This window comes from Paenibacillus phoenicis, assembly GCF_034718895.1.
Taxonomy (GTDB): domain Bacteria; phylum Bacillota; class Bacilli; order Paenibacillales; family Paenibacillaceae; genus Fontibacillus; species Fontibacillus phoenicis.
In genome coordinates, this window is record NZ_JAYERP010000001.1 from 2,808,874 (window position 1) to 2,866,544 (window position 57,671).

General features: G+C 52.8%; 50 protein-coding genes and 1 other annotated feature (2 of these 51 only partly in view). Of the genes, 14 read left to right on the forward strand and 36 right to left on the reverse strand.

Features of this window, described 5'->3' with window-relative positions; translation table 11 throughout:
* The 8 genes from U9M73_RS13370 to U9M73_RS13405 all read right to left on the reverse strand — a co-directional run.
* A protein-coding gene (locus tag U9M73_RS13370) for a DUF456 domain-containing protein (protein ID WP_036645012.1) crosses the window boundary here: on the reverse strand, nucleotides 1–211 show its beginning. 275 nt of this gene lie to the left of the window's left edge; the window shows 211 of its 486 coding nt (coding positions 1–211); the start codon lies at nucleotides 209–211; the stop codon falls past the left edge of the window.
* Nucleotides 212–221: 10 nt separating this feature from the next.
* Complete coding sequence (locus tag U9M73_RS13375; protein WP_323079132.1) at nucleotides 222–1,022, reverse strand: Cof-type HAD-IIB family hydrolase; 801 nt, start codon at nucleotides 1,020–1,022, stop codon at nucleotides 222–224.
* A 115-nt stretch (nucleotides 1,023–1,137) separates the two neighbouring features.
* The gene (locus U9M73_RS13380) at nucleotides 1,138–4,965 is read right to left on the reverse strand and encodes a GH32 C-terminal domain-containing protein (RefSeq protein WP_323077668.1); all 3,828 of its coding nucleotides are present in this window, start codon (nucleotides 4,963–4,965) and stop codon (nucleotides 1,138–1,140) included.
* A 108-nt stretch (nucleotides 4,966–5,073) separates the two neighbouring features.
* Entirely contained in the window at nucleotides 5,074–5,964 is an 891-nt protein-coding gene (locus U9M73_RS13385; protein ID WP_028539809.1) for an ROK family protein, read from the reverse strand.
* A gap of 79 nt (nucleotides 5,965–6,043) precedes the next feature.
* Nucleotides 6,044–7,498 (reverse strand): glycoside hydrolase family 32 protein, encoded by a 1,455-nt coding sequence (locus U9M73_RS13390; RefSeq protein WP_028539808.1) that lies wholly within the window; start codon nucleotides 7,496–7,498, stop codon nucleotides 6,044–6,046.
* 124 nt (nucleotides 7,499–7,622) lie between these two features.
* Nucleotides 7,623–9,236, reverse strand: coding sequence for an ABC transporter substrate-binding protein (locus U9M73_RS13395; RefSeq protein ID WP_323077670.1), 1,614 nt, complete (start codon nucleotides 9,234–9,236; stop codon nucleotides 7,623–7,625).
* Nucleotides 9,237–9,292: 56 nt separating this feature from the next.
* On the reverse strand, nucleotides 9,293–10,174 hold the full coding sequence (locus U9M73_RS13400) for a carbohydrate ABC transporter permease (RefSeq protein WP_323077672.1): 882 nt from the start codon (nucleotides 10,172–10,174) through the stop codon (nucleotides 9,293–9,295).
* 44 nt (nucleotides 10,175–10,218) lie between these two features.
* Nucleotides 10,219–11,142: an ABC transporter permease gene (locus tag U9M73_RS13405; RefSeq protein WP_407673927.1), complete on the reverse strand. Its 924-nt coding sequence runs from the start codon at nucleotides 11,140–11,142 to the stop codon at nucleotides 10,219–10,221.
* 494 nt (nucleotides 11,143–11,636) lie between these two features.
* Here U9M73_RS13405 and U9M73_RS13410 point away from each other — a divergent pair, with 494 nt between their 5' ends.
* The gene (locus U9M73_RS13410; RefSeq protein ID WP_323077674.1) at nucleotides 11,637–12,674 is read left to right on the forward strand and encodes a LacI family DNA-binding transcriptional regulator; all 1,038 of its coding nucleotides are present in this window, start codon (nucleotides 11,637–11,639) and stop codon (nucleotides 12,672–12,674) included.
* 115 nt (nucleotides 12,675–12,789) lie between these two features.
* Here U9M73_RS13410 and U9M73_RS13415 read toward each other — a convergent pair whose 3' ends face one another.
* The 9 genes from U9M73_RS13415 to U9M73_RS13455 form a co-directional block, all read right to left on the reverse strand.
* On the reverse strand, nucleotides 12,790–13,593 hold the full coding sequence (locus U9M73_RS13415; RefSeq protein WP_323079134.1) for a prohibitin family protein: 804 nt from the start codon (nucleotides 13,591–13,593) through the stop codon (nucleotides 12,790–12,792).
* A 202-nt stretch (nucleotides 13,594–13,795) separates the two neighbouring features.
* A complete protein-coding gene (locus tag U9M73_RS13420; RefSeq protein WP_009224758.1) occupies nucleotides 13,796–14,689 on the reverse strand; it encodes a metal ABC transporter permease in 894 nt (297 codons plus the stop codon).
* A 1-nt stretch (nucleotide 14,690) separates the two neighbouring features.
* The gene (locus U9M73_RS13425) at nucleotides 14,691–15,653 is read right to left on the reverse strand and encodes a metal ABC transporter permease (RefSeq protein ID WP_260070551.1); all 963 of its coding nucleotides are present in this window, start codon (nucleotides 15,651–15,653) and stop codon (nucleotides 14,691–14,693) included.
* 4 nt (nucleotides 15,654–15,657) lie between these two features.
* Nucleotides 15,658–16,416 carry a metal ABC transporter ATP-binding protein gene (locus U9M73_RS13430; protein WP_009224756.1) on the reverse strand — a complete coding sequence of 253 codons (759 nt, stop codon included), beginning with the start codon at nucleotides 16,414–16,416 and terminating at the stop codon, nucleotides 15,658–15,660.
* Nucleotides 16,417–16,437: 21 nt separating this feature from the next.
* On the reverse strand, nucleotides 16,438–17,412 hold the full coding sequence (locus U9M73_RS13435) for a metal ABC transporter solute-binding protein, Zn/Mn family (protein ID WP_009224755.1): 975 nt from the start codon (nucleotides 17,410–17,412) through the stop codon (nucleotides 16,438–16,440).
* Nucleotides 17,413–17,610: 198 nt separating this feature from the next.
* Nucleotides 17,611–19,611 carry a peptidoglycan D,D-transpeptidase FtsI family protein gene (locus tag U9M73_RS13440; protein WP_407673982.1) on the reverse strand — a complete coding sequence of 667 codons (2,001 nt, stop codon included), beginning with the start codon at nucleotides 19,609–19,611 and terminating at the stop codon, nucleotides 17,611–17,613.
* A gap of 100 nt (nucleotides 19,612–19,711) precedes the next feature.
* Nucleotides 19,712–21,748, reverse strand: coding sequence for a peptidoglycan D,D-transpeptidase FtsI family protein (locus U9M73_RS13445; RefSeq protein WP_050769742.1), 2,037 nt, complete (start codon nucleotides 21,746–21,748; stop codon nucleotides 19,712–19,714).
* A 226-nt stretch (nucleotides 21,749–21,974) separates the two neighbouring features.
* The gene (locus U9M73_RS13450) at nucleotides 21,975–23,135 is read right to left on the reverse strand and encodes a transglutaminase domain-containing protein (RefSeq protein WP_260070552.1); all 1,161 of its coding nucleotides are present in this window, start codon (nucleotides 23,133–23,135) and stop codon (nucleotides 21,975–21,977) included.
* 44 nt (nucleotides 23,136–23,179) lie between these two features.
* Nucleotides 23,180–23,623, reverse strand: coding sequence for a hypothetical protein (locus U9M73_RS13455; RefSeq protein WP_009224751.1), 444 nt, complete (start codon nucleotides 23,621–23,623; stop codon nucleotides 23,180–23,182).
* Between the two features lie 304 nt (nucleotides 23,624–23,927).
* Here U9M73_RS13455 and U9M73_RS13460 point away from each other — a divergent pair, with 304 nt between their 5' ends.
* The 3 genes from U9M73_RS13460 (at nucleotide 23,928) to U9M73_RS13470 (ending at nucleotide 28,099) form a co-directional block, all read left to right on the forward strand.
* Nucleotides 23,928–25,097 carry an MFS transporter gene (locus U9M73_RS13460; RefSeq protein ID WP_009224750.1) on the forward strand — a complete coding sequence of 390 codons (1,170 nt, stop codon included), beginning with the start codon at nucleotides 23,928–23,930 and terminating at the stop codon, nucleotides 25,095–25,097.
* A 433-nt stretch (nucleotides 25,098–25,530) separates the two neighbouring features.
* Nucleotides 25,531–27,609 carry a serine hydrolase domain-containing protein gene (locus tag U9M73_RS13465; RefSeq protein ID WP_323077679.1) on the forward strand — a complete coding sequence of 693 codons (2,079 nt, stop codon included), beginning with the start codon at nucleotides 25,531–25,533 and terminating at the stop codon, nucleotides 27,607–27,609.
* A 130-nt stretch (nucleotides 27,610–27,739) separates the two neighbouring features.
* Nucleotides 27,740–28,099, forward strand: a complete 360-nt coding sequence (locus tag U9M73_RS13470) for a toprim domain-containing protein (protein ID WP_323077681.1) — start codon at nucleotides 27,740–27,742, stop codon at nucleotides 28,097–28,099.
* Nucleotides 28,100–28,111: 12 nt separating this feature from the next.
* Here the strand turns inward: U9M73_RS13470 and U9M73_RS13475 are convergent, their stop codons facing one another.
* From U9M73_RS13475 to trpS, 3 genes are all read right to left on the reverse strand, one after another.
* A complete protein-coding gene (locus tag U9M73_RS13475) occupies nucleotides 28,112–28,711 on the reverse strand; it encodes an SCO family protein (protein ID WP_009224747.1) in 600 nt (199 codons plus the stop codon).
* A 15-nt stretch (nucleotides 28,712–28,726) separates the two neighbouring features.
* A complete protein-coding gene (cyoE, locus tag U9M73_RS13480) occupies nucleotides 28,727–29,665 on the reverse strand; it encodes a heme o synthase (RefSeq protein ID WP_009224746.1) in 939 nt (312 codons plus the stop codon).
* Nucleotides 29,666–29,898: 233 nt separating this feature from the next.
* A complete protein-coding gene (gene trpS, locus U9M73_RS13485; protein WP_009224745.1) occupies nucleotides 29,899–30,882 on the reverse strand; it encodes a tryptophan--tRNA ligase in 984 nt (327 codons plus the stop codon).
* 80 nt (nucleotides 30,883–30,962) lie between these two features.
* Nucleotides 30,963–31,237, reverse strand: a binding site (T-box leader).
* A gap of 121 nt (nucleotides 31,238–31,358) precedes the next feature.
* Here trpS and U9M73_RS13490 point away from each other — a divergent pair.
* Together U9M73_RS13490 and U9M73_RS13495 are read left to right on the forward strand one after the other, a co-directional pair.
* On the forward strand, nucleotides 31,359–32,348 hold the full coding sequence (locus U9M73_RS13490) for an aldose 1-epimerase (RefSeq protein WP_323077683.1): 990 nt from the start codon (nucleotides 31,359–31,361) through the stop codon (nucleotides 32,346–32,348).
* Between the two features lie 164 nt (nucleotides 32,349–32,512).
* Nucleotides 32,513–32,740, forward strand: a complete 228-nt coding sequence (locus U9M73_RS13495; protein WP_009224743.1) for an alpha/beta-type small acid-soluble spore protein — start codon at nucleotides 32,513–32,515, stop codon at nucleotides 32,738–32,740.
* Between the two features lie 79 nt (nucleotides 32,741–32,819).
* On the opposite strand, the gene U9M73_RS13500 is transcribed toward U9M73_RS13495, so the two are convergent.
* Nucleotides 32,820–33,236, reverse strand: a complete 417-nt coding sequence (locus U9M73_RS13500; protein ID WP_009224742.1) for a hypothetical protein — start codon at nucleotides 33,234–33,236, stop codon at nucleotides 32,820–32,822.
* A 208-nt stretch (nucleotides 33,237–33,444) separates the two neighbouring features.
* Nucleotides 33,445–35,247: a M3 family oligoendopeptidase gene (locus tag U9M73_RS13505; RefSeq protein WP_323077685.1), complete on the reverse strand. Its 1,803-nt coding sequence runs from the start codon at nucleotides 35,245–35,247 to the stop codon at nucleotides 33,445–33,447.
* Between the two features lie 110 nt (nucleotides 35,248–35,357).
* Between U9M73_RS13505 and U9M73_RS13510 the strand changes: the two genes are divergently transcribed.
* Together U9M73_RS13510 and U9M73_RS13515 are read left to right on the forward strand one after the other, a co-directional pair.
* Nucleotides 35,358–35,561 (forward strand): YycC family protein, encoded by a 204-nt coding sequence (locus tag U9M73_RS13510; RefSeq protein ID WP_036644968.1) that lies wholly within the window; start codon nucleotides 35,358–35,360, stop codon nucleotides 35,559–35,561.
* Nucleotides 35,558–35,788 carry a hypothetical protein gene (locus tag U9M73_RS13515; RefSeq protein WP_009224739.1) on the forward strand — a complete coding sequence of 77 codons (231 nt, stop codon included), beginning with the start codon at nucleotides 35,558–35,560 and terminating at the stop codon, nucleotides 35,786–35,788. The genes U9M73_RS13510 and U9M73_RS13515 overlap by 4 nt, the downstream gene beginning before the upstream one ends.
* A gap of 105 nt (nucleotides 35,789–35,893) precedes the next feature.
* Here U9M73_RS13515 and U9M73_RS13520 read toward each other — a convergent pair whose 3' ends face one another.
* Nucleotides 35,894–36,592 carry a DUF2225 domain-containing protein gene (locus tag U9M73_RS13520; protein WP_260070558.1) on the reverse strand — a complete coding sequence of 233 codons (699 nt, stop codon included), beginning with the start codon at nucleotides 36,590–36,592 and terminating at the stop codon, nucleotides 35,894–35,896.
* A 54-nt stretch (nucleotides 36,593–36,646) separates the two neighbouring features.
* Complete coding sequence (locus U9M73_RS13525) at nucleotides 36,647–37,024, reverse strand: globin domain-containing protein (protein WP_009224737.1); 378 nt, start codon at nucleotides 37,022–37,024, stop codon at nucleotides 36,647–36,649.
* Between the two features lie 398 nt (nucleotides 37,025–37,422).
* Between U9M73_RS13525 and ylbJ the strand changes: the two genes are divergently transcribed.
* The 3 genes from ylbJ (at nucleotide 37,423) to U9M73_RS13540 (ending at nucleotide 41,112) form a co-directional block, all read left to right on the forward strand.
* Nucleotides 37,423–38,646 (forward strand): sporulation integral membrane protein YlbJ, encoded by a 1,224-nt coding sequence (gene ylbJ, locus U9M73_RS13530; RefSeq protein WP_260070559.1) that lies wholly within the window; start codon nucleotides 37,423–37,425, stop codon nucleotides 38,644–38,646.
* Between the two features lie 111 nt (nucleotides 38,647–38,757).
* The gene (locus tag U9M73_RS13535; RefSeq protein WP_036645006.1) at nucleotides 38,758–39,561 is read left to right on the forward strand and encodes an NAD kinase; all 804 of its coding nucleotides are present in this window, start codon (nucleotides 38,758–38,760) and stop codon (nucleotides 39,559–39,561) included.
* Nucleotides 39,562–39,618: 57 nt separating this feature from the next.
* Nucleotides 39,619–41,112, forward strand: a complete 1,494-nt coding sequence (locus U9M73_RS13540) for a S41 family peptidase (RefSeq protein ID WP_050769737.1) — start codon at nucleotides 39,619–39,621, stop codon at nucleotides 41,110–41,112.
* Nucleotides 41,113–41,142: 30 nt separating this feature from the next.
* On the opposite strand, the gene U9M73_RS13545 is transcribed toward U9M73_RS13540, so the two are convergent.
* Both U9M73_RS13545 and lipA read right to left on the reverse strand, forming a co-directional pair.
* Entirely contained in the window at nucleotides 41,143–41,505 is a 363-nt protein-coding gene (locus tag U9M73_RS13545) for a YutD family protein (RefSeq protein WP_009224733.1), read from the reverse strand.
* A gap of 20 nt (nucleotides 41,506–41,525) precedes the next feature.
* Nucleotides 41,526–42,422 (reverse strand): lipoyl synthase, encoded by an 897-nt coding sequence (gene lipA, locus U9M73_RS13550; RefSeq protein WP_323077694.1) that lies wholly within the window; start codon nucleotides 42,420–42,422, stop codon nucleotides 41,526–41,528.
* Nucleotides 42,423–42,587: 165 nt separating this feature from the next.
* Here lipA and U9M73_RS13555 point away from each other — a divergent pair, with 165 nt between their 5' ends.
* On the forward strand, nucleotides 42,588–43,640 hold the full coding sequence (locus U9M73_RS13555; RefSeq protein WP_009224731.1) for a M23 family metallopeptidase: 1,053 nt from the start codon (nucleotides 42,588–42,590) through the stop codon (nucleotides 43,638–43,640).
* A gap of 11 nt (nucleotides 43,641–43,651) precedes the next feature.
* Here U9M73_RS13555 and yunB read toward each other — a convergent pair whose 3' ends face one another.
* Nucleotides 43,652–44,542 carry a sporulation protein YunB gene (yunB, locus tag U9M73_RS13560; protein WP_009224730.1) on the reverse strand — a complete coding sequence of 297 codons (891 nt, stop codon included), beginning with the start codon at nucleotides 44,540–44,542 and terminating at the stop codon, nucleotides 43,652–43,654.
* Nucleotides 44,543–44,759: 217 nt separating this feature from the next.
* On the opposite strand from yunB, the gene U9M73_RS13565 reads away from it, so the two are divergent.
* A complete protein-coding gene (locus U9M73_RS13565; RefSeq protein WP_323077697.1) occupies nucleotides 44,760–45,164 on the forward strand; it encodes a hypothetical protein in 405 nt (134 codons plus the stop codon).
* Here U9M73_RS13565 and U9M73_RS13570 read toward each other — a convergent pair.
* From U9M73_RS13570 to U9M73_RS13610, 9 genes are all read right to left on the reverse strand, one after another.
* Entirely contained in the window at nucleotides 45,130–46,098 is a 969-nt protein-coding gene (locus tag U9M73_RS13570; protein ID WP_323077700.1) for a sugar phosphate isomerase/epimerase family protein, read from the reverse strand. The two genes, U9M73_RS13565 and U9M73_RS13570, sit on opposite strands and share 35 nt — an antisense overlap.
* A gap of 32 nt (nucleotides 46,099–46,130) precedes the next feature.
* The gene (locus U9M73_RS13575) at nucleotides 46,131–46,976 is read right to left on the reverse strand and encodes a sugar phosphate isomerase/epimerase family protein (RefSeq protein ID WP_260070564.1); all 846 of its coding nucleotides are present in this window, start codon (nucleotides 46,974–46,976) and stop codon (nucleotides 46,131–46,133) included.
* A gap of 45 nt (nucleotides 46,977–47,021) precedes the next feature.
* Entirely contained in the window at nucleotides 47,022–48,059 is a 1,038-nt protein-coding gene (locus U9M73_RS13580; RefSeq protein ID WP_323077702.1) for a zinc-dependent alcohol dehydrogenase family protein, read from the reverse strand.
* 25 nt (nucleotides 48,060–48,084) lie between these two features.
* Nucleotides 48,085–49,254: a Gfo/Idh/MocA family protein gene (locus U9M73_RS13585; protein ID WP_323077704.1), complete on the reverse strand. Its 1,170-nt coding sequence runs from the start codon at nucleotides 49,252–49,254 to the stop codon at nucleotides 48,085–48,087.
* Between the two features lie 25 nt (nucleotides 49,255–49,279).
* Entirely contained in the window at nucleotides 49,280–50,263 is a 984-nt protein-coding gene (locus tag U9M73_RS13590) for an ABC transporter permease (protein ID WP_323077706.1), read from the reverse strand.
* On the reverse strand, nucleotides 50,244–51,743 hold the full coding sequence (locus U9M73_RS13595; protein ID WP_323077708.1) for a sugar ABC transporter ATP-binding protein: 1,500 nt from the start codon (nucleotides 51,741–51,743) through the stop codon (nucleotides 50,244–50,246). Before U9M73_RS13595 ends, U9M73_RS13590 begins: the two co-directional genes overlap by 20 nt.
* A gap of 69 nt (nucleotides 51,744–51,812) precedes the next feature.
* Nucleotides 51,813–52,979 carry a substrate-binding domain-containing protein gene (locus U9M73_RS13600; RefSeq protein ID WP_260070569.1) on the reverse strand — a complete coding sequence of 389 codons (1,167 nt, stop codon included), beginning with the start codon at nucleotides 52,977–52,979 and terminating at the stop codon, nucleotides 51,813–51,815.
* A gap of 355 nt (nucleotides 52,980–53,334) precedes the next feature.
* Complete coding sequence (locus U9M73_RS13605; protein ID WP_323077710.1) at nucleotides 53,335–54,786, reverse strand: ABC transporter substrate-binding protein; 1,452 nt, start codon at nucleotides 54,784–54,786, stop codon at nucleotides 53,335–53,337.
* A 35-nt stretch (nucleotides 54,787–54,821) separates the two neighbouring features.
* A complete protein-coding gene (locus U9M73_RS13610; protein ID WP_323077712.1) occupies nucleotides 54,822–56,231 on the reverse strand; it encodes a response regulator transcription factor in 1,410 nt (469 codons plus the stop codon).
* 70 nt (nucleotides 56,232–56,301) lie between these two features.
* Here U9M73_RS13610 and U9M73_RS13615 point away from each other — a divergent pair, with 70 nt between their 5' ends.
* Nucleotides 56,302–57,671 carry the 5' portion of a sensor histidine kinase gene (locus U9M73_RS13615; RefSeq protein WP_323077714.1) on the forward strand. It continues 442 nt past the right edge of the window, so 1,370 of the gene's 1,812 nt are visible here — the first part of the coding sequence; the start codon lies at nucleotides 56,302–56,304; its stop codon lies beyond the right edge, outside the window.

Here is a 57,671-nt window from a genome sequence, read left to right on the forward strand (position 1 = left end):
CCCCGACCGCATAATCCGCCACCATCAGCGCGACCACGATCAACGTTTGTAGAATCCAGAAGAAGGGGCCAAACGACTCAAACGAGAAAAACCATCCGTACACAAAAAAGGCAAAATATATGGCGAGCACCCCAGGCAATACGGGATACACCGCTCCGGCCATCCCCACGGCAAACAGGGCAATCACCAAAATCCAGCCAATCACGGACAGCGCCATTTTCTCACACCCCTGTCAAAATATAATCCCGAATAATCCAGGCAATGCCATCTTCATTATTCGACGTGGTCACGACATCGGCCTTCTCCTTCACGGCCTCCTGGGCGTTCCCCATCGCAACCCCCAGACCCGCGGCTTCAATCGCAGCCAGGTCATTTAGGCTGTCTCCGATTGCGACAACCTCGGACATCTCCAGCCCAAGCAGCCCGCACACCGTCTGTATGCCGCTGGCCTTGCTGATCCCTTTCGGATTGATCTCCAAGTTGTGCGGCGAGGAATTCGTGATTTCAAGGCCGCCCATCGCTTGCAGCTCCCGCAATATCTCTCCCCTCACCTCATCATCCTCGGTAAAATAGCCAAACTTCATCCAATGATTCTGTTCCAACAATTCCGGTTGCCAGTTCCCTTCGTTATAATTGCCTTCCACGGCGTAGGCCCAGAACCAGACATTCTTTTCCCGGGAAATGTCGTACATTCGCGAAACGAGCGATCGATCAAGCAGCACCCGACGATACAGCTCATGCGGCGACTTCCAAACCTCGCTTCCATTCACCGTAATCATTGGCGTCCCAAGGTCAAGCTGATCGCCATACGGAACCGCCTCCCGGTAACCGCGTCCCGTTGACAAGCAGACATGAACCCCGGCAGCCGCCGCTTTCCGAATCCAACGTTCTGTCTCCGGCGAGATTTGCAGATCGTCGTTCAGCAAAGTTCCATCCATATCGAGCGCTAACAGTTTATATTTCAACAACAGACAGCTCCCCCCATCCGCAAGTTTCTGACTCTCTAAACAGCATACCGCCATTTTACCATAATCCCGGAAACCCAACAAAAAGAGCTCCCAAGCAGAAGAAAATTCTCCGCTAATTGGGAACCCTTAATTAACCAATCCGGAAGCTATAACTATAAAAACCGAAGCATCACGGAGCACCGACATCGACCACTTGCCATTTTTGCCGGTCCAGCGCCGGATCCGGTTCGTTCAAGTACAAGGAGCCGCTGTCCGCCGAAGCTTCAAGCGCTTGCTGGTTGTGAAGCGACAGAATGGCTACCGTGCCGTCGCCATTGTCGCGAAGCAGCCAGCGCTGATTGTCGTAGCCGAGATAATCGTACAGCTGGAGTTTGTTTTGCCCGGTATCGAGGTCCAAAGCTTTGCCTCCCGCGGCGGTGCGAATCGAATAGGAGCCCAACTCGTCTCCGGTCGGCACCATAACCCAAGTCCGGGAGGACGCCTCCCCATCCCCGGCCGGGAGCAGCGCGACCGGTTCGCCGTTTTCCGCTTTCGCTGCATACAGCGACGTGTTCGCGCCGGCGTTAACGAAGCTTGTCTTCCGCAGCTTGGCCTGCTCCACCCGGCTGACGTTGACGTTTTGGTAATACGCCGCGCCGCCAAAGACGTGAAGGCCGAAATGCCCTTCCGCAAACGTTCCGTCGGTAAGGTCAATGATCCCTGCACCATCCACGGAAATCCGGATACGCGGCCCGTCCGCTTCGATAACGATGGCGTATTTCTTTCCCTGCTGGATGAATGCCGGCACGTTGGCCAGCACCTGGCGGTCGGCAAATGCGCCATCGATTTTGTAAAACAAGCGGAAGGCTTTCATATTCGGATCGATATTAAAATAGTACCCGCTGCGCCCGTCCCGGCTCGCCCGGAATAGAACTGAGCCCGCTCCGCCCTTTTCGTCCAGCGTCATTTCGGCCTCATATACAAAATCCCCGGCCGTCTCCTCCGCCACATAGTGAGCGTCGCTCCAGTAGCTGCCGCGGATGCCCCGCTCCGTCGCCACCCAGGAGGATGCCGCCAAATCGGGAGCCCAGCCGATCAGATTCGTATGGAACTCCCCGGCAAACACCTTCACCGGTACGCTGGCCGACGCTTTCCCGTTCGGAGTGGAGGCGGTAATCACCGCCTCTCCTTGGCCGGCCGCGCGAATCACCGCCTGCCGCTGATCGAACGAGGCGATGGCCACGACTTGCGGATCGCTCGTCTCCCAGCGGATCGGCTGATTTTGGTTGACGTCCGAACCGCCGCTGCACCCGCCTTTCACGCCGCCGTTCACCGCCGCATACAAGGTCCGGGTGTCCCCCAGCCCCATTTGCTGCAGGCTCGTGTCCATCACGATGGAGGTTTGGCTCTCCGCCGCCTTGTTCCATACGTTTGTTAGTGCGTGCACTTTCAAGGAAACCACGTTCACCTCTCCACCTACAGTAAAAAGGCTCATTTCACGGTGCGCAGGATCGGGAAAAATCACCTCCGAAAATACTACGCGGCCATCCCCTCCGAATACCTCCAGCGAGGAATCGTCCACGTAAATCCGCAGCTTCACGCGCCGGTTGTCCGGCTGAAGCGGCGCCTGATGAAGCGTGCTGAACCGGTCGGAGAAGCCGGTGTCGCCGGAAAGGGAGCGATCCACGTAAATCTCGTTCTCTTTTGTTTTGTACCCGACGACCGTCCGCTTTCCGGCTCCCTCCCGGAGGCGGAAACCAAATTCGCTCACATTGCTGGCCTGGGGAATTTCAATTTCGGCTTCAATTTCATAGGCTCCGGAGGACACGCCTTTCAGTAAATTCTCCCTATCCGCTTGGACGAGGCGGTCCGACGCCGCAAACAGCAGCTGGCCGCGCAGCGATTCCAGCTCACGGATCGGCGCCTGTGCCAGGCGGATTCCCTCGTTCGTCTTCTGCAGCGTTAACTCGCGCGGAATGCTTAGAACCCCCTTCCAACCCTCGGTCGGAAAAGCAAACGGGTAATCCCAGTTCGTCATCCAGGCCAGCATTACCCTGCGTCCATCCGGCATACCGGCAAAAGACATAGAGGCGTAGTACTCTTTTCCGTAATCGGTCGCCAGCACCTTGCCGGCAGGGTTGTCGTTAACGAACTTGCCTTCGGGAGTAAGCTCCCCAATAAAATACTCCGCCGACGAACCCTGCGTATTCGGGTTGGCACCCGTACTGATCATGAGCACCCATTTTTTCTTGACCGTACCGTCCACAGCCAGTTGGAACAAATCGGGGCACTCCCACACGCCGCCGCGGACATAAGCCCCGTATCCGAAGTTGTCGGTCAGCGTCCAGTCGATCAGGTTGGTCGAAGTGAAAAAGCGGATATGGTCGCCGCCGGACACAACCATAACCCAGCGGTTATGTTCTTCGTCCCGCACGACCTTGGGATCGCGAAAATCCCATCCTCCCGGATCGTCCCCCTGCTTGCCCGGATTTTCGATCACGATCGGGCGCTCTGCGGCGTACTCCCAGGTGCGGCCGCGATCCTTGCTGTACGCCAGCCCAATGCGCTGGTTGCCGTTCGGGCGGTCCGGATTATAGGAAGTATAATAAGCAAGCAGGCCTTTGCCCCCGGAATCCGCGAACAAGCCGGAGGCATTGTGGAGATCGGCGACGGCCGAACCCGACCAGACATGGCCCAAATCGTTCCAGGGCAAAGCGATGGGCAAGCGCTTCCATTGAACGAGATCGGTGCTGACCGCGTGCGCCCAAGTTCCGCCATCCTGATGAAACAGATGGTATTCCCCTTCGTAATAGACCAGTCCGTTCGGATCGCTTGCCGACCCGCGGGCGGGCGAATAATGGTAGTCGGGGCGGTATTTTTCCGTATAATAATCATTGGCCGCAGTCAAATAGACGTCCTGAAAATATGCCGCTCCCCCGGATACCGCAAATCCCGCGTGACCGTCCGCATAACTATTGTCAACGGCATCCACAGCCGGTTCGGTGTATCCGTCCACATAGACCTGAATCCGGCTCCCGAGCGCATGGATTTCCAGATGGTGCCTTGCTTTGGAAGCTGACGGGTAAGCACGTTCCGAGGCCGCGATGACGCGGCCGTCCGCTTTTCTCAGCTCCGCCCAAACCTGGCCGCCGTCTTTTCGCAAAGCCGCCTCGTATCCGTCCGTCCCCTGCTCGTTCGCTCTGAACCGCAAACCAGCATCCCCCTGATCGGCGGCAAAAGACACGTTTCCTTCCAGCACGAGATCCCGTTCATAACCCTCATATATCCGCAGAGCCCGCCGGGAACCGTCCGCCGTTCCCAGCTCCCCCCGCAGGTCCGGCTGCCAAGCTCCCGAACTCGCGATCGCCGCGCCTAAATTGCTGTTCAGTTCGCTGACCTTCACGTTCTGAAACAGCGCGGAACCGTCCCAAACGTTCAGGCCCAAATACCCGGAAGCGTAAGCCTCATCATGCACGTCAATTAACGGTTCATAGCGGTCTCCCCAATACACCTGAAGTCGGCTTCCTTCGGCCTTGACCTTTAGATGATAGATTTCTCCCTCGGCCAAATCCACCCGCCGTTCTTCCCGCAGCTTGCCTTCTCCGCTCGCGTCCTTTAGCCGGATCAACCCCGCGTTCAGCACGAGTTGAAGCATGTAGGAGGACCAACCGTCCTGATTGGAGCGGAATACCAACGTGGCGTCCGCCTGCCTCTCCGTTACCATGACGTCGGCTTCATAGATAAAATCGGCCGCCCGGGTTTCCGTCAGGGCCATCACGTTCTCCCTCGGCTCCGAGACGAGCAGAAGCCCCTGCTCCACCGTCTCCATTCGGCCTTTTCCCTCGATTCGCCAGCCAGTCAAATTCGTCTCTAATTTGGTTGCGCTTTCAAAAATTGCGTTAGCCTCCTTTCCCGTTTCCGTCTCCGCACCTGCCGCCCGGACTATCCCTGCATCAAGCCCGGCAAAAATAAGTGCGGAGGACAAAAGGATGGATAATACGGATTTTCCTTTACCCATGATACACCCTCTTTTCCTGTAAGAGATACATACTTGTTTTGGCTTCCGGCGCAGGAGGCCATGGATCACGGCCACCGCCTCCCTCCGGCACGCTTTCTTCGCTTGCACTTAAGAAGAAAGAAGCGGCCCGGTTAACGCCTTCAGCCCCAATGCCAAAGCGCCGCAAAGCCCTGCTTGCTGCCCAAGGCCGGGAGGCACGATATACTCCTCCAAGCGCTCCAAAATCTCGCCGGCGTTTAAGTATCCGTTCAGATTTCGGCGCACCGCCTCCCGGATCAACGGGAACAGTTGGGGCTGCTGCATGACCCCGCCGCCCAGGATGACCTTTTCCGGCGAGACCAAGAGCATCGCCCCCGTAATCGACTGGGCAAGATAAAACGCCTCAATTTCCCAAGCGGGATGATTCCCTGACAGCTCATACCCTTTGGTTTTCCAGCGGGCTTCGATCGCCGGCCCCGCCGCCATGCCTTCCAGGCAATCGCCGTGATACGGGCAGCGGCCCGCGAAATCATCGCCCGGGTGCCGCCTTACCGGCACATGGCCGCCCTCCGGATGAACCAGCCCATGCACCAGCCGGCCTTCCAGATAGACGCCGATCCCAACGCCCGTTCCCACCGTATAATACAGGCAGCTGTTCAGGCCCCGGGCGGCCCCCCACGCCGCTTCCCCCAGCGCGGCCGCGTTCACGTCGGTATCCCAGCCCAAGGGGACCGAGAATTCGCGGCGCAGCGCGCCGAGGAAATCGAACCGGCTCCAACCGGGTTTCGGCGTTGTGGTCACATAGCCGTAGGTGGGGCTGTCTTGCCGAAGATCGATGGGGCCAAATGACCCGACCCCAATCGCCTCCACCCGTTTGTCCTTCAAATAAGCAATCGCTTTGCCAAGCGTAATCTCCGGACTTTCTGTTGGAAAACTGATGCTGTCCTCAATCACACCATACTCATCCCCAATGCCGCAGACGAATTTTGTCCCGCCAGCCTCAATTGCTCCTATGCGCATTGTCGTTGTCTCCTTTTTTGATACAGTACTAAGGTGGTCCCGCATCTTGTATATTTCATCGGCCTCATTTAACGACCGCTTATGGTGCAAGCTCATAAATCGTCAGCAACTTCAGAACAAATTCCGTTTCCGCCGCCAGAGATATGCCGGTGGCCTCCGGTCCAGGGAAGATCAGATCGGTAATGACCGCCTCCCCGGCATTGGCAAACACTTCGACGGAGGCTCGGTCCACGAAAATGCGCAGCTCGAGCTTTTCCCCTGCGGAATGCAGCTTGGCTGAGTGTACGCCGCGGAATTGCTCGTGGAACTCATGCTGCCCCGACTTCGTGCGGTCTACATAGACCTCACCGGAAGCCGCGTTCACGCCGACAACCGTCTCCTGGCCATCCCCCGCTCTGACCTTAAAGGCAAAGGACGCGCCGGGTGCAGCTTCTGCAACCAGTTCGAAGCTGTCCAGCCGCAAGGAACGCAGTGCGACTTCCACTTCCCCGGCAGCGACATTCGCCAGGCTGAGCACCGTTCGGCGCACACGCTCCAGTTCTCGAACTGGTCTCTGCGTTAGAACGGTCGTTCCGTTACGGGATTCTAACGCAAGTTCCCGCGGTACCGTCATCGCGCCTCGAAATGATTCCGTCGGTGTCAGCTGTGCATACTTCCAGTTGCTCATCCAGCCAATCAGCAACCGTCTGCCATCCTCTGCTGGAATATCGGACCAACTAACGCCCGCGTAATTATCCCGGCCATGGTCCAGCCAGCGGACATTCCGCGAGTCTTCGTCGGGCGTGAATGTCACGCCGTCGAAATCCCCGGTAAAATACTGCGTTCTCGACCCTTCCGCATAAGCTGGATGATCGCCCACGCTGACCAGCATCACCCATTTTTGTCGGGAGGCATCCCCATCAACCGCCAGCGGGAACAAATCGGGACATTCCCAAACCGCCTCATGGAAACCGATTCCGCTGCCGAATTCGCTACCGAACGTCCATGTTTTTAGATCAGGAGAATGATACAGACAGACTGTCTGCCCGCAAGCTATGATCATAACCCAGCGCCGAGTACCTTTATGCCAAATTACCTTGGGATCGCGAAAATCAACGAAGCGTTCATGTCTCAACACCGGATTTCCCGCATATTTCGTCCATGTTCTGCCTTTATCCTTGCTGTAGGCGATGCTTTGAGTCTGGACGGGAGTTGTTCCTTCCGATTCAAGGTGATGTGTGAAAATCGCGACCATCCCCGGCTCCTCTCCGAAAAAGCCTGTGGTATTGTCCCAGTCCACTACCGCACTTCCCGAGAAAATTGTTCCGTTCTCGTCAGGGAAGAGCGCAATGTCAAGCTCCTCCCAATGAACCAGATCTTCGCTTACGGCATGACCCCAGTGCATTGGCCCGTGGACCGTTCCGTGTGGATAATATTGATAGAACAGATGGTATTCTCCGGCAAAATAAACCAATCCGTTCGGATCGTTCATCCAGTTCTTCTCCGGTGAGAAATGATATCTGCCTCTGTAGTTTTGCTTGGCGATTGTAGACATTCCAGCATCTCTCCTTTTTGCCTCCACAATAAAATCGGTTATCTCTATAAGTCCTATCGTTTTCTAGTTCTCTGGATTTTTTCGTTAAATCGGATGCTTAGTTCGATGTAGTTATGCTTCCCGATTACTTCTTCATGGCTCGGTCATAACCGTCCTGCTTGATTTTCAACCATTCCTGCAGCCCAAGTCGATCCAACTCCTGCAAATAACTCCCCCATTCTTGATCGATTTTGCCGTTTTGATACCATTCGGTGCGCTTTCTCAATACATAAGCAAATAGATCTGTTTCGATCGTCGTCAGTCGGTCCAACTCATCGATCGAATGGAATACGTTGGGCATTGCCTGCTCCGACTTCATATGTGGTGCCATAACCTCCTTGACGATTCGCATTCTTTCCTTGGCGTCATCTGGTACGGTGGTATATTTGCCGAAATAGCTGTCCAGGATCGCCAGCGGGCCACCGACGCTCGTTTTTTCGCGCAGTTCGACCGGAGCGGTTCCGTTCAGCGGTAAATGCTTCAGGCTGTTGCTTGCTTCGTCATATTCAAAGATATTTTGCTGTGTCTCGTCACCGTAAGTGCCCCAGTTGTTCTGTACGGATTGGATCGGATCGTACATCTGATCCACCCATTTCGCCGTCGCTTCCAGATTTTTATTGGTGCTCGTTATGATCATCCGACCGCGATGGAAGCCCCGTGCGTTCGTTTGAGCTACATTGATCTCACCGTCCGGCCCCGCTACCGGCGGCATGACCTCGTAGCTGTCATTATCGCCTGTAATGTTGCTCTTGTCCCAGGTGAAATAGAGGCCGTATCGATGGTCCTTGCCTTTGGCCAGATATGTGCTCCAGTCCTGCGTGTATGCTTCGATATCGATGAGTCCCTCTTTATATAGCTCGTTGATATATTTGACAGCGTTTTTGTAGCCTTCCTCGCCAGGTGAAAACACAACTTTACCGTCGTTCGTAACCACCGCGTGATCGGGATTTTCACCCAATCCAAACGAGGCGAACAGGAACACCAGATCCTCAGCCCCCGGCTTGTTGATAAAAGACAGTGGAATTTCGTCAGCCTGCCCGTTTCCGTTCGGATCCTGAGTTTTGAAGGCGATCAGCACCTGCTTCAATTCCTCCGTTGTTTTCGGCATCTCAAGACCAAGCTTTTTCAACCATTCCACATTGATCCACGGAACTGCGTCTACGGATTGAATCCGCTCTTTCCCCGTACCGAGCTCTTCGATCCACGGAAAAGCATAGATGTTGCCGTCCGGCGCGGTAATCATCGCCTTGTATTCCGGCGCTTCCTCCAACACCTTTTTGAAATTCGGCATATACTGCTCGATCAGATCATTTAGCGGAATGATCGCACCGTCCTTAGCAAGCTTGAGCAGCTCGTAATCGCTGTAACCGGCGTCGAAGATCGCGTCAGGCAGATCACCGCTGGCCATGGCGAGATTTCTTTTTTCCACAAACACGTCTTTCGTGAAGTTCTTCCAATTGATATGGACGTTCGTTTTTTCCTCCAGTCGTTTGAAGATCAGCTTGTCGTTTGGATCCGCAGGCGCTAGTGGCGAGCTTTGCGTCATCATGTTTAGCGTGATCTTCCCGCTCGGATCCGGCTCCTTGTCGGCTGAACCTGCACTTTTCCCATTGCCGCAGGCGGACAGCAGCAGAGCGGATGCAAGCACGGATAAGGATATGGCTTTGCACGTGAGTTTCAAATTTTGGCTTTTTTTCATTGTCTTTAACCTCCCGGATTTGTGCTTTAGGCAATGCTTTTATGTGCAGCCGGCCGTTATTTCAGGGAGCCGACCATGACACCTTTCTCGAAATATTTCTGAAAAAAAGGATACATTACGACGAGCGGAAGGCTCGAAATCACGATCGCCGCGTACTTGATCATCTCCGACAGCCGCTTCATTTCCGCCATAGCCAACTGGTCTGCAATCATGCCGGGATCGACCTGGTTCTGAATCAGAATCGAGCGGAGCACAAGTTGCAGCGGATGCAAGTTTGGATTGTCAAGGTAGATCATCGCGTCGAAATATGCGTTCCATTGGCCGACGAAGGCATATAGCGCGAGCACGAAAACGATCGGTTTGGAAAGCGGCAGCACGATGCGGAAAAAGATTTTCGCTTCGGAGGCGCCGTCGACGTTGGCGGCCTCCTTCAGTTCGTTCGGCACGCCTTTGAAAAACGTCTGGGACAAAATAATGTTCCATACGTTGACTGCGCCGGGGATAATCACCGCCCAGACCGTATCGATCATGCCTAACTCCTTGACCAGGAGATAAGTCGGAATGAGCCCGCCGCCGAAAAACATCGTGATCAAAAACAATGTCATAAAAAAGCGGCGGCCAACCAGTCGGTGATCTGAGAGGGCATAGCCCGCAAAGATCGATACCGTCACGGTGATCAAAGCGAAGGAGACCGAGTACAGTACGGCATTCGCAAATCCCCGGATCATCGCGGGATTGGTCAGAATCTTCTCATAACCGTCCAGCGTCCAGTCGGCAATATGGAAGGACAAGCCGCGGCTGAGAAGCACGGAAGGGTCCATGAACGAAGCCACGACAACATATATCAGCGGGACGACGACGATCAGTACGGCGAACGCTAACCCGGCGGCGTTTAAAGCCAGTAGAAAACGGTCGAATTTCGAATGTTTGATGGGCATGGCAGTTGGCTCCTTTCGATAACAGTGCGAGTTCTACTGCCTCATCAGTAGAGACCTTCGCCCTCGTTCAGCTTTTTAACCGCAAAGTTCACGGTCACGAGCAAGATGACATTAATGATGGAGTTGAACAGTCCCACCGCAGCGGAGTAAGCGTAATCTCCGGACTGCAAACCGATTTTGTATACGTAGGTCGGAATGATTTCCGAGGTCGGCAGGTTCATGGCCGTCTGCATCAGGTAAGCCTTCTCGAACCCGATCGACATAATCCCGCCCGCAGCAAGGATGAACACGATCGCCATAATCGGACGGATCGTTGGCAAATCGATGTGGCGGATCCGCTGGAGCAGGTTGGCGCCGTCCAGGTGGGCTGCATGATGCAGCTCCGGGTCGACGTTCGCAAGCGCGGCCACATAAATGATGGAAGACCACCCCGCTCCGGTCCAGATATCCGACAAAATATAAATCCACCTGAAATACTCCGGGCGCGACATGAACATGATCGGTTCATTGGTGAACCAGACGAACAGTTGATTGATCGGGCCTGTTGGCGACAGGAAGATGAACAGCATCCCGACAACGACCACAACCGAGATGAAGTTGGGAGCGTACAAAAACAGCTGAATGTTCTTCTTCACCCCCGCCCGGCGGACCTGATTCAGCATCAGCGCCAGCAGGATCGGCACGGGAAAACTGAAGACAAGCCCAAGCAAGCTTAATTTAAGCGTATTCATAAAAATAACTTCAAAATTGGGCGAAGACAGAAACTTGTCGAAATTTTTAAGCCCCACCCAATCGCTGCCCAAAATGCCTTTGATCGGGCTAAAATCTTTAAACGCGATCACCGCACCATACATCGGCCCGTACTTAAAGATCAAGGTTAAGATCAAGGCCGGAGCAAGCAGCAAGTAGAGAAAACCGTATTTCCGCAAATATTCCAAAAGGCTTTGTCCGCGAGTTTTTCCAGGCACTGTCTTTCTCTGTCCGCCCTTTATTATGCTTTGCAATTTTTTTCCTCCGTTCCCCCATTTAGTTTACATTTTCTTAACAAGTAAGGGCTTGCATAAATGACATTTGCTAATTGGATGCACCCTGTTTCATTTACAATTTATCAAAGCAAATCATTGAAGTCAATACAATTTGTAAAAATATTATTTGTGCATTTGCTAAATATATTGCCACTTTTATTTCACAAAAACGCTTGTTTATTTGAAAAAAATGATAATTCGACCGAATTCGGCAAAAAAATCGTACAATTCTTACGTTCTATCCTAGGCTGAGTCAACGATTTCATCTCATATCTCAGCGATTTATTTGACAATCACAAGTTTTATAATGTAAACAACAATTGTGCATATGTAAAATTAATGTTGCTATTTTTTTTGATCTATTATACATTTGAGAGAGAACATACATAATCAAACCGCTATTTATCGTAATTGCGGCTTTTCATAGAGGTGAAATAATGGCGAAGGAAAAAGTAACGATTCAGGATATCGCCGATGCTTTGGGGATTTCCCGCAACACGGCCTCCAAAGCGTTGAACGGGAGCGAGAGCATCCCGGCGGAAACGCGCAATAAAGTGATTAGAAAGGCCATTGAGCTGAAATACAAGCAGTTTGCATTTATGGACAGCGACAGTCTATTGTCCAAGAGTTCGGGCAACATTGCTTTGCTGACGGAGAACTTGCCGAATACATCCCATTTCGGCTCCACCCTGATCAGCGGTCTGGAAAAAAGAATCAGCGCCGAAGGCTACAACCTGTCCATCCATATTATCAGGGACATTGAGCAACAGACCTTATCGTTGCCGAACAATTTCGACGCAGCCAATGTGGACGGCATCATCTGCATCGAGTTGTTTGACCTGGAATACAGCAAGCTCATCACCGAGCTTGGCATCCCGACCATCTTTATCGACTGCTCGGCTTACGTTTGCTATCCAGATTTTCGTGCCGACGTGCTGCTGATGGAGAATGAACACAGCACCTATCAACTTACCAAGAAATTGATTGATGGCGGGTACAAAACTTTCGGATTCGTCGGCGATTATAACCATTGCCGAAGCTTTAACGAGCGATGGACCGGATTTAATCGTGCGCTGACTGAAGCTGGCATAACCCTTGATTTGTCCCAGTGCGTGGTTGACGACGACCGATTCTTCTCTCATCCCGAATGGATGGACGAGCGGATGGCCGGGATACCGCATCTCCCTTCTGTTTTTGTCTGCGCAAACGACTACATTGCTGTCAGTGTCATGAAGGCTTTGAAGAACAAAAAACTGTCGATTCCGCAGGATATCGCCATCTGCGGTTTCGACAACGGCCCCGAATCCGTGATTGTCGAACCTCATTTGACGACAGTCCATATTTTCAGCAACGAGATGGGGATAAAGGCAGCCGAAATGCTTCTCTCGCGGATTAACAACCCGAATCAACCTTATCAGGTTTCCCATATCTACACCAAGCCAATTATCCGGGATTCCACGCCGAATATCATCTGAGGCTCTTTCCCATTATACTTGAGGTAATAGAAAGGCCGCCCTTCAAGGGCGGCCCGGATGATCTGAACCCCCTTTCTTTATAAAGAGCGAGGGCCCATATTATTTGATGCGATTATTATTGATTGGTCAGCGACTCAATATCAATGAACGGTGTGGCGCCGCCTGTAACTTGCGGGAGCTTGCCGTCCCATTTTTCCAGCGCCTTCTCCTGCACTTCGATCTGCTTCAGCTGTACCAGCTCCGGCGTAACCTCCTGCTTCTTCAGCTTCAGCGCTTCTGCCTCGGCTTCGGCCTGAGCGATCTTCTGCTGCGCTTCAATCTGAATCCGCTTCAGGTCGTTGCTCGCTTTCAGCGCCTGCTGCTGAGCAACCTGCTTCGCTTCGATCGATTGGTTAAACGCGTCGGAGAACTTAAAGTTGACGATGTTAATTTCGTTAACGATCAAGTCATATTTGGCCAAACGGGAAGTTAAATGCTCGCTAATCTCCCCGGCAACCACATCGCGCTTGGCGATCAAATCCTCGGCTTGGTACCGTGCCGTCACCTCTTTGACGATTTCCTGCACAGCCGGGTTAATGATGACCGTATCGTAATTGCCGCCGATATTGTTCATCAGATTGTAGGCCGAATCCTTGTTCACCGAATAGTTGACGGCAACATGCGTCGAAACCGGCTGCAGGTCCTTGGATGATGCGGTCGTGTCCGTTTCCGTTTTGGTAACCTGCGTATTCACCTGAATGACGGTTTGAACAAACGGTATTTTGAAATGCATGCCCGGAGCCAAAATATTATCGTTTAACTTCCCGAACGTTTTGTACAAGCCGACATGACCGTATTCGACCTGCGCATAACTGTTGGATCCGACGATCAGGACGACGATGACGATGATGGCCGTAGAAATCCATTTCCCCACGGACATATTCCTCTTTGTTTGCTGCTGCGTACCTGTCTCCATATGAATCCCTCTCCCCTTAATATGTGGTCTAGCCGGACCGATTGACCGGCTAACTTTAATAAGTAATACGGAGAAGGCCGTCGCTTGGTGGCAAAAACTTGACAAAAGTGTGTCGGATTCATGTTAACCATCGTCTTCTACGTTCATCGAATACGGTCCCGCTGCCTTAAACCGCCGCAGAATGCAGCCCATCGCGTTTCCGGTGCTTCTTCCCGAACCGGGCGATCAAACCATGCTTCGGCGAAAAGAGCAACGCCAGCAGGAACAACATCCCGGCTACCGTTACCATTGAGCCGGCGATGGAAGCGTCCAGCCATTTGGCCGCATAGTAACCGCCGGCTGCGCTTATCGCCCCGATCAGCACGCTATAACCGAGCATTACACTCAACCGATCGGTCAGCAGATAAGCTGCCGAGGCCGGGATAATCAACATGCCGACGACCAGGATCGCCCCTACGCTCTCAAAAGAAGCCACCGTCGACAGCGATACGAGCCCCATCAGCAGATAGTGGAACAACGCAACCGGGATGCCGACTGCAGCCGCTAACGCGGGATCAAAGGCACATAGCTTAAACTGCTTGTAGAAGAGCAGGATGGCCGCGAGCACGATAAGCAGCGTCCCGCCCAGCATCCAGACGGCAACCGGCCCCATATCGTAGCCGTTCCAAATCCAGGTGTCCCATTGGACATAGGCGATTTCGCCGAACAACACGCAATCCAGGTCCAGGTCAATATGCGAAGCGTTCCGGCTGATCAGGATCACACCAACGGCGAACAGCGCCGTAAACACGATGCCGATTGAGGCATCGGATTGCAGGCCGCTTTGCTGCAGCGCCTGGATCAGGAACACGGTGATCAGCCCCAGCACGGCGGCCCCAATCAGCATCAGTAAGGAGTCCCGCGAGCTGCTGATCAGAAACGCGATGGCGATGCCAGGCAGCACGGAGTGGCTGATGGCATCCCCGACCATGGCCATTTTTCGCAATACCAAAAAGCAACCCAAAATTCCACACGTCGCCGCGACCAGCGTGCCGGTCAAAATAATCCAAAAATCGGCCATGTTATTCCGCTCCCCTCTCGGCTGCATTCACCGTGTTTCCAGCCTGCCGGATCATCGCCAGCTCCATCGGTTGCTGTATTTCGCTGCGGCTGCGCCAGCGGCGTATCCACTTGGCCAGCAGCCCCCGATTTGGCGCAAACACGGCGGAGACGAAAAACAAGGCGGTCGCCGCTAACACTGTCACCGGCCCAGTCGGCAGGTTCGACAAAGTGGAGCTGATCAGCGTACCGGTGACCCCTGACAGCGCTCCGAAAGCGCCGGCCAGCACGACCATCACACCCAGCGCGTCGGTCCAGTACCGCGCAGCAACCGCCGGGGTGATTAATAAGGCGGCTACCAGCACGACACCCACGGCTTGAATGCCCACGACAACCGCCACCACGGTCATCAGCAACAGCAACTGCTCAAGGAAGGCCACGTTAAGCCCCATGCCCCTCGCAAAGCCGGGATCAAAGCTCACCAGCTTCAACTCCTTAAAGAGCAGTGCGCATATCGCAATCAGCAGCACGGACACCGCACCCATCAAGTAAACGTCAGCCAGCATCATCGAAGCCGCCTGGCCAAACATGTATTTGTCGAGCCCGCTTTGGTTCCCGTTGCCGCTGTGCTGGATCTGGGTCAGCAGCACGATGCCGATGCCAAAGAACACCGACAATACGATTCCAAGCGCCGCGTCCTGCTTGATCCGCGTGTAGCGGGTAATGGCAGAGATGCCAAACGTCGCCGCCATCCCGGCGAGGATGGCCCCAAGCATAAACAGGCCCACCGATTTGACACCGCTTAGCATAAAGGCGATGCAAATCCCCGGCAGCGCGGCATGCGCTAACGCATCCCCAAGCAAGCTTTGCTTGCGAAGATAAGTGAAAGAGCCGATAACGCCGCTGCCCAAGCCGAGCAACAAAGATCCCATTAAGATCCATTGCAGGTTCGGATCCGTTATCCATTGCCATAATGTCGTTAGCATCGCATCACACCGTCCCCGCAGGCACCGCGCCGAAATCGGCCAGCATGGCAATCTTCCCACCGTAGGTCTTGTGCAAATTTTCCGGTGTAAACGTCTCCCCGGTAGGTCCGGCATCAATCAATTCACCGTTCAGCAGCAGCACGTGATCAAAATATTCCTTCACCGTGGATAAATCGTGATGCACCACCAGCACCGTTTTCCCTTGCTCCTTTAATTCGTGCAGCAGGGCAATGATCGCTTTTTCCGTGGTGGCATCGACACCGGCAAACGGTTCATCCATAAAATACACCTGCGCGTTTTGTGCCAAAGCCCGGGCCAGAAACACCCGTTGCTGCTGACCGCCGGATAACTGGCTGATCTGACGCCCGGCATACTCCGCCATCCCTACCTTCGCCAGACACTCCAGCGCGATTTGCCGTTCCTTCGCTCCGGGGCGGCGAAACCAGCCAAGCTGGCCGTAACGGCCCATCATCACGACATCCAGCGCATGGGTTGGGAAATCCCAATCCACCGATTCGCGCTGCGGCACATAGCCGATCAATTTGCGCTGCTCCCGATAGGATTTGCCATAGATGCGAACTTCACCGTCCAGGGTCGGAAGCAACCCCAGTACGGCTTTGAGCAGCGTGGATTTCCCCGCTCCGTTGGGACCCAGAATCCCAATCAACTGCCCCTCCGGGATGTGAAAAGAGACCGATCTTAACACCGGCTTTTTCTGATAAGCGACGGTTAATCGGTTGACTTCAAGCGGATAAACATTCATATCGGATCACCCTTCCTTGAGTTATTTCAATGCCTCAACGATCGTGTTGACATTATGACGGACCATCTCGATGTAGGTGTCCGCTTCTGAGCCTGGTTCACCCAGCGAGTCGGAATACAGCTCACCGCCAATTTTCACCGTATGCCCCAGCTCTGCAGCTCCGGCAATCACCGCTTCCATCGATTTGGTCGGAATGCTCGATTCAACGAATACAGCTTTGATCTTGTTCTCAACCAGGAAGTCCCGGAGCTTGGCGACATCCTTTGATCCGTATTCCGCCGCCGTACTGATCCCCTGCAGGCCCATCACTTGGATGCCGTAGGCATCTCCGAAGTAACCAAACGCATCATGGGCCGTAACCAGCACCCGGTCCTGCTCGGGAATTTCAGCGATCCGCTCCTTCACTTCCGCATCCAGCTTCTCCAATTCGGCGATATACGCCTCGGCGTTCTTCCGGTAGACGTCCGCATGGTCTGGATCATAGGCCGACAGCGTGTCGCGAATCGTTTGGGTCGCTGTTATCCAATGCCGGACGTTAAACCAGATATGCGGATCGTACTGCGTGCCCCCGGCATCCGCACCGGAGCGCAATTCGCTCGGATCAATGTCCTTCGACACCGCCACGGTCCGCTTCTTCTGCTCCAATTTCTCAAAAATCTCCGTCATTTTCCCTTCCAGATGCAAACCGCCGTAAAAAACAACCTCCGCCTTATCCAGCTTCTCGATATCCCCCTGCGATGCCTTGTATAAATGCGGGTCCACTCCTGGGCCCATCAGACCGGTGACCTCGACCTGCTCGCCGCCAACCTCCTGAACGACATCTGTGATCATTCCGATCGTAGCCACCACCTTGACTGGCGAATCATTAGCCGATGCGCGAACATGATCCGCCTGACCCTCTACTTTGGAACAAGCCGCCAATACGATTAACGCCAACACGCCCAGCGTCATTTTAGCCCTTTCAAACGGGCTTTTCTTAATCCTCATTTCGTCCATTACGCTTCTCCTCTCCTCGAACTTTACCTAATGTTGTACAAGTGAATACTTGTTTACTTGATCTCTTTTTGTTTTATTTATATAAAAAAGTTTCCTTAGGGCAAATTTTAATCAAAAGATTCCCAAAAAGCAAGAGGAATTTCCTCCGAAAAAAAAAAAGCCTGCTCATCGCGAGCAAGGCTTCGTTCAATCTTATGATTATTTCTTGGGGTTGCCGTCCAAACCGTATTCCCGATCGTACGCATCAAAAATTTTCCGGGCAACCGGTGCCGCGCTGTGAGCCCCAAAGCCCCCTTCGGGAATAACAACCGCCACCGCCAGCTTCGGCTTCTCCCTTGGTGCAAACGCAATAAACACGCCGTTATCCAACAACTTGTTCTTATAGGCTTGCTGGGAAGTCCCCGTCTTGCGCGCAAAATCGTACGGAAACCCACCAAAGGCGCTCACGTCGGTTCGCATCCCGTCGATGACTTCGTCCCAATAGGCGTCCTTCATCTTGACTTCATTTAACACCTTCGGCTCAAATTGCATCACCAAACGGCCTTCGGCATCGGTTATTTTTTGCACAAGTCTAGGTTGCATGCGCTTCCCCCGATTGGCTAGCGTCGCAGTATATTGCGCCAACTGCATCGTCGTATATTTGCCCTGCTGCCCGAAGGAAGCATAAGCCAAACGGGCCAACGCCGTTTCCCTTTCATCCTTATAATCCAAGATCCCCAAATATTCACCTGGCAAATCAATGCCCGTGGAAACGCCCAAGCCAAATTGTTTCATATATTCGTCCCAAACCTCAATCCCTTGGGTTCGATATTTGTTGTACAGCTTCTCCCCCACCATATCGACCATAAACGCATTGGACGAGAAGCGGATGGCATCTTTCGGATAGATGGAGCCGTAGACATGCCCGGAGGAATTTCGCACACTCGCTGAGTCGTTGCGGCCGAAATAGGCGATCCCGCGGTCGCTATATTTCGTTTTTGTCGTAAACAAACCTTCGTTTAGGCCGATTAACACTGACAGCGGTTTGATCGTTGATCCCAGGTACACCGTCGAGTCGAAATTATGGCCAGAGCGCCCGGAGGAAAACGGTGTGATCGTACCGTTTCGATAGTTTGACGAAATTTGGCTCCACACCTCTTCAGATACCCCGCCGGATTGCCATACATTCGTATCATAGTCCGGCATGCTGGCCATAACGATGACGTTTCCGGTATCTACTTCCATCGCCACGGCATAACCCGTTTTGGCATGAGGATGCACACTTCCGGATACGGGATTGTGATGGACCCACTCGATTTGATCGAGGATTGCCTGTTCCGCTGCTTGCTGTACGTTTTTATTTATTGTTGTATGCAGGTCATAGCCTTTTACCGGTGGGACGATTTCGGCTACGCCATTCGCCATGTTTCGCGGATCAATTGGAACGCGTTTATAACCGTTCTTACCACGCAGCTCTTGCTGATAATACAACTCCAACCCGTCGAAGCCGGCAAACTCCTCTTCCGTGTATTGCAGCGCCGGGTCTGCATCCCTTCGTTCCCGAATCGGCTTATACCAATCCAAATCGTAGGTGGATTGGAACTTCTTCAGGTAACCTACCGTCTGCACCGCTACCAAATCAGGATCATAATGCCGCACCGACTCCTCAATGATGTCTATACCAAGAAACCTGCTTTTTTGAGCAAGGAAATACGCGGTTTCTTGTTCAGTCAGATTGCTCTTGATTCGGCGTGGAGCAAACCCGCCGCTGCGGCGGAATTTCAAATCCATCGCATCCAGAATCTCTTCTTCCGACATCTGTGCGTTCGGATCGCCATACGTGTCAAACACCTTCTTCAGCTCTTTAGCCAGCGCCGCAGCTTCCGCCAAATTCGCTCTACCCGCTTCGGTCGTCGGATCGTAGTTACTTTTCTGCAAAGTCAAATATAAGGTTTGGATCGGCGTGGAATAGGCCAACTTCTCTCCCCCTGCGGCCAGAATCGAACCCCGGACCGGCGGCATTGGGACATCCCGGAACCTCATTTTCACCTCTTCCATGGAGATCGATGGTCCTTCGACAAACTGCAAGATGGCAAGTCGGATAATGATAAGGGTGAACATCGCGAAGGCACTGAAGAAAAACAGATTAAGCCGAATATGGAAATGCCGCCTTATGGAGGCTTGCTGTTCCTGAGGATCCTCGATGACGTATTTGTTCATCTTCATTTCCGCCTCCCTCGAAGTGATGAATCTTCCTTCCCATCAAAAAACGACCTTTTCAACATCTCTGCGAAAAGGTCGTTGCTGTCATTGGATTCAATTAAGGATTCGTTTGCTCGGTTTGATTCCCGTTTTGCTGTGAAGCGTTATTGTCTGTCTGTTGCTGATTTTGGTTTTTGGTCTTCTTCGGAACCCCGTCCAAGCCATATTCCTGATCATACGCATCAAAAATTTTGCGGGCAACCGGCGCGGCGCTGTAGGCACCAAAGCCGCCTTCCGGAATGACGACCGCTACCGCCAGCTTCGGATTCTCCCGAGGGGCGAAAGCGATAAACACGCCGTTGTCGCGATTGGCACCGTTAGCCCATTGCTCCGAGGTCCCGGTTTTTCTGGCAAAATCGTAAGGGAAACCCGAGAAAGCAAAGGAGACATCGGTCTCCATTCCTCCGATAACCTCGTTCCAATAAGCATTGTTAAACTTAACCTCATTTAGAACTACCGGCTTGAACTCCTTGACGATATTGCCGTCCGTATCGGTAATTTTGCTGACGAGATGCGGTTCCATGCGTTTCCCTCGTGTAGCCAAAGTCGTTGTATATTGGGCGAGCTGCATCGCGGTGTATTTCCCTTGTTGTCCAAAGGAAGCATAGACAAGCCTTGATAATGCTGTCTCCGATTCATTTGTATACTCCAGCTTGCCCAAATATTCATTTGGCAGATCCACACCGGTCGAAACACCTAGACCAAACTGCTTCATATAGTTGTCCCAGATTTCAATCCCTTTAGATCCGTATTTGTTGTAGAGCTTCTCACCGACCATATCGACCATAAAGGTGTTCGATGAGTGACGGATCGCGCCAGCCGGATCGATGGAGCCGTAGGCATGGCGTTGGGAGTTGCGGACGCTTGCGGAATTGTTTTTCCCAAAATATGCAATTCCTGTATCGTTATAATAGGTACTTGTCGTAAACAAACCTTCGTTAAGTCCGATTAACACTGATAACGGCTTAATGGTTGAACCCAACAAAATAACGGATTCCATGTTATGCCCTGACCGACCCGAACTAATCGGCGTGATCGTCCCGTTCTGATAGTTGGAAGAGATTTTGCTCCAATTCTCAGGAGACACCCCGCCGGATTGCCACACGTTGGTATCGTAGTCCGGCATGCTGGCCATGGCCACTACGTTGCCGGTCTCCACTTCCATCGCAACCGCGTAGCCAGTTTTGGCGTTGGGATGAACCTTGCCGGATACCGGGTGGGTATGAACCCACTCGATCTGGTCAAGGATCGCCTGCTCAGCGACCATCTGAATGTTTTTGTTGATCGTCGTATGGAGATCATGGCCTTTTTCCGGCGGTGTGATTTCCGGGATCCCGGTGGCCATGTTCCGCGGATCGATCGGCACGCTCTTGTAGCCGTTCTTCCCGCGCAGCTCGTCCTGATAGTACAGCTCCAGGCCGTCGTATCCGACGTCCTCGTTTTCCGTGTATTGCATCGCCGGATCATCGTTCTTCGCTTCCCGGATCTGCTTGTACTTCTCCAGCGATGTGGATGCCCCTTTAAACTTCCTGATATAACCGATCGTTTGCACGGCTACCGTATCGGGATCGTAATGGCGGATGCTCTCCTCGACGATGTCGATCCCCGGAAATTCACTTTTCCGTTCCAAGAAATAAGCGACTTCTTCAGGTGTCAAATCGATTTTGATTCGGCGCGGCGTAAACCCGTTATATTGCCGGTAATCAAGGTCCATTGCCTTGATGATTTCCTCTTCCGTCATTTGGGTCTCCGGCGAACCTAATCTATCGAAAACCTCCTTCAGCTTCTTGGCCAAAGCCAAAGCTTCCGGACGATTGGCTTTTCCTTTATCCGTGGAATTGCTGTAGTCTTTCTGCAGCGTGATATACAGCGATTGAACCGGCGTGGAATAGGCCAACTTCTCGCCCCCCGCTGCATAGATCGTTCCACGGGTTGGAGCCAGCGGCACGTCCTTGACGCGCAGGTTGCTCTCCTGTTTGGATAACGTCGGGCCTTCTACAAACTGTAATATGGCCAAACGTACGATGATGACGGTAAATATGGCAAAAGCACTAAAGAAAAACATGTTTAGCCGAATGTTAAAATGGCGTTGCATTGCGATTTCTTGTTCTTGCGGATCCTTCGCATAAGTGCTTTTCAAGGCGTTTCCCTACTTTCTTTCCCTTAAATCCTCATTTCTTGAAGTCAACTACTCTATAGTACCATAACGAAATAAGGGGCGGTGAAGTTACGCCCCCTTTCCAGCATTTTTTCCGCATGATTTGCGTGCCGAATCGCACGACCCAGATCCCATGTTGCCCGGTTTTTTCCGCAGCCAAGGCTCAAATCAGCTTATTGGGGACGTGGGTTTCGCTGAACGCCGGCGGATTAAACCAGTCGCCGCTTTTGGCCCAAGTCGAATCCAGCGGAATCCAGGCGTTTTTCTCTGACAAATAAACCTCGTTCCAGGCATGAGGACCGTACCCGCCTTGCCCGTCGTATCCAAGTCCGGTCACGACCTTCACCTGAAGCCCAACGGTTCTAGCCATGACGGCATAGAGCCGGGCATAATCGATGCACACCCCGCGTTTCGTATCAAACGTCATTTGCGGTGTTTGCTCATGCCAGATGCCTTTTTCCTCATAGTCTTTCACTTTATCGTAATCGTATGACACCCGGGTTCCAACCCAGTCGTACAACCGCCGGGCCTTCTCTTCATCCGTATCGGCCCCTTTGGTGATCTCTGCTGCAGCCAGCTCAATGGATTCGGGAATGTTAGCATCAATGACTTCGTATTTCTGTTGAAGGATGCTGCCAAGCTCTGCTTCTACGCTGCGCGTGAATACCGGTAGCTTCTCCTTGATCAAATTGCCGGTAAGCGGCTCAATGACCGTTCTCGCCCCTTGCTGGTAGACCGGCGAGGCTTCCACGTAACGGCTGAACCCGCTGTTCGGATACAACGTCACAACAATAAACAACATGGCGATCAGCATCATACATCGCGCCGCACCAATCACCGCGCCGATCCCGGCGCCGGCCAAACGGCTCAGCAGCGAAGCCGGACGGTCCCCGCCGGAAAACAGCCAGCCGAACAGACCGCTCCCCCCGCGAACGAACAGCATCGCAAAACCCGCCAAGGTACGTATGATCCAATAGAGCAGAAGGAAAACGACGGCAAATCGCATCAGCGGAAAATCCCGTACCGCCATGACCAGCATGTACAGAACCTGCTCCCACTGAGCCAGCTCCCGATCCGGCAGCGGCAGCTCCGTCAACCAAGTCTGAACCTTCGGAGATAACCACATCGTTAATGGGATGGCAATCGCAATGCCAACCAGCGATAAGACGCCGCCGCTTAATAGCGTGAACAGACGGCCTGCCGAGCGGGAGGCTCCGCGCACCAATCCCTGCAGCACCGAGCCGAGAAGCACGGCAAGCAGCAGCACCGTGATCCAGTTATATTCGCTTAGCGTTTGCAGCAATGTCGTCATGTCCAGCTTCATAAGCTCCTCCGTCAATCTAGGTGTAAGTTGTATTTTTCTTAGGGTTATTGAGAATTCCGTTTCGCTTCCTGGATAAATGCCTCAAGCGTGTCGTTCATCGACCATTCGCCCAACGAAACCCCGCGGAACGATACTTTCACTTTATCGCTGCCCGCTTGTCCGGTAACCTCCAGATTCGGGGTCGTAATGGTAAACGAACCGTCCGGATTTTGCGTCATTTGGGCTTCCTTCGCTTCATTTTTCATCATGTTCAACGCTTCAGTTTTACTGATGTCGAGGGCTTGTTCCTTCACCGTTGCTACCGCATCCCCGATATCCTTAAGCGTGATGCCGCTGTAAATCACGATAAATGCGGCGATGATCAGCACCAGCGCCCATTTGACGACCGTTCTTACAAAATTCAACACAAGGAAGAGAATGACCAGCGCTACGACGATCACCAGCCAATTTTCTTTCAGAAATTCAGTCCATACTTGTACATCAAACATGATGAATCCTCCATAATTAGATTTTCCATGATTTTTGATTTCTGCATTTTGATTCTAACCCATTATACATGATGGCCCAAGACCATGTCAGCTTAACCCCCAATCCCGCGGATTTCAAGCATTTACGCCGAACCACATCTTCGTTCTACTTCGTGATGGAAAGCCGCAAAGGCTTTTCATCACCGAGAAGGTTGGATGAAGCTTGGATCGAGTAGCTGAGCGCAGCTGCCTGGGGGTAATAAGTTCGTCCTGGGGAGCGTACAAGTAATACTAACGTTCATTCTACGCAAAGGAGGGGCGACGCGTGAAAATCGCCTTCTGGCTGTACTTCTTTATGTTTCTGGCTTTCTTCGATCTGCACGCCCAGTACCCGATCCTAACTCCGTTTGCCTTGTCGCTGGGAGCCGCGCCGACGTTTATCGGCTGGATGATGGGGATTTATGCGCTGACGCATCTGCCGGGCAACCTGCTCGCCGGCCAGGGCGTCGACCGTCACGGCAGCAAGCCGTACATGATCTTCAGCCTGGTGACTGCCGGCGGGGTTCTGCTGCTTCAAGCCCATGTAACGGAGCCTTGGCAGCTGCTCGTGCTGCGCTCCATCAGCGGTTTTGTGCTCGCCTTCCTGTCCCCGGCCTGTCTGGCGATGCTCGCCTCGCTGTCCAAAAATCCGGTACAGCAAGGTAAGCTGATGGCCGGTCACGGGGTGATGCATACCGTTGCTTCCGTCGTGTCACCGGCCGCCGGCGCTTTCCTTGTCGCCCAATCCGGCTTTTCCATCGCCTTTCAAATGCTGGGCTGGCTGTTGATCTCGACGGGCATCATTGCCATTTTTACGATCAAGGAGCCTCCCCGTTTGGTTGCGGAAGGTCTGGCCAAATCGGGCTCTGTGAAGTCACGGGTACCGGTGAAGATCAATGTGATCCCTTTGCGCTATTATGTGCTGCCGCTCGCCGTCGCCTGCTCCCAGGGCATTTTGTTTTTTGAACTGCCGCTGCAAGCCGGCGGAGCCGAGGGGATCATGAATACAGGCTTCTATTTTTCCATTATCAGCTTAGGGGCGCTGGTCACGCTGTCGATGTTATTTTTGAGCCGTTATTCCCCTTATTTAAGAGCCAGCATCGGCGTTCTGGGGATCGCCTTATCTTTCTTTGCCCTGGCCGCATTTGAGTTCATTCCGCTTCCCGTCGTGCTTGTGGTCTTAGGGATGGCTAAAGGGGTCGTGTACCCGGCCATAGCTTCGTTGTTTATCGATTTAAGCGGCGGAAAACGGCTGGGTACCGTGTTTTCACTGCAATCGATCGCCATGTCGCTGGGTTCCTTTATCGGCCCGATTGTCGCGGGAGCGATGCACGGCAGCTATTCCCCTTACTTCTTAGCCTTTTTCGTGCTGATGCTTGCCATCATCATCGTCCCGCCCAGAAAGTTCACCGCAACCCTGCCGCCCCCAGTTGGCGCGGGCACCGGACACCACTGATCCATGTCCTTTTAAGCCTACGGGACAAGTGCAACGGATTTTTCATCCAAGGTTAGGCTGCCGCACAGGGCACATGATAGGGTCCTACATAAGATAATCGTGTAGTAACCGATCATGTTTGAAAGCGGGGTGAACATGAATGGGCGGCATTGACAATTGCGGACCGGGCCCGGTGGTTCCTGGCTATGGATTCTGGACAACGACGGGGACGATCCTCGTGTTGTACATCTTACTGGTAATCATCCTCCGTGCTCCTTTTTATTAATTCTTGCAATCGCTACTGACCCCTGCACACCGGTCTGCCCTCGGGCAGGCCGCTTTTGTTTATGGGGTTTCTAAAGTACTAAATTTCCATAATGTTCCGAAAAAGATGAACCCTTCCCTCCTTTGTTAACGTAACTAAAAATAGATCAAATTTTAGGGAGGGCTCTAGTTGAAGAAGAAACGAAACGCGATTTTTGCCATCATTCTTACGCTTACGCTATGGTTGCCTGGAGGTGCTATGGCAGCCGAGGCGCCGCCGACCAACACCGCACCGCAGGGATTGGAGGAAATCGCCGCCGCAAAGGCCGCATTGCTCACCGATACTTACGGAACAACCAGCGTTCAGTACGCTCTGGTCGACCATGGCAAGCTCATCGTTTCGGGGCAAGCCGGCAAGAACGATCCTGAAGGAAAGATCCCGCTGACCTCTGAAACGATGTACGGCATCGGCTCCACCAGCAAAATGTTTACGACCGCTGCGGTCATGAAACTGGTCGATCAAGGCAAAATCAACCTCGATTCGCCGTTGGTGAATTATATCGCGGAGTTTAAGATGAAGGACGAGCGGTACAAGCAGATCACGCCGCGCATGCTGCTGAACCACTCCGCAGGACTACAGGGATCCAGTCTTGCCAACGCGTTTTTGTTCGAAGACAACGACCCTTATGCGCATGATACGCTGCTTGACCAACTGGCCAATCGATCTCTGAAGGCCGACCCAGGAGCGTATTCCGTGTACAGCAACGACGGGTTTACACTGGCGGAAATTTTAGTTGAACGCGTCAGCGGGATGGATTTTACTGACTTTATCCACCAGGAATTCACCGGACCGCTGGGCATGAAGCATACGCTGACGCCGCAGGATGGTCTGGACTTTGGCAAGCTTGCCGCAATCTATGCACCTGGAAGTCCAGAGCCATTGCCGAAGGAAACGGTGAATGTGATTGGGACGGGCGGCGTTTACTCCACCGCCGAAGACCTGGTGAAATTTGCCGATTTGTTTACGGGCGAAGCGGACAGCATTTTGTCCAAACAAGCCGCTAAAGTGACGGCACAGCCGGAATATAAAAGAGGAATCTGGCCTCAGGATACCGACAACAGCTTTGATTTTGGTTTAGGCTGGGACAGCGTAAAACTGTTTCCTTTTAATGAATACGGCATCCAAGCATTGGCCAAAGGCGGCGATACACTGATGTATCATGCTGAACTGGTCGTGTTGCCGGACCACCAAATGGCGGCGGCGGTTCTCTCCTCTGGGGGCTCCAGCTCGCTGAACCAATTGCTAGCGAACGAACTGCTGCTCCAAGCGTTGAAGGAGAAGGGCACAATCACGGAGTTTAAGCCTGCCAAGTCCTTTGGTTCGCCGGAACAAGCTGACATGCCTGAAGAGCTCAGGCAGTTTAGCGGGTTCTACGGGGCAACCAACCAGCTGTTCCGCATCGATGTTGCAGATGGTGAAATCCAAATCACATCCCCGTTTGCACCTGGCGAATCGTTAGGACTTCCCAAGCTTGTTTATACGAAAGACGGCACCTTTGTCAGCGAAGACGGCTCACTGAAGGTCAGCTTCGTGAAGGAGAAGAACGGGCGCACCTATCTATGGCAAAGACAATACGCCACCGTTCCTGAATTAGGTCAGCTCGCGCTTAATCTGTATTCCGCGGAGAAATTGGAGGAAAACGCCATTTCACCGGAAGTTGAGGTAGCCTGGAAGCAACGCGATGGGAAAAGTTATTACCTCGTATCGGAAAAATACAGCTCGATGGCTTACTTCATGATGTTGCCGGTCGTTCAAGTGAACCGTACGGACAGCTTGCCCGGTTACGTGATGGACAAACAAATTACGGGCCCTGATACGCTGATGGGCAAACATCAGGTTCCAACGACAGGCAGCCGGGATTCCGCAGAATACCGCTTCTTTACCCAAGGCGGAAGCGAATATTTGGAGGCCGCCGGCTCCTTGTACCTCAGCGGCGATCAAATCCAAGAGTTGTACCCCGGCAAGAAGTCCACGGTGACCTTGCAGCCGTCTGAGCAAGCCCGTTGGTTCACCATTCCGGCGAAAGCCGCTGGAAAGACGATCACCGTAGATCTGCCAGCCAAGGCATCCTTTGCGGTTTATGACGCCGCCGGGGCTTGCGTGAACTTCTCGGTGGCCAGCGGCAGTAACCAAGTGAAACTGCCCGAGAACGGAACCATCGTGTTTATTGGCGATCCAGGCATGCGTTTTGGCATTGAATTGAACTAATCGATAATACTTGTCCTTATTTTCTTATCTAATTTCTAGCAGTTTTGCATGAAGTCCCCTCCCGGGTATAAACTAGAAGCGTAACGACCCCAGCTTGGAGGTTTACGCTTTAGCCCGGAGGGGATTTATTTTGCCAATTAGCATTATCGTGGAAGGGAAGAACGACCGCAGCAAGCTGCGGCGCTTATTAGACGAAGAAGTCCGCATTTATTGTACGTTTGGTACGTTAAACACTGAGAAGCTGGAGAGCTTGCGCAAGAAGGTCAAGGATGACGAGTTGTTTCTGTTCCTCGATAACGATCCTTCCGGCAAACGGATTCGCGGCGTACTTCGGGATGCTTTTCCCGATGCGGAGCAAATTTATACAAGACGGGGATATGCCGGAGTCGAAGGAACGCCCGATGAATACCTGATCACCCAATTAGAAAAAGCCGGGCTGGAGGAATACATTGTCTATCCCCCAACACCGGCTTCCTATGACAAGTTTTGATCGCGAAGTGAGTTACTCCTTGGCGAGGCTGATCACACCCGCAGCGATTTCATCCGGCGTCGCCTCCGGCCGGTAAATTTCCCGCAGTTGGCCCTTACGGTCTACGAGACCGATGAGATCCATATGCACGAAATTCCCATCCGCATCCTTGTCGATCAGAATTTTAAAGGAGTCCATCGCCAGGTCGATCGTCTTCTGCTGATCCCCGCGCAGGAAATACCAGCCGGAATAATCCGCTTTGAATTTATCCCCAAACGCCTTGATGTTCTCCAGCGTATCACGTTCCGGATCAAACGTGATCGAGACGATCGAAGCATCTTTGCCGAACAAGCCTTTCTCTTTCAAAATATCCTGTACTTGGCTCAGCCGAAAGGTTGTGATCGGGCAAACGTCAGGGCAGTTGGCGAAGAAGAAATAAAACAGCCGGACTTTGCCATTCGTATCCTGCAGCGTCACCGTCTTGCCGTCTACGTTCTCCATGCTAAAATCCGCAACAGGACGGATCACCGGAAGCTTAGGCTTCGCATACGTATCCCAGAGCAGATAACCGGCTAGAATCACGCAGATGGCCAGCAGAATCCATGTCCATTTATATTTCTTCAAAACCGCCATTCCCCATCCCCCTAATTACAACCTTACCGTATCCAAGATCATCACGATTAAAGCAATCGTTAAATAGTTCACTGAGAAAATAAATACCCGTTTCGCCCAAGCGTCGTTATCCTTAGCCCGGAATCCCTGAAGTGCCATGAGCAGCCAAGCTACCGACAGCAGGCAGCCGATGATGAGGAACCAAACGCCCGTATAGCCGTAGGCATACATCAAAATCGGAATCGGAATCAGCAATGCAAGATAAGGGATCATCTGCAACTTCGTGCGCGGAATGCCCTTCACGACCGGCAACAGCGGGAAGCCAGCGGCCCGGTATTCCTCGGTACGGCGAATCCCCAGCGCCCAGAAATGGGGCGGTTGCCAGAGGAACAACAGGGCGAACAGCATCCAAGTTCCCAAATCGATCCGTCCCGATGCCGCAACATAGCCAATGACAGGCGGCATGGCGCCGGAGATGGCACCAACCGACGTACTCCAGGTCGAGCTCCGCTTAAGCCACAGCGTATACACCACCACGTAGACAAACATCCCTACCGCACCAAACAACCCGGCCAGCAGACCGGAGAAAATAAACAACACTGAAAGGCCCAGCACTCCCAAGATGACGGCATACCATAACACCGTCTTCGGAGCCAGCTTCCCCGTGGGGAGGACGCGATTCTTCGTCCGGGCCATCTTCGTATCCATCTCCCGGTCGAAGTAATTGTTAAAGACACAGGACGATGCCATCACCAGCGTCGTCCCCAGCAACATGACAATTAATTGAATATAATCAAGCTCCCAGCGGGAAGCCACCCAAAACCCGGCAAACGCCGCAATCAGATTCGAACGCAAAATGCCCGGTTTCGTTAAGGCGATAAAATCTCTCCAAGTCGCCGTCTCTCCCGGAGGAGTAGGTCTCACGGACAACGCAGCGGATTCCGAAGAAGCCTGAACACTTAATGGTTTGTCCACGCGCGATTCATTCCTCCTATATTTGAAATAAAGTTCAGTTTAGGTTTAGGTTTAGGTTTACCTCTATTGATCATTCATAAAACGTTCAACGTTTTTACCCTTACGCTATAAACTTTATCATATCAAAACCCTGAAATGTTTGACAATCGATGGAATATCGCGCATTAACTATGACAATTTAGTGACACAATTAGCCGCCGGGCGCAGCCGGCGGCTTTCTTTCAAAATATCGTTTATTTTCCGACAAACCCCATCAGGCGCTGAACATCCTGCAGCGTTTTCTCAGCCATTTCGGAAGCGCGCTCCGCCCCTTGGCGCAAGATGCTGCGCAGCTCGCCCGACTCGCGGATTTCACGGTACCGCTGTTGGAGCGGCTCCAGCACACTGACGACCACTTCGGCCAAGTCTTTTTTGAACGGACCATACATTTGCCCTTCATACCGCTGCTCCACTTCTGCGATAGTCAGTCCCGAGCATTGGCTATAGATTGTAATCAGGTTGCTGATCTCCGGTTTCGTCGCCGGATCGAATCTCACTTCGCGTCCGGAATCGGTCGTTGCCCGGCTGATCTTCTTACGGATTTCGTCCGGCGTGTCCAGCAAAGCGATATAGCTGCCTGGGTTCGGATTGCTTTTGCTCATTTTCTTGGAGGCATCATCCAGCGACATGATGCGTGCCCCAACCTCAGGAATGTACGGCTCCGGCAGCGTAAAGTATTCGCCAAACCGATGGTTAAACCGTCCTGCTAAATCACGGGTTAATTCCAAATGCTGCTTCTGGTCATCCCCAACCGGTACCAGGTCAGCGTTATAAATCAAGATGTCCGCCGCCATCAAAGCAGGATAGACGAACAGCCCAACCCCAACGGATTCCTTCCCGGCCGATTTGTCTTTAAATTGGGTCATTCGTTCAAGTTCGCCCATCGAGGTGAGCGTCGTCAGCAGCCATCCGAGCTGGGCATGCTGCATCACATGGGATTGCAGATAAACATTTGCTTTATTCGGATCGATACCGGCCGCGAGATAAAGCGCCGCAACCGCTTCGGATTGCTCCGTCAATGCTGCCGGTTCCTGCGGAACGGTGATCGCGTGCAAATCCACGATCATAAAGTTGCAGGCATGATCATGCTGCAGCTCCACGAAGTTCTTAATAGCCCCGATGTAATTGCCTAGTGTCAGTTTGCCGCTGGGCTGGATGCCAGATAATACTCTCTTCATGACGAAAATTCCTCCCTTTGATTCAAATGCTGCATGAGTAAGACCCCGGTTTTGGTAAAATGCAAAAAGGCCCCACGCCCGCAAGGGACGTGAGACCGTGGTGCCACCCTTATTTGCTGATGGTTGGAGCATTGGGGTTCGCGGTCAGCTTAGACGCGATGCCTCAACAAGATCAGCCTTTCCAATCCGTAACGTGGATGACCCGGCCGGCCTACTGACAACAGGCTCGCCGCCTCTTGCGTTCAACCTGGCGCTCCGAGGCCCATTCGGCACAAGCTCCTTCACCGGTTCGCATCAACCACCGGCTTTCTGCAGAACGGAAACTTCGCTTACTTCCCCTCATCAACGCTTTCTCGTTATGCCTATCATCATAAATAACACCAGCGGTGGTGTCAAATCTATTTTTCGTCTTACGCAAAAAGTGTTATGATTAGTCTAGCTTAAGGAACTGATTATGTGGGAAAAGGAGCAACGATATGAAAAAGGTGACCAAAGGGCAATGGAACGGTTACGATACGTACATCTTACATAGCCGCGAGCTTGAAGTCACGCTGCTACCTCGCCTAGGAAATAACGTCATTCGTATATGGGACAATGTCCAGCAGCGCGATGTGCTGCGTCATCCAGAAGAGAACGAACTTGATTTCTACCTGCAGAAGCCATATCATTTCGGCATCCCGCTCTTAACTCCCCCCGGACGCATTCGCAGAGGGAAATTCACGTATGCCGGGCAAGAATATCAATTTGATCGCAATACGGCAAATGACAACCACATCCACGGTCTGCACCGTACGCAAAGCTGGTGCGTGAGCGATATCGAAGAAGACGACGAAGGCTGCACCATCACAACGGAATTCAAAACCTCTGACGATCCAAATTGGATCCGTCAATATCCTGAGCCCTTGAAGCTGGAAATGACGCTCAGACTGCAAGGGGCAAGATTAACGCAAACCTTCAAAATTACGCACCTGGGTCAAAACCCGGCCCCCTTCGGTTTGGGGTTGCATACCTGGTTTCGAATTGACGGCGAGCCTGGGCGCTGGAAAGTGAAGTTGCCGGTGACGGAGCTTTACGAATTGGACGAGGAGAACATTCCTAACGGAAAGACCGCTCCGCTAGGGATATGGGATGCGTTAAACTCGGGCATGAATCTGCAAGGCGTGAATTGCGATACGATGCTGCGAATCGGAGATAAGCCGGTCGAAGCGTTGATGCTGCGCGACGACGGCTATGGCCTGCGCTACGCAGCGGATCCTGAGTATTTTAAATTTTGGGTGATCTACTCCAAGGGGGAAGCGGATCAATTCTTCTGCATTGAACCATACACTTGGTTGCCGGACGCTCCAAATTTGAACCTTCCCGCCAGTGAGACCGGGCTGATCGAATTGACGCCGCAACAAACGTTGGAATTAAATCTTTCCCTAGAAATGATCTATCCGAATACCGGTAATGATAACGAAGCTTAACCTTTTTCAAAATTTCCGCCTTCCGTTGGAAGGCGTTTTTTTCGTGATAACAAATCTTCTCGGCGAGAAGAAATAATTACCACTGCCATAGCTTTGAAGCTCCCCGCATATTTTGCACCCTACGAACCATACTAACATCACAAACGCCAAAGGAGGTGACAAACATGGCAGGTCAAAGCCGCGGAAGCCGTAATAACCTTATTGTTCCTCAAGCAACTGCTGCGCTGCAACAACTGAAATTTGAAGCAGCTCAGGAATTGGGCGTACAAATTCCGCAAGACGGTTACTATGGGAACTATACTTCCCGTGAAACCGGTTCTCTTGGGGGCTATATCACGAAACGTTTGGTTCAAATGGCGGAGCAGCAATTGTCGGGTCGTTCGAACCTGTAACTTGCATCCTCCCATTACCCTCTATAGAAACAGGCGGTCTGCTTAGCAGATCGCCTGTTTCCCTTGAATGTTGAACCCTTTAGGAAGACAGCTTTCGGTATGTACTAGCGCCTTTCTCCTTCTGCGGATACCGTTGGATCAGCAAATTGGCCATGTTATAATTCGATTCCATGATTGCATCCACGACTACGGCCCCTTGGCGCAGGGCAAATTCGTAGCTGATCTCGCCATGCGTCCAGTACCGCTTGTACTTCAGCGCTTCAATCGCCATTTTTCGAAAAGAGTGGATCTGTTCTGCATTTAGTCCGTAGGGTTCTTCACTAAGCTGCCCGTTTCGACCCGCAATCGGATTGTGGCGGATGCCAAACTTCCCGATGGTATTATTCCGGATCTGCAGAAATACGGTACCCGAAGTTAATCCCGACAGCTCCTCCTCCAGTTCCTTAAAAACCATGTCGATCTGCCTAACCAGCGATAGTTGCTCGGCTTTCAGCATATTCTCCCACCTTTCCCCCAAAGAATGCAACCTATGGTATAGGTCTTATGTCACATTATAGGTTAAATTTCCCTTTACATCAACATTATGCTATATATTGACTAATTATGTCTTGTTCGTCCAATATTTTCTTCTATCTTCCGACAAAATTCTGCAACAAAAAAGGCCCTCTTTCGAGGACCTAAACCTGTGAAGCAGATACAGTTGGTTATTGGGTTAATTCCAAGAAAGCGTCAACGTCGGCCACACATACCGCCATCGCATCGCGCCAAAAATCCGGCTTCGTTAAATCCACGCCCAGATGCTTGGCAGCCAGCTCTTCCACTGTCATCCGGCCGGTGTCTTGCAACAGCGCATCATATTTCGCCGCAAAGCTTGGGCCTTCACGCAGCGCTTGCGCATAAATTCCGGTGCTGAACATGTACCCAAAGGTGTAAGGGAAATTATAGAAAGGCACATCTGTGATATAGAAATGCAGCTTGGATGCCCAGAAATGCGGGTGATAGCTGCCCAGCGCCCCCTGGAAGGCTTCGCGCTGTGCTTCTTCCATCAATTCACACAACTCGGCGGCATCCAAAAATCCCTGCCGGCGTTTCTCATAGAACCGGGTTTCAAACAAGAAGCGGGCATGAATATTCATGAAGAAGCTGATCGAATTTTGCACCTTATCGGCGAGCAGAACAATTTTCTGCTGATCATCTGCCGCATTTTTGACGAAGGCGTCAGCCAGGATCATTTCCGCGAAGGTCGAAGCGGTCTCCGCGACGTTCATCGCGTAATCCTGACTAAATCTCGGCAGCTCCTCCATCACGTACTGGTGATAGGCGTGCCCCAGCTCATGCGCCAACGTATATACGTTGGATACGTTCCCGCCAAACGTCATGAAGATCCGCGTCTGCTTGCTCAGCGGCAGAGAGGTACAGAATCCCCCCGGCCGTTTACCAGGACGGTCCTCGGCCTCGATCCAGCGCTTGTTAAACGCCATGGTGGCGAACTCCGCCAGCTTCGGGCTAAATTTGCCAAACTGCTGGACGATGTCTTCGGCCGCCTGTTCGTACGTAATTTTGCCGGCGGCTTGGCCCAGCGGGGAATCCACGTCGGTCCAGCTTAATTTCTCCACCCCAAGCAGCTTGGCTTTGCGCTCCAGATAAGCGACGAATTTCGGCTTGTTCTCGACGATCACTTGCCACATCGCATCCAGCGTGGCTTTGGACATCCGGTTAAGGGCCAGCGGTTCCTTCAGGATATCGTCCCATCCGCGTTTCTCGTACAATTTGATCCGGAACCCTGCCAAGCGGTTCAGCGCATCAGCACAATAGTCCTCCGCTTTGGTCCAGGCTTCCTCCCATTTTGGAAACACGCGCTCGCGCACGTTCCGGTCCGGATCATCCAGCTTGTTGGCCGCTTGGCCGACGGATAGCATTTTGACCTCACCATTGTCCTCTTCAAAGGGGACTCCCACTTTGGCAACGATCGTATCATAATGCTGACCCCAGCCGTGGTAACCGTCTACTGCCAGATCGGAAACCAGATTTTCCAGCTCCGGCGCAAGCTTCTCCCGCGCTTGCTCCCGTTTCTCGCGAAGCAAGAAGGAGATCGGCGCGATTTCCTCCCGCTGCATCCAAGCTTCCCACACCTCATCGTTCGTCAATCGGAGCAGGTTCCAGAATAAAGTCATCACGTTATTGAATGCAGCGTTTAACGAAGTGACTTTGGCGTCAAGCTGGAGAGCTTTCTTGTCGTGCTGGTCTTGCGCCGTCAAACAGCCGATAAAGCTGCCGGCTTCGGACAGACGGCTGTCTGCTGCTTGCAGATCCACAATCAGGCTGTCCAACGCCTTGGTCTCTTCTACAGTAGACGGGGCCTGCAGCTCTTGCAGTTTCGCCTGGTATGCGGCAATGTCCCGTTCCAGAGCATCCAGATGATCTCGCAGCGCTTTGGAGGCAGAGCCTCCCGGGAAAATCGTTTCCAGGTCCCAAGTGGGTTGAAGGGTTCCTACGAATCTTGACATAAGTTCGCTTCCTTTCCGTATCGTTTATAATTGATGCCTTATGGGATAACAGTGTATGCTAGTAGAGGATGCTCTATTATAACGCTTGTCTGAATACAGGGGGGATTTCCATGAGACCGTTGCAAATATCGGCGGATACCGCCGTGAAATTAGCCGCAAAACTCAAGGTGCCGGTCGAGCACCTTATGCATATGCCGCAGCACATTTTAATGCAAAAAATCGCAGAACTGGCGAAAGAAGAAGCAGGCCAGCCTTCCGCAGAAGCGGAAGCCGGAGATGCCAGCCAAGCCGGTCACGAACCGGAGCATTCATGATCCCCTTTAACCAAACGTGGCCTTATGATGTTGTCATGGGGGACGTGTATGTCCATGAGTGCCCATTTTGCTCCAGCCGTAACGTGCTGCTGCCTCTGAAGCCCCGCGAGTTGAAATCGATCCACGAGGGGAAGAAGAAGCTGCTCGTCTTCCCCTGCTGCGGGAACAAGCTACATGTCCTTGACTGTGACAACGATTACCTGTTAACCGATAAGGTTGTCCGGTAGAAATAACGTAATGTGACCAGGTCGCCTTTAGCGATCTAAAGGGCCGTTTCCTCTGGATACGGCCCTTCGTCATGTCTACGCTTGGATGTCTGCTTGTCCGTTCCGTCAACCGCGCATTTCCTCAGGCAGCTCATGTCCGCCATTCATCATTTCTTCGCGCAGCAGCGCCCATTGCTCGCGGGATGCCCGAATCATCGCCGCATCCATGATCCGCTTGTCATTAATGACGCGCCCAAACCATTTGACTGCGTCGTTGTACTTGCCAATCCGCCGGTTCAGCTCGCCGATCAAATACATCAGGCGGGCATCGCTGCCGCCGACGCCTTCTTTTTCGTAAACGCGGATGTAGGCTTCCAGCGAATACTCCAGAAAACGCTTCTCCTGTTCGACGTTGTTCTTGTATCGATACAACCAAGCAATATGATGCAGCAAGCTGGCAATAATCCGGTCGGTTTCGCCGATGGTTTGTGCGCAAATCAGCGCCAGCTTGTACGTCTCCATCGCAGTCTCCCAATCCCGGCGCCCGCCATAGTCCTTCTGGTTAAACCGGCTGCCGATCGCCTCTTGGAAGAGGGCTCTTTGCCGGTCGGTCAAGCGGGATACCGAATTTTCCGTCGATGCAAAACCGCAGGACGGGCATACCCGAACGACGTAATAATCCGGATTCTCCTTCTGATAATAGCCGCAAAAATCCGTATCCGTACGTACAGCCCGTTTAAAGCTCGGACGCACACGCGAGGTCGAAAATTCACTCTGGCAATGGATGCAAGTGACCTTGATCTGATAAAGCGGTTCAAGTTCCAAAACGTCCTACTTCCTTTCAATAATCTGCCCTGCCCGGCACATTAGTTCATCGGTCTAAGGTGTGTTCACGAAATGAAAAGCCGGGCCGGACAGACGCTCCAGCACGATCCCTCGCAGCGGCTCCTCGACTCCAATCTCCTCCAGCGCAGCTTTCATGCAGGCCAGCCAAGCCTCGGCGCGTTCCGTCGTCACCGGAAACGGCAAATGCCGGGCACGCATCATCGGATGACCAAAGGCATCAGAGTAGAGGGACGGGCCTCCAAAAAACTGCGACAAGAACATAAATTGCTTCTCCATGACCGGAGTAATGTCTTCCGGGAATAAGGGTCCTAACAACGGATCACGTTGAACCCGCGGATAGAAGGCTTCCACCAACCGCCGAATCGTCTCTTCTCCGCCGAGGTTGTCGTATAGACTCAAGCCTTGATTCATCTGTTCACCGCCTCCGTTTTTCCTTATTATATCAAAAAAAAATAAAAGCTCCTACCAAAGGAGCTTCTACTCGAATGCGGTCTTTCAATCTATCAGTAGCTGCGCCAATCCTCTTCGCCGGGATGGACGAGAGCGGCTCGAATGACATAAACAAAAGCACAGACAAGAATACCTGCGACAATGCTCATGAACATCACTCCATCCTCAAAATTTGGCTGCTGCACCATGTTTGATGAAATGATAGCTGGTACTAAAGTTCTATATTGGTCTTAAGCATCATTTTAGCATAGAAGCTCAAAAATATCAGCCCTTTTTTGAAACCGCTTCCTTTATTTTTTTGTGCTGTTTGTCCCATTCATTTCATACACTTCACTATGATTTGATGTGGAGGCGTACCCATGAAATTCCAACGCTTAACGGCTGTTTTGTTGCTCGTTGCCGCGCTGATGCTGGCCGTTCTGATGGCCTGTTACCCGGAAGCTTCCTGGCAGGCAGGGGTTCGCGGCCTCGCCATCTGGTGGGACGTGCTGTTCCCGTCCCTATTCCCGTTCTTCGTCATATCCGAAGTGCTGCTAGGCTTTGGGATTGTGCATTTTCTCGGCAAGCTGCTGGACCCGCTGATGAAGCCCTTGTTTCGGATCCCGGGCAGCGGCGGGTTCGTGCTGGCGATGGGGTTTGCTTCCGGCTACCCCGTCAGCGCCAAGCTGGCGACCAAGCTGCGCGAGCAACGGCTCGTTTCCCGTGTAGAGGGAGAACGACTTGTCTCGTTCACGACGTCATCCGACCCCATCTTTCTCATCGGGGCGGTCTCTGTCGGCTTCTTTGGCAATCCGAAGCTGGCCGGGGCGCTCGCTTTGACCCATTATGGAGGGGCCCTGCTGATCGGCCTGGTCATGCGCTTCTACCGTCCGGACCGAAACTTGCCGGCAGATCCCGGTGAAGGCGATGAATCCGGGCGCTTCAGCCTGAAGCTGGCGCTTAAGGCCATGCATGAAGCCCGGGTTCAGGACGGACGCAGCCTCGGAGAGCTGCTGCGGCAGGCAGTTGCCTCCTCCCTGCAGCTGATGACCGTAGTAGGCGGCCTGGTCGTATTTTTTTCCGTGATCCTGGAGGTGCTCACCGCTTCGGGCTTCATGGGCTTCCTATATACCGGGTTCCAACAGCTGCTGCCGCTGCTGGGTCTGCCCAGCCAGTTAGCCGAGCCCCTCATGGGCGGCTTGTTTGAAGTCACCTTGGGCGCTAAAGCATCCGCGGCGCCGGAGGGAATCCCTTTGCAGTTCAAAGCCGCAGCAGCAGCTTTCATTCTCTCTTGGGGGGGCTTATCGGTTCATGCCCAAGTGGCCAGCATCTTAAATGGAGCTGACCTGCGTTATTTTCCTTTTCTAATCGCTAGGCTCCTTCATGCCGTGATTTCCGCCGGGCTGTTGCTGCTTCTCTGGAACCCCCTGATGGGGGCCGCGCCGGCGTGGGCGATTCATCCTCCTGAGTTTGGAGGCCAAGAAGTGCTTTACGGTTGGGGGGCTGTTCCGGGAGCGTCCCGTTTCTTCCTGGTGACCCTGGCCATCCTACTTATTTTGTCATTCCTGGCCGAAATCATTCGCCGCCAGCGGCACCGAAAATGAAACGTTGTGTTCTGCGGACGAATTGATTATGATCTTTACAAAAGGATATTCAAGCGCATGTTCAAAATAATGTTCGTTTTTGAACAGCCTTTTTCAAAGGAGCTTGTCAACTTGAGATACTTTGTACTTGACCGCGGCGATCAGCTGTCTGTGGAATTAAGCCAAACCTTTCATAAGCTTGCTGCGCAGCATGGGCTTGAGCTGGATGCGAAATCCCCGGACATCGTTGTCTCCATCGGCGGAGACGGCACAATGCTTCATGCCTTCCATACGTTTATCGATCAGATTCCTTCCATCGCATTTGTAGGAATTCACACGGGCCATCTGGGCTTTTACGCCGACTGGAAAGCCGACGAAATTCCTGAGCTGGTGGAAATGATGAGCGGTCATGCAGATCCCGGCTTGCTCAGGCCGCGCATCGTCCGTTACCCCTTAATCGATCTGGAGATTCAGAAGAGGTCGGGCAGCTCTTCCCACATTTGCTTAAACGAATTTACGCTGAAGGGCGTCGATGGCACTGTGGTTGCCCAAGTGGACATCAATGACCAAATGTTCGAAATGTTCCGCGGCGACGGCATTTGCGTATCCACCCCCTCTGGCAGTACTGCCTATAACAAGAGCTTGGGGGGAGCGATGATCCATCCGACGATTGAAGCGCTGCAGATCACAGAGATCGCTTCGATCAACAATCGGGTGTTCCGGACGCTAGGCTCTCCGTTGGTGCTGCCCAAGCATCATCATTGCGACATTTATTCGCGCAAGGAACAGCGCTTATTGCTGACCATTGACCACGTCAACCTGCCGATGGACGATCTAGTGTCCGTACGCTGCCAGGTGTCGGATCAGAAGATCAGCTTTGTCCGTTATCGGCCGTTTCCGTTTTGGAACCGGGTCCGCAATGCGTTCCTGGACTAATCGGCAGGTCTGACAAGCTCTTTGGATATCGAAAATATTGTAAAGGAAGAACTGAATATGATCTTAAGCTCATTCCGCAAGTATGCATTCATCCCGATGTTGTCCCTCGCCTTGCTGGGCTTGCCCCAGACGGTTGGAGCGGCCGGGACGGCAGGCGCTGCCGGTACCACCGCAGCTGGAACGATCATTCAGCTGGGAACGTCAGAAACCTCCACAGACCTTCAGACACTTCAGGAAGTGCTGAACTACCTGGAAGCCTACAACATTGAAGGCGTTGAGCGTCAGGAGTTTCTCGATAATGCGATACGCGGCATGGTTTATACGCTGGACGATCCCTATAGCGATTACTATTCCAAGGATGAACTGGAGAGCTTCGAGAATAGCGTAAATCAGGAGTTCGTTGGCATCGGAGTTACGCTTCGCTTCTATAACAACAAGCTGTACATCACCGACGTGTTGCCCAATTCTCCAGCCTCCAAAGCCGGCCTTCTGGCAGGCGATATCATCACCAAGGTGGATGCGAAGCCGGTAACCAGCAGCGAGGATGTCGCACGGATTCAAGGGGAGGAAAATACCCAAGTCACCATTACGATCAACCGTAACGGACAGGCTCTAGTATTTCCGATCACAAGAGCGCATTTCTCATTGCCTTCCGTCACCGGCAAGGTCATTCCTTCCAGCAAGGTCGGCTACATCGCCGTGACCTCCTTCTCCGATACAGCGGATGAGGAATTTGCGCAAAAATTAGCAGCCCTGCGCAAGGAAGGGATTGGCGCTCTCGTACTGGACCTGCGTGACAATCTTGGCGGTTACGTCGAATCGGCGGCCAACATCGCCAAGCAGTTCATGAAGGAGGGGATCCTGATGTACACCTCCGGCCAAAGCGGAGAGCTGCAGCCCGTTGAAATCACGGGTGGCCAAGACATCGGGATGCCGGTCGTGGTGCTGACCAACGGTCTGACCGCCAGCGCATCGGAAATCTTGACGGGGGCGCTGCGCGACAACGGAATCGCCAAGGTTGTGGGGGATCAAACTTACGGGAAGGCGCGCATTCAGAACGTATTCCCGCTGTCCAACGGCAGCTCATTGAAGCTGACAGTCCAAGCCTACTTGACGCCAAATAAGCTGGATTTCAACCATGTGGGGCTGAAGCCGGACGTTGAGGTGAAGAACAATGCAGCAGCGCAGTTGATTACCGGGATGTATGCAGCCGGGGTACGGCATATCAGCGTATCCGGCGGACCTGCCTCGCTGAACATTAACGGAGCGGCTTTCCCGGGATATATCGATGTGATTCAGGACGGCAAACTCATTTACGCCCCTTCCCGCTTATTATCGTCGCTGATTCAAGGAACGCCGGTGTGGAATTCGAAGAACGGGAAGTTAACCATCACCGATTCGCTTGGGAAGCAAACCGGATTTACCTTGGCCGCCAAAACGATCAAAGTTGTAGATGGTGAAGCTTATCTCGAGCTGCACGAGTTCCAGAAGAAATATCCGAAGCTGACATGGAGCTATAAACAAGGTATACTGAACTTATCTATGAAGTAATAACATAAAACAACAGAAACGGCCTCCCGATTATTCGGGGGCCGTTTCTGTTTCCTGTACTTGAACGTCTTTACCGTTTCCGGCATCTTTGTCCTTCGCTGCGTCCTTGTCCTTATGGTTGTCCCGCACCTTCTGAAGAACGAAATAAGCACAGCCGAAATTGCAGTATTCGTTAATATAATCCGTGATGCCGGAATACGCGGTATCCCGATTGGCCTTGGGATGGTTGTCCCGCAGAAAACCCTTGAGGCGGAGCTTCTCGTAACCCCAATCCCCAATAATGTAATCATAGCGGTCAAGCACTTCGCTGTAACGCTGCTTAAACGCTTCAGGATCCCACGCATCCCGATAATTCCGAATCAATTCGTAGGTTCTGCCGCCAATTTGAATCAAAGCTCCATCCTCCTTTCGGTTTACGGCAAAACGGGTACGCTGGCTTGTTTCTTGGCCGATTGGACCTGTTCATGCGCGTGATACGAGCTGCGCACGAGCGGGCCGGATTCCACGTGGCTGAAGCCGCGCTTCATGCCTTCTTCCTTCAGCTCTGCAAACTGTTCAGGCTTATAATACTTCTCTACGCGCAGGTGCTGCGGAGTAGGCTGCAAATATTGCCCGATCGTCAAAATATCGCAGTCCACGGCCCGCAGATCGTCCATCGCCTGCAAAATCTCGTCCCACTCTTCCCCGACACCCAGCATAATGCTGGACTTCGTTGGAATCTCCGGCCGCATCTCCTTCGCCCGCCGGAGCAGCTCCAAGGAGCGGCGGTATTTCGCCTTCGCGCGAACGCGGTCAGATAACCGTTCCACCGTTTCGATGTTGTGGTTCAGAATATCCGGCTTCGCATCCATCACGATCCGCAGCGCTTCCTCATCCCCCTGAAAATCTGGAATAAGCACTTCTACGCTGCAGAACGGCAAGCGTTCCCGGATCGCCTTAATCGTCCCGGCAAAAATGCTTGCCCCGCCGTCCTTCAAATCGTCCCGGGCTACGCTGGTCACAACGCAGTGTCGCAAATTCATCTGCTCCGCTGCTTCAGCCACGCGCTGCGGCTCCTGCAAATCGAGCTCAGTTGGCATCCCGGTATTTACCGCACAGAAGCGGCATGCCCGCGTACAGATATCGCCTAAAATCATAAACGTTGCCGTCCGGTTGGCCCAGCACTCATATATATTCGGACAACGCGCTTCTTCGCAAACGGTATGCAAAGTTTTGGAGCGCATCATCTGCTTGATGTCTTGATAGTTGTCACCTGTCGTCAATTTGATACGAATCCAATCCGGTTTCGGTTCCTGGATTTGTTTAGCCAAAGCGCAAGACCTTCCTTCTTGTGATATAAGCTGTAGCGCCATTTATTATATCATGAAACCGCTGGAAAAACCTACTTCGCATATGGAATAAAAAAACAGCGTTTGCCTCAATCTAAGAGGGTCACGAATCGCGTGCAAAATAAAGGCGAAGGAGGAATACTTGCCTTGAAGTCTCAACGGTTTGCCCGCGGCAAAGCGCTCTGGTGCATCGCCTGCGTGATGCTGATTACCTCATTTTGGCCGATATCCGGCATAGGCGCTGCAGAGGCGAACGCTCCAGGAACAGCAGAGAAGGCGGTAGTCAGCGTATATCAGCAACGACGCACCTTGTACGAAGAAATGGAGTTGTTGACGAATGTTCCCTGGTATTGGCTTTCGGCTGTGGATCAATATGAACGCACCATCACGCCGCGTAAGGAACAACAGCAAGAGCAGCGCGTAACCGGATTTCGCTTCAAGGAAGCGTTCTGGACTGGGCCGCTGAATCCCGATCCCGAGGACCGGAATCCAGCCACCATCGAACTGTTTGGCGGCGTCGGGAAAGACGCCACCGCAGATGGCGCGGCCGATCCGAAGAACGATCGAGACGCCTTGTACACCTTGGCTTCTTACTTAACCAGCTTTGGCTATCAAGATGAGGATTTCCGCATCGCCTTATGGCGTTATTATCAAAATGATGCTGCCGTCGAACGGATTCGCCAATTCGCGAAAATGTACAAGCACTGGGGCAAGCTGGACTTAACGGACAGCGCCTTTCCGCTTCCGCTGCGCAGTTCCTATACCTATCGCGATACCTGGGGAGATCGGCGCGGCTGGGGCGGCCTCCGAATCCATGAGGGAACGGATATTTTTGCCCCGATGGGCGTCACGGTACGCAGCGTCTGCTACGGGATTGTGGAAACAAAAGGTTGGAACCCCTACGGGGGCTGGCGCATCGGTATCCGGGATATCCAAAACCGATACCACTATTATGCGCATCTGCAAGGTTATGAGAAAGGAATCGAGGTCGGTCATTTCGTCGAACCCGGGCAAACGATCGGCTGGGTCGGTAGCAGCGGATATGGCCCGCCAGGAACGTCGGGAAAATTCCCGCCGCATCTGCATTACGGAATCTATCGGGATACGGGAAGCACGGAATGGGCATTTGATCCTTACCCTCTGCTGAAGAAATGGGAGCAAGCCGAACGTTCCAAAAAAAATAAAAGGGCGACCAAATAATCGGCGCCCTTTTATTCATGTCCCCCCGCATCGGATGTCTCTGAGCTTTCCGACTCCTCCGAGCTTGATCCCTTGTTCCCGGCCTCTGTATTCCCAGCGGAATTGGAATCCCCTGTTCCTCCAGTTCCATCCGGCAAAACCGCTTTATCCTTTGTTAGCGGCTCGGTCGTATCCTTGTCACCGGGCAGCACCGGAAGCGCAATGTTGGGTGCATTTGCCTGGCCTTCACCAACCGGGTTGCCCTTACTGTCATAGTAGTACATCGGCACATCTCCGACCACAAGCAGGTAGGACACCGGGATTTCCGTTTCGACCGTCTGCGACTCCATGTCAAACGGGACGACTACGGCCAGCTCCGTTTTTACCCGTAGGTACACTTCGACAAGAATCATATTAATCCCGGCATCCTGTTGCCGGGTATTCAGGTCAACCTTCACATCCCCTTTGGGCTCGATTTTGATCGGGATGCTGGGACCAAAGGAAGCCAGGATCGGACTGCCGAGAGCTTGCCCCAGCGGGATGGATTCCGATAATCGGGCGACTTCCACCAGCGTATGCCGCACCGTTTGAATCGTTTCAGACGTCACCTTCATATGGGCCGAGTAGTTGAGCATAAACCCGGTAATTTTCCCGTTATCGCCCATCTTCCAATCGATCAATTCTTCGACCTGTTGTTGATTCGCCACCTGCGCGGTGATGGCGTCGTTAATGGATTCCGTAGCGATTTGTTTCACTCGAATTTGCGCCAGATGAATGATCGGCCCTGTCATCCGGCGTTCGACATACTGCACAAATTGCACCAAGCCGATCACCGTGATGATCACAAGAACGATCCAAATCGTCCGTCTATGCTTCGGCCGCCTTGTTCGGCTTCGCCATCCGCGTCGTCGTCGTATCCGCATGTTTCATCCCCCCTGCAGCGGTAACACTACTATACAAATTATGCCGGACAGGAAAAAAAAGAAGGACGAAGCGGATTGCTTGGCGCTTTGCCCTTGTTTTTCAAGCTTTTTTGTTTTATAGTTCATTAGAATCGTTTGTTGGTAAATTATACTTAATCATTGCTACAAATCGCATAATTATACAAAATATAAACCGTCTTGCAAGGGGATTTTCAGCATGAACAGCTCCAAAAAGTTTTTGTATCAGGTCGTCGGCAATTTGCACAAAGATCAATTGGAATTCAAGGTCACGCCATGGAAACTGCTGATCGAAACAAACCGTTATTATGAAATCAAAGCGGCAACCGGCCCCGTAAAAAGACTGTATAAAGAGAAGCTCAACACCGCCGTGCTGGAAACGAAGCATTACTGCGACGGCAGGTTGATAGCTTCCGTGTTTTGCAGGGAGGGACATATTGAGGAAGCCGAGCGAATCATCATCAATCATCTGGCGGCAAAAATCGATACATACATGAAAGATTTGCAATTAAACCAAAAAGCGCTCTGCGTGAAATTAAACTGCCCTGAAAGCGCCGGTAATCACGCCTTTAAGCCCACCAAGCATCAACAGGAGGTTCGGTGAGCATGCATTCTTTTAAAAATCCCACCGCTTTGGAGAGTCCCTCATGCACCGAAGCCAATCCGTCTTCATGCTCGATGCTGATGACGTTATCGTAGCCTGCCATTCTTAGCGTGCTGACGATTTCTTTCCAGACCGACGCGTCATGACCCCAGCCTACGCTGCGGAAAGTCCAGGAACGGTTCAGCCAATCGGTATAAGGTTTGGTGTCCAGCACGCCGTTACGGGCCACATTCCTCGAAGACAGGTTCGTATCCTTCGCATGAACATAAAATAAGGCGTCCTGCTCCGCCAGAATCCGAATCGCTTCCGCAACATCGATGCCCTGCCATAACAAATGGCTCGGGTCGAGGTTCGCTCCGAGGTTGGGGCCGGTATGCTCGCGCAATTTAAGGCAAGTTTCCGGATTGTACACCAGGAATCCGGGATGCATTTCCAGAGCGATTTTTACGCTGTGGCTTCTGGCAAACCGCTCTTCATCTTTCCAATAGGGGATGGCAACCTTCTGCCACTGCCATTCCAACGTTTCCAAATATTCAGGCGGCCACGCGCAGGTGACCCAGTTTGGCCGCTTGGCATCCGGCGAATCGCCCGGACATCCTGAAAATCCGACCACCGTGTCCACTCCCAGCTTGGAAGCGAGCAGAACCGTTTTCCTCCAAGCTTCGTGGTACTCCCGGGCGAGCTCCTTATTCGGATGGAGCGGGTTGCCGTGGCAACTAAGCGCCGAGATCGTCAGCCCTCTCTCTTGAATCGCGGCCAAAAACCGATCTCTCTTGCGCTCGTCGGTCAATAGCAGATCGGCATTCAAGTGAGCGCTGCCCGGATATCCTCCTGTACCGATTTCAACCGCTTCAATACCGTAGCTCTTCACCCGGTCGAGCATATCCTCGAACGGCAAATCTTGAAATATAACGGTAAACACGCCTAACTTCATCCCGCTCATCCTCCTTTATTCCAGCTACATAACTACTCCCAATCCAGTTCCTTCAATTTCGCTCTCACATATTCGATGGAAGTTTTCGCATACCAGTCCGGCTCCGCCTGCCGCGTATGGAACCCGACTTCCATGGAAAGGTAACCGTCGTAATTGATCGCTTTGAGCGCTTTGAAGACTTCCGTAAAGTCGCAGCGTCCTTGTCCCGGAGGCAGGCGGTCGCTGTCCGCCAGATGCACATGATGCAGCTTGTCCGCCATCCGGTACACATAATCGCTTGCCACTTCGTTGCGGTACAGGGCATGGAAGGTGTCGAACATGACTTTGACGTTGGACAGGCCCGACTGTTCGCTTAGCAGCAGCGCATCGTCGGCGGTTTCGATTAGATTGCTGTCCGCCGGCGTCGGTTCGACAACGATCGTAATGCCGAGCTCCTTCGCATAGTTGCCGATTTCGACGAGCCCCTCCAGGCTGTAATTCCAGGCGTCCGACTGCGGCGTGCCGTACACGACCCAACCGGCAATGTACATGACGGTAGGACATTCCCAATCATGGGCTAAACGAAGCACATCCTTGTAATGATTGATCGTGTACCGGCGCTCCTCCGCGATCGGCGAGCTTGGATTGTTGCCGGGCCCGCCCCCCGGAGCGGGCAGCATCGACGATACCTTCAGATTCTCCGCTTTGAGAAGCTTCAGAATGTCGGCGCGGCGTTCCTTCGTCACCGTCTCAGGCCAGGCATGCGGGCTGGCGCAGCCGATTTCAATGCCGTCATAACCGAAGGAAGCGATTCTGCGGATCGCCTCTTCCAGCGGGTAAGAAGGAACCCATACCGGGAACCCGCTGTACGTCCAAGTGTTGAATGAGATGCCTTTCATATTCGATCTCTCCTTATATGGAATAAATTGGGGTATCCGGCTTCTTTATTCCCAGACGAACACGGCTTTTTCCGTTTTTCTCTCATCGAACATCCGGAACGCCGTTTCCGCCTCCTCGATCTTGAAGGTGTGCGATACCAGCTTTTCCACCGGCAGACGCTTATCCTGAATAAACTTAGCGATCTCGTCATATTCGAAAATCGGGAAATACCAGGAGCCCATCACCGTTATCTGTTTACGGATCAATTGCTCGCTCGGCTTGATCGTTACTTCTTTGCCCTCTCCAATAAAGGCGGCTCGGCCGTGCGGGCGAAGGCTGTCCAGAATCGTATTTTGCGCAACCGGATTGCCGGAGCAGTCGATGCCTGCGTCGATGCCGCGTCCGCCCGTGATCTCCAACAGACGCTCCAATACATTTTCCTTGGCGTTAATCGTATAGTCCGCGCCGAGCTCTTTGGCGATCTCCAGGCGCTCGTCCAGCATATCCACGGCAATCACCGTCGCTCCCAGCCCTTTAGCCACCATGACGCCAGCGCCGCCCATCGGACCGAGGCCAAAGATCACAATGGTGTCGCGGCCGCTGACGGCCAGTCTTTTCTGGGCATGGTACAGGGTGCCTACGGCATCCGTGGACACCGCGGCCGTAACATAGCTCATGCCGTCCGGAATTCTCATGCAGTTGTCCTCCGGTACAGCGATGTAGTCGGCGTCCCCGCCATGCCGGTCAAACCCGATGCACTTCCATTCTTTACAGAACATTTTATAGCCGCTCTTGCAGAACTGGCATTCGCCGCAGCCGACCGCCAGATAGACCGCTACCCGGTCGCCGGGCTTGAAGCGCTCAACGCCCTCACCTGTCTGTACGATTTTTCCGGCCGGCTCATGGCCCGGATACACGGCTCCGGTATTGCCTTGCCCGACGACGCCTTTGTTCCCGTAATACAAGCTCATGTCGCTGCGGCAAATCGCCGACGCCTTCATTTGGATCAGCACTTCTCTCGGGCCCGGAGCCGGAATCGGCACCTCCCTGATCTCCACCGCTTTGTTCCCCGGAAAACTGACCGCTTTCATCGTCGTACTCATGTCTGGTCCCTCCCAATTTTTTTTATTAGAGCAGATGCTGAACCTGAACCCATCGTTTTTGCTCATGGCTTTGCAGAATCGCATCCGTAATACACATCGATAAGTGCCCCTCTTCAAAGGTGGCAAAATCCGCCCTTTCCTTAAGCAGATCTTTCCCCTCCCGGATAAAGGTGTAATAGCGAAGCATCATATTTTTGATCGAATCCGGCCAGCCTTCGGTATGTCCTCCGGGATAATGAACCGCGTCCCTCGCTCCTTCATAGAACAGCCCCGGGTCCGCCATCAGCGTCTGATTCGGCTGGTCCCTATGCCCGATCCACAGCCGGGCAGGCTCTTCCTGGTCCCAGAACACGGATTTTTCGCTTCCGCTTAGCTCGAAGCTGAGCCGGTTCTTGCGGCCTGCGCTTACTTGCGAAACGGTAAACACCCCTTTAGTGCCGTCTTCAAAATGAATCAACACCGACGCATAATCCTCCGTGCTGACCTCCACCGGGTCATAGCCATCGCCGTCCGGCGCCTGGCCGCTGTACGTGACTTGGGCTACCTTCGGTTTTTTGCGCACCGGATGTACGGTCCAAAGGTCGGCGAACACTTCCTTAATCCGCTTCCCGGTCACATACTGCACCGTATCGCACCAGTGGGAGCCGATATCCGCCACAGCGCGGGATTTTCCGCCCACCTCCTTAGCCAGCCGCCAGTTGAAATCCGTGTCGTACAGGAGCCAATCCTGCTGGTAGCCGCCGTGAACAAGGTAGACACTGCCGAGATCGCCACGTCGAACCATTTCCGCAACCTGTTTCATCATAGGGTACTGTCTGTAGTTAAAGTTGACTCCATGGACAACCCCTTTTTCTCTCGCCAGCCTAACCAGCTCCGCGCTTTCCTTGGCATCCATGGCCAGCGGCTTTTCCGACAGTACATGTTTGCCCGCTTCCATGATCGCTTTGTTGATTTCAAAATGCAGATGGTTGGGCGTACAGTTGTGAACCGCGTCGATGTCCGGATCGGTAAGCAGTTCCTTGTAATCCCCGTAAGCCTTAGGAATATTCAGCTTCTCGGCGACAGCCCGGGCTTTTTCCTCATTTTGCTCGGCGATGGCGACGACCTGAACGAATCCCAGCCTGCGGATCGCTTCGATATGGGCCGGTCCGATAAATCCGCTCCCGATAATGCCAACGTTGATCGTCTTGTTCATCTCTCCGTCCTCCCCAATTCGGTTCTTATTTCTTCATCGCTTTTTTGCCGAAAGCTACCGCCAGAATAATAATCAATCCCTTAATGATCATTTGCTGGCTGACGTCCAGTCCCATAATGATCAGCCCGTTGTTAATCGTTCCGATCATGAGCGAGCCGACAACCGTGCCAATGATCGTGCCCACTCCTCCGAACAGGCTAGTGCCGCCCAGAATGACCGCGGCAATAACCGACAGCTCGTCTCCTTCGCCGAAGGAAAATCGTCCGGCGTTCATGCGCCCCGCATACAAGAGCCCGGCCAATCCGGCCATAAAGCCCGTGCCCAAGAACACCCAAAGCTTCACTTTCATCGTCTTGACGCCGGAGAAACGCGCCGCGCTCTCGTTCCCGCCGGTCGCCAGCACTTGCCGGCCAAAGGAGGTTTTGCGAAGCAGAATATGGGCGATCACCGTGAAGACTAAAGTCCAAATCAGCAGAATCGGCACAGGACCGATATCCCCCGATCCGAAAATAAAGTTGAACTGTTCATGGACAATGGATACCGGAGCCGTTCCCGTAATCCACATCGCCATCCCTTTGACCGCCCCCATCGTCCCTAAGGTGACGAGGAAGGAGGGGATCGCCACCTTGGTCACCAGAAGCCCGTTAATGAGGCCGATGATAAGGCCCGTGCCTACCCCGGCGATCAAGCCGCCAAAAAGCCCGAATCCGGCTTGCAGCGCAAGCGCGCCGACCAGCGAAGATAGGGCGGTGATGGAGCCGACCGACAGGTCGATTTCCCCCGTGCTAATGACGAAGGTCATGGCAAGCGCCATCAGCGTAATGGTCGTCGTCTGCCTTACGATATTGAGCAGATTGCCGACCGTAAGGAATCCGTCGTCAAACAGCATGACGGAAAAATAAACGAACACGCCTACAAACGCCAAATAAACGATATAATCCCGCCAATCGAATTTTTTGAGGCTAAGCGCCGTTTTGGCCGTCTGCACGTTAGAATCCCTGGATTGCATATTGCAGCTCCTCCTCTGATTGAATGTCTCTGCGGTCAAGTTCTCTTTTGACGCGTCCTTCATGCAGCACGATCACCCGATCGCTAAGCGCCAGAAGTTCGGGGAGTTCCGAAGAAACAACAACAATTCCCTTGCCGCTGTCGGCCATTTCCCGCACGATATCAATGATTTCCGTCTTCGCTCCGATATCCACGCCGATGGTCGGCTCGTCCAGCAGCAGCACCGTCGGTTCGTTAGCCAGCCATTTGGCCAAGACGATTTTTTGCTGATTGCCTCCGGACAGAAGATTCACCTGCTTAAAAATGCCATCCGTCTTAATATTCAGCTTCCGCACAAAGCGCTCGCTGATTTGGTTCGATTTTCTGTCGTCCAGTAGCAATCCTTTCTTCAGCTTGGACAAAATCGGCAGGATCATGTTCTCCTTTACGCTGTGCTGAAGCACCAGTCCCTGCATCCGCCGGTCCTCCGGGATCATCGCCAGCCCGGCTTCGATCGCGTCGCGCACGCTGCCGATCTTCTTTGGCTTCCCTTCGATCAAAATTTCGCCGCTTTCGATGGGCGCGATTCCGAAGATCGCCCGCAATAGCTCCGTTCTTCCGCTTCCCATTAACCCGGCTATGCCGACAATTTCTCCCGGGTAGACGCGCAGGCTGACATCCTTAACCTTCGTTCCCGAGGTCAGCTTCTTCACTTCCAGCACCGGCGCCAAATCGGTCGAATAGCTCCGCTCTTTCCACTCAAACGCTTTGTTGAACTCCATGCCCACGATATGCTGGATCACCGTATCCATATCCGTCTCGGCGATCACTTCCGTCGTAACCTTCTTTCCGTCTCTCATCACGGTGACGCGGTCGCAGATTTGAAAAATTTCATCCATCCGGTGGGAAATATAGATGATGGAATAATCTTTTTCTTTCAGACGTCTGATAAAAGAGAACAAAATTTCCGTTTCGCTCTTGGTCAGCGAAGAGGTCGGTTCATCCATGATCAATATTTTGGCTTCTTGCGACAGCGCTTTGGCGATTTCGGTCATCTGCCAATAGCCGACGCCCAGATTTTGCACCAGTTCCGTAGGCTTGATGTTTACGCCGAGTTCATGGAGAAGCCGCTCCGTCTTGCGCTCGTTCTCCTTATCGTCAAGCAGACCTGCCGCCGTTTTGGCTTCCCTGCCGAGAAAAATATTCTGGGACACGGTTAACGTGGGAATTAAGCTGAACTCTTGAAAAATCATCGAAATTTTATTCTTTTGCGCGTCCTCGAAACTTTTGATGCTTACCGGCTCGCCATCGATATAAATCTCTCCCTGATCGGCGTTGTAAACTCCGGTCAGTATTTTCATCAGCGTGGATTTTCCGGCTCCATTCCCGCCCATCAAGGCGTGTACTTCGCCCTTTTTTAAGGAAAAGTCAACGTTTTGCAGAACCTTGACGCCGTTAAACGCTTTGCTGATGCCTTTCATTTCGAGTACGTTACGGTCCATGATGTCTCACCTTCTTTACCAGGAAGCAAGGGAACGGTTTGCAGGCCGTCCCCGCTTCCGCAAATTTGGTTACTTTGCCGCGGCGTTCTTCACGCTGTCGGGAGCGTCTACGCCGTAGATCAGCTTCCAGCTCTCAAGCACATTCTCTTTGGTGACTTTGATCGCCGGAGAAGCCACGTAAGCGGGCGCCTCCTTGCCCAACAGGGCATAGCCTGCCAGGATCGCCTGCGCTACCCCCTGGTCATATGGAAGCTGCGCGCCAAGCCCTTTCACAATGCCGTCCGAAGCAATCGAGATCGCGACGTTGGTTCCCAGATCGACTGTCGTCACCACCAGATCATTTCGCCCCGCCGTGCGGGCCGCGGCCATCACGCCTTCTGCCGGCACGTCCCAGGGAGCAAAGATGCCGTCGATATCGGGATACTTCGTTAGCATTCCGGCGGCAACCTCCTGCCCTTTATTGGGATCTGTAATACCGCCTTTGGTGACGATTTCAATATTCGGGTATTTTTCTTTTATCGTCGCTTCAAAAGCATCCGAACGGTTCTTCGTCACAAAGAAGTTCACGTCATGGTACACGATGCCGACTTTGCCTTTCCCGCCAAGCTTTTCGGCCATAATGTCAGCCGCCAGGACGCCGTTGCCGTAGTTGTCGCCCGACACGATGCTGATATAATCCTTGCCTGCGACAAGCCCGTCAGCCGCCCCATCCATAAATACCAGCTTGACGCCTTGCTGAACGGCTTTCTTGTAAGCGCCCGCGGTCGATACCGAATCGACCGGCACGGAAATCATCACATCCGGCTTCTTGGCGAGCACGGTTTCGATATCGTTCACCTGCTTCTCCGCCTTGAACTGCGCATCCGTTACGGCTATGACTTCGATGCCCATTTGTTTGAACGTATTCTTCATGGCGTTCACAGCGGCGGACATATAGTCCGTACCGGAGTAGTGCATGACAATCGCCGCTTTGTATTTCCCTTCCTTGATCTTCTGAAGCTCCTCCTCGGTAAGCTTCAGCGACTTGGCCGATACGGCCTGCACGCCGCCCGGACCTTTATCGAGCACCTCGAGGTCGGGAATATTCGGGTTGATCGTAAGCGGCCCCGAAGTGGCGCTGTAATTCGGATTCTCCTGCCCGGCTCCGGTGTTGGTTGCGGCGTTTTGCTTGCCGCAGCCTGCAATCGCAAGACTAAGCGCAAGCGCCAGGCAAGTTCCCATCCATACTTTTTTCATTTTGTTCCCCCCTGGTATTTTGTGATCGCTTTCAAGCTGTCCCCCGGCTGCTTGATACCCACAGTATAGAGCGCCGGATCGGCTTGAAATAGAAGACGAATTTAGCTATGTGGGGGGATGTTTTTAGCGCTTACAACACGCCCGGCTCCGGGCATAAGAAAAACGTCTATCGACGTACATTCAATGTAGCCAGACCGCGTTTAGCGGAAGTTTTTCTTGCGATATCAGGATGCCGATCCCCCGAAGTTTATACTTTCTGATATCTTAAAAAAATCCCGGCGCGGCCTTTAAGAAACGGCGCTCCGGGATGAGCGGATGTTCGCTCTAGGTTGGATGTGTTTGTTGGAGGTTCATCTTAACTTTTATGGTATCCGGCCTGCCGCATCAGCCCTCTCACCTCCGCCGCCGCATCGGAAAGCGCATCTTGCGCCGTTTTTTCGCCGGTGAGGTATTCATGGACAGCGGACTGCACCGCATCCGATACTTGTTCGTAATTCGTGATGCGCGGCCGGCCTACGCCGACTCTTAACGAATCTCCAAGTACGCGGTAATACTCGCGGAGGGACGGATCGGTGATATGCTGAGCTTGTTCATAAGCCGATTTTCGGGTCACATGGTGGTTAAACTTCAAATACCCCATCTGGGACTGAGGACTCGTCAAATATTCCGCCAGCGCATAAGCGTCCTCCTTCTGCCGGGAGTAACGGTTGATCGCCAGCCCCCAAGAACCGAAATGGGGGCCTCGGATCAAAGCGCCGCTTTCCATCGTTCCCGGAAACATAAAGTACCCCACTTCTCCGCCGACCTTCGGATTCAGCCTCATGTTGTGATAGTTCATCCCCATCGCCGCTTTTCCGAATTCGAACACGACGGAGACTTCGTCCCACGTATAGGTTAAGACGTCCGGCGGCGTAATCTTGTACTCGTTAATCCAGCTCCCGTAAGTTTGCAGCGCCTCTACCCCTTCCTTGCTCTGAAAAGCCGGCTCAAAATCATCGTCAAACAAACGGCCGCCAAAGGAGTTGAGGAAGGATTTGAAATCCACGAAATTCGCTTCGTGTCGGCTTCCCATCAACGTCGTTCCGTACAAGTCCGTCTTGCCGTCGCCATCCGTATCCCGGGTAAAAAACTTGGCGAGTTGGGCATATTCGTCGAAGGTGCGGGGAATCTCAAGCTCCCGGCCATACAATCGCCGGAATTCTTCCCGATACTGCGGCGATTCAAACAGGTCTTTGCGATAGCTGACCGTCAGCGCGTTCGATTGAATCGGCAGGCTCCATATTTCAAAACCAGCCGACGTAATCCCGTCTAAACTTACCGTCTCCAGCGAAGGAGGCTCCGCTTGGGGAGAGTCCAGCCTAAAGACGGAAGTGTCCAGGAAGACTTTGGCGATAAAATCGTCTAGCTTGATCGAATCCGGATGATTCGACTGCTTGATATAGGAGCTTAGCGGCTCCAGATGCTCAATCACTTTGGGCATCCATGGGGTATCGACTGCGATCAGATCATAGGTTCCCTTCCCCTGCGCAAGCTCCGAGAACACCTTTTCCTGAAGATTGTTGTAGGGGAGCGCCTCCACTTCGATGCGGATGCCGGTCTGCCGGGAATACGTCTCCATGGCGTCGATAACGGCTTCCGGCCCGGCTTCATGGTTTGAGTACAGCACGCGAAGCACCTGCTGCTGCGCCCGGCTCTCCTTCTCGTCCGGCTTCGCTGGCTCGATCATGCGGTCCAAGCAGCCGGTGCCGGCCGCGAAGGCCAGCAGCGCAAAAACGATCTTCAGGAGTAGCACGTTGTTTTTGTTCATACTTTTCCCCCCTTACATGCTGTATGTTCCCAGAGTTAATCCGACGCTATACCGTGACTTTTGCGAAACTCGGAGGGAGACAGTCCGAACTCCTTCTTAAACTTACTCCGGAAATAAGGGTAATCCGCATATCCGACCTCTTCCGCGATTTCATTGATTTTTTTGTTCGTTTCAAGTAGCAGAGTCCGGGCCATACGGAGCCGCTTCTGCGTCAAATATTTCACAAAATTCATGCCGGTCTGCTGCTTGAAGATTCGGCTTAACGTAACCGGGTGGACGTTGACCTCCTCGGCGATCCATTCCAGGCTTACGTTCGGGTCACTGCAGTTTTCGACAAGGCGGAGCGCTTCAAGAAGCCAAGGCTGCAGCCCGGAAGCGTGCTGCTCCTGCTGCTGTTCAAGGTTTTTTAGCGCCTTAACTCCGCCAAGAACTATTTTTTTGATTTTACCCTTCAGCTCATCCCAAGTACGATGCCTTGCTACCCAATCGGCCCAGTAATATAAGGTGTCTTCTTCCAGATAAATGATCTCCTGCTTGCTTAGCCCCTCATCCAAGAGCGACATCAGATAACCGCATTCCTTCTGCAGCTCCTCATACCCGGCTTGCTCCAAGCAGTCAAACCATCGCTCAAGGTCGCGCTCAAGTCCCGCAAAATCTCCGCCTCTGGCCCGGCTGATCATCTCCTGCCGCATTTTCGCGGCCCGCTTCGCCGCCTCCTTCCGCTCTTTCGGGTTGAGCGCCGCCTCTTCACCTTTAAGCTGAAAAAAAGCGATTTGCCGGTTCCTCCGATATTGAAGCAGCAGCGCTTCGGCAAATTTCTTCTTTTCCCTAAAGCACCCTCCGCCTTGATCCAGATTGGTTTGCACGACCTTTCCCCGGCTCCCCGCATCCGTAACAAACGTAAGCAGTATTTCCCGGGAGAGAAAATCCGCCGACGGCGGCCCATCCTCAAATTGTATGCGCTTCCATATTCGCTCATCAAACCATAGGCTTGTATTGACCGGATGGATCTCCTTCAGAATCGCCCGTACTCCAGGCTCCTTGGAGACGAGCAAATCGAGCTCCGTAAGAAGAGCGGCGGTCAACTCTTTCTGCACTTTTTCGACAATCTCAGATAGCTGGGTTCGGTCGGCAGGTTTTAACAAATAATCCATCGCACCCAATTGAAGCGATTTCCGAGCATATTCAAACTCATCGTACCCTGATATAATCACTACATGGATCCGGGAGCTTGTCTCCTTCAAAAAGCGTAGAATTTCAATCCCGTCCATCTCGGGCATACGAATATCGAGAAACACCAGATCGGGCTTAACCAGCGTAATCTGCTCCGCCGCCTGACGGCCAAACCCGACATCGAAAATCTGCTCATCGGGAAATAAGGCCGTCAGCTTTTGAATAATACTAAGCCTAACTTCCATCTCGTCATCGGCAACGCAAATTTTCATCTTTTTCACTCCTTCAAGCGTGGCTGAAGCTTGTGCGGAAAAGAGATTTTTAGCTAAGGGGGAACATCAATTGCAGCCGGTAAAATCTCTTAAACGAATAGTAAACCATTTATCCTTAAAGCTCAAACTGTTTATTTTGTTAATCCTCCTGTCGATCATCCCTATTTTTCTGGTAAGCGGCAGTTCCGAGCTGTTCATGTACCGCTCCAGCACCAGTTATTCGGCGTTGATTTCCAGCCAATACATGCAGTTTGTCGCCAAAGAGGTGAGCGGTTATTTGCAAAATCTGAACCAATCCTTCGACAATCTGTTCACCGATCAAAATTTCCAGAAATATGTAAACTCTCCTGCCGGCCATTTGTCCGATCAGGCCGATCATATCCTGCAGTTCCGCTCCATCATCCAAAGCTCTCTGCAATTCCATCCCGAAGTGCTCGGCACGCTGTATCTGGATCGCGCGGGCAAAGTCTATTTCGAGTCGTACCAGAAAAGATTGAACCCCGATTATTCCTTTGAGGACGATCCGATGTATCAATCGTTGCTGTCCGTTACGTCGCCCCGGCTGCTGCCTCCGCATCCCATAAAGTATATTTCGTATACCCAAGACCGCGTCTTTTCCTATGTGCGCCCGATCATTAACGTCGATACCGGAAAGACGATGTCCTGGTTTGTGATCGAGATCCGGGAGGATCAATTGACCGATATGCTCGGCAGCGGGCAGAGTAACGCCGGCGGCCAGCTTGTGCTGTACCATACCGACTTAAGAACCGCCGTATCGGGCGAGCCGCTGAATGAGAAGCTGCTTAGCGATTTTCTGCTTGCGCGGGCAGATCGGGAACCGGAGAAGCAAAGCCATTTTTTATTCGCTTCGGCAGGCAAAGAGTATGAGGCCAGTTACACCGAGCTGTCGGAACCGGGATGGGGGCTAATTTGGATGGCTCCCCTGGACCGGATCAAAGAAGGCGCCGTGCAGACTTTCCGGCTGACCCTTTTGATTGCCGGAATCAGCCTGGCCGCGGCGTTAATAATGGCTTTTCCGGTCATGAACAAGATTTTGCAGCCGCTGTACAACCTGCATAAAGGAATGAAGCATCTCGGGCGCGGCCAATATGTTCCGGTTCCCGAGCCCAAGCACCGGGATGAAATCGGCTTCCTCATCCAAAGCTATAACCAGACCTTGGTGAAGCTGCAGGATATGGAACGCGAGGTTTACCAATCGAAAATGAAAGAGAAGGAGCGGGAGCTTCTGCAGCTTCAAGCGCAAATCAATCCCCACTTTTTGTTCAACACCCTTGAGACGATCGAATCCTATGCCATCCGCAATAACGGCGAGGCGGTGGGGGAAATGGTGCAGTCAGTCTCCCGCATGATGAGATACACGGTTCGCAACGATAGCGGGTGGGCTTCGCTGGAAGAAGAAATTGGCTATATCCGGAATTT

Coding starts and splice junctions, on each gene's coding strand:
- U9M73_RS13415 (WP_323079134.1), bottom strand. CDS start 13,593: ATGTCCGTGGGGAAATGGATTTCTACGGCCATCATCGTCATCGTCGTC.
- U9M73_RS13395 (WP_323077670.1), bottom strand. CDS start 9,236: ATGAAAAAAAGCCAAAATTTGAAACTCACGTGCAAAGCCATATCCTTA.
- U9M73_RS13380 (WP_323077668.1), bottom strand. CDS start 4,965: ATGGGTAAAGGAAAATCCGTATTATCCATCCTTTTGTCCTCCGCACTT.
- U9M73_RS13410 (WP_323077674.1), top strand. CDS start 11,637: ATGGCGAAGGAAAAAGTAACGATTCAGGATATCGCCGATGCTTTGGGG.
- yunB (WP_009224730.1), bottom strand. CDS start 44,542: ATGCGGATACGACGACGACGCGGATGGCGAAGCCGAACAAGGCGGCCG.
- U9M73_RS13390 (WP_028539808.1), bottom strand. CDS start 7,498: ATGTCTACAATCGCCAAGCAAAACTACAGAGGCAGATATCATTTCTCA.
- U9M73_RS13590 (WP_323077706.1), bottom strand. CDS start 50,263: ATGCAATCCAGGGATTCTAACGTGCAGACGGCCAAAACGGCGCTTAGC.
- U9M73_RS13385 (WP_028539809.1), bottom strand. CDS start 5,964: ATGCGCATAGGAGCAATTGAGGCTGGCGGGACAAAATTCGTCTGCGGC.
- U9M73_RS13450 (WP_260070552.1), bottom strand. CDS start 23,135: ATGAAGCTGGACATGACGACATTGCTGCAAACGCTAAGCGAATATAAC.
- U9M73_RS13475 (WP_009224747.1), bottom strand. CDS start 28,711: ATGGCGGTTTTGAAGAAATATAAATGGACATGGATTCTGCTGGCCATC.
- U9M73_RS13575 (WP_260070564.1), bottom strand. CDS start 46,976: ATGAAAGGCATCTCATTCAACACTTGGACGTACAGCGGGTTCCCGGTA.
- U9M73_RS13420 (WP_009224758.1), bottom strand. CDS start 14,689: ATGGCCGATTTTTGGATTATTTTGACCGGCACGCTGGTCGCGGCGACG.
- U9M73_RS13400 (WP_323077672.1), bottom strand. CDS start 10,174: ATGCCCATCAAACATTCGAAATTCGACCGTTTTCTACTGGCTTTAAAC.
- U9M73_RS13565 (WP_323077697.1), top strand. CDS start 44,760: ATGAACAGCTCCAAAAAGTTTTTGTATCAGGTCGTCGGCAATTTGCAC.
- U9M73_RS13540 (WP_050769737.1), top strand. CDS start 39,619: ATGATCTTAAGCTCATTCCGCAAGTATGCATTCATCCCGATGTTGTCC.
- U9M73_RS13430 (WP_009224756.1), bottom strand. CDS start 16,416: ATGAATGTTTATCCGCTTGAAGTCAACCGATTAACCGTCGCTTATCAG.
- U9M73_RS13595 (WP_323077708.1), bottom strand. CDS start 51,743: ATGGACCGTAACGTACTCGAAATGAAAGGCATCAGCAAAGCGTTTAAC.
- trpS (WP_009224745.1), bottom strand. CDS start 30,882: ATGAAGAGAGTATTATCTGGCATCCAGCCCAGCGGCAAACTGACACTA.
- U9M73_RS13585 (WP_323077704.1), bottom strand. CDS start 49,254: ATGAACAAGACGATCAACGTTGGCATTATCGGGAGCGGATTTATCGGA.
- U9M73_RS13580 (WP_323077702.1), bottom strand. CDS start 48,059: ATGAGTACGACGATGAAAGCGGTCAGTTTTCCGGGGAACAAAGCGGTG.
- U9M73_RS13500 (WP_009224742.1), bottom strand. CDS start 33,236: ATGCTGAAAGCCGAGCAACTATCGCTGGTTAGGCAGATCGACATGGTT.
- U9M73_RS13425 (WP_260070551.1), bottom strand. CDS start 15,653: ATGCTAACGACATTATGGCAATGGATAACGGATCCGAACCTGCAATGG.
- ylbJ (WP_260070559.1), top strand. CDS start 37,423: ATGAAATTCCAACGCTTAACGGCTGTTTTGTTGCTCGTTGCCGCGCTG.
- U9M73_RS13490 (WP_323077683.1), top strand. CDS start 31,359: ATGAAAAAGGTGACCAAAGGGCAATGGAACGGTTACGATACGTACATC.
- U9M73_RS13610 (WP_323077712.1), bottom strand. CDS start 56,231: ATGAAAATTTGCGTTGCCGATGACGAGATGGAAGTTAGGCTTAGTATT.
- U9M73_RS13515 (WP_009224739.1), top strand. CDS start 35,558: ATGATCCCCTTTAACCAAACGTGGCCTTATGATGTTGTCATGGGGGAC.
- U9M73_RS13455 (WP_009224751.1), bottom strand. CDS start 23,623: ATGTTTGATGTACAAGTATGGACTGAATTTCTGAAAGAAAATTGGCTG.
- U9M73_RS13510 (WP_036644968.1), top strand. CDS start 35,358: ATGAGACCGTTGCAAATATCGGCGGATACCGCCGTGAAATTAGCCGCA.
- U9M73_RS13505 (WP_323077685.1), bottom strand. CDS start 35,247: ATGTCAAGATTCGTAGGAACCCTTCAACCCACTTGGGACCTGGAAACG.
- U9M73_RS13570 (WP_323077700.1), bottom strand. CDS start 46,098: ATGAAGTTAGGCGTGTTTACCGTTATATTTCAAGATTTGCCGTTCGAG.
- U9M73_RS13605 (WP_323077710.1), bottom strand. CDS start 54,786: ATGAACAAAAACAACGTGCTACTCCTGAAGATCGTTTTTGCGCTGCTG.
- U9M73_RS13445 (WP_050769742.1), bottom strand. CDS start 21,748: ATGCAACGCCATTTTAACATTCGGCTAAACATGTTTTTCTTTAGTGCT.
- U9M73_RS13435 (WP_009224755.1), bottom strand. CDS start 17,412: ATGGACGAAATGAGGATTAAGAAAAGCCCGTTTGAAAGGGCTAAAATG.
- U9M73_RS13440 (WP_407673982.1), bottom strand. CDS start 19,611: ATGAACAAATACGTCATCGAGGATCCTCAGGAACAGCAAGCCTCCATA.
- U9M73_RS13495 (WP_009224743.1), top strand. CDS start 32,513: ATGGCAGGTCAAAGCCGCGGAAGCCGTAATAACCTTATTGTTCCTCAA.
- U9M73_RS13600 (WP_260070569.1), bottom strand. CDS start 52,979: ATGAAAAAAGTATGGATGGGAACTTGCCTGGCGCTTGCGCTTAGTCTT.
- U9M73_RS13525 (WP_009224737.1), bottom strand. CDS start 37,024: ATGAATCAAGGCTTGAGTCTATACGACAACCTCGGCGGAGAAGAGACG.
- U9M73_RS13375 (WP_323079132.1), bottom strand. CDS start 1,022: ATGGCGGTATGCTGTTTAGAGAGTCAGAAACTTGCGGATGGGGGGAGC.